A 57,268-nucleotide genomic window follows, 5' to 3' on the forward strand; every position below is an offset into this window, starting at 1 on the left:
CATTTCATCTTCGCTGAGCAACCCCACCGGGTAACGTTCACTCATCACGCTGCGCAAGTCAGGTTGCCTGACCTGTCGTGAGCCATTTGCCTTCAACCAGAGCGCCAACGCATGGATCGCCTCACCGTCGACCCGCGTGGGGTGGAACGGGCGCGTGTGGATCAGGTTTATATTGGCATTCATTTCAGCGCTCTCTCCTACTGCGTGAGCGGCTAACTTACTCAAGGTTTATGACAGAACTGCGCAGTCATCCCCTTGGTTCACCGTGACAACACCGATACAAGAGCTATGCCAATGTCCCGTGTTTATAGGCACTAGGAAACAAAAAAGCCCGCGACCTAACGGGGCCGCGGGCTTGCTGTGAACGCTATAAACAGGTAGCGCCGTGTTATCGCTCAGGCACTGTTACAACTGCACTCAATTTTTGTGCGGGGCTGGCTGTTGTTGGGTCAGGCAATGAATATTTCCGCCACCCAGTAACAGTTCGCGGCCCGGCACCATCACCACTTCGTGCTGCGGGAAGAGGTTTTGCAGAATGCCCTTGGCCTGGCTGTCCAGCGGGTCATCGAAGCTTGGCGCGATGATGCCGCCGTTAACGATCAGGAAGTTCACGTAGGAACCCGCCAACCGCACGGTCGGATTGCGTTCCTGGCTGCCGTCCACCGGGTCCACACCCGCGCATTCTTCCTCGGTGGCGTACAGCGGCCCCGGGATCGGCATTTTATGCACGGTGAACGAGCGACCCTGGGCGTCGGTGCTGCTTTGCAGCACCTCCATGGCCGCGTGGCAGCGCGCGTAGTTCGGGTCTTGCGGGTCATCGGTCCAGGCCAGCAACACTTCGCCCGGGCGCACGTAGCAGCAGAAGTTATCCACATGGCCGTCGGTTTCGTCGTTGAACAGGCCGTCCGGCAACCAGATGATCTTATCCACAGCCAGGTTGTCGCTGAGCACCGCTTCGATCGCCGCACGATCCAGGTGTGGGTTGCGATTGCGGTTCAACAGGCATTCTTCGGTGGTGATCAGGGTGCCTTCACCGTCGACATGGATCGACCCGCCTTCCAGCACGAAACCTTCGGTGCGGTAACGCGGCGCGCGCTCGATCTCGAGGATCTTGCCGCCCACCTGCGCGTCGCGATTCCACGGTGCATACAGGCCGCCGTCAAAACCGCCCCAGGCATTGAAATCCCAGTTCACACCGCGCACTTCGCCACTGTTGTTGATGACGAACGTAGGGCCGGTGTCGCGCACCCACGCATCGTCGCTGGACATTTCCACCACGCGGATATTGGGCACATCCAAACGTGCGCGCGCGTTTTCATACTGCTCGGCCGAAACGGCGACCGTCACCGGCTCAAAGCGCGCGATAGCCTTGGCCACCGCCACGTGAGCGGCCTGCGCCGGTTTGCCACCCAGGCGCCAGTTGTCCGGACGCTGCGGCCAGATCATCCAGGTTTGGGTTTGCGGCGCCCATTCGGCGGGCATGTAGAAGCCATCGGCGCGAGGCGTGCTGTGCAGGGTGGTCATGGCGATCAGGACTCCGAATGGGGTGAAGGCCGACTTTATAACGGATAAAAATCGGCTTTAAAAGGAACAAAAGATCATAGTCGACAAACATTACAATAATTAGCCGATAACAATCGATTAATTACAGCTGCTCATCCAGCGCCTTCGACAGCATGTCGACAAAGAAGTCCACACTGCGTTTAGAGGTCACCCTCGGTGGCGTGAGCTTCAGGATGTTGAGGTAATCGCCCGTCGGCTGCATGAACATACCCAACCCTCGCAGACGATCACACAACAACGCGGTTTCTGCTGTAGCAGGTTCCAGGGTGTGCCGGTCACGCACTCACGCCAGGCCCAGGTAAGAGCCGTGGTGCTCAAGCAGTTGGGCAGCCTGCTCAGGAGCGACTGGCGGGCAGGGCAGATTGGCGTGATGGACCAACGTGGCGAGCAACATGTGACGACCGCGGTTTTTTTGAGCGTCTATATCGCCACTGACCCGGTCCGTATGGCAACCCCCAGCACACACCACGCTTGCACCGCCCGGCCTCACAACTCAAGCTATGCTCTCGCTAAATGACCGTCTAAGGAAAAGGCTCTCTGACATGCGCATTCTCATCACCGGCGGTGCCGGGTTTATCGGTTCTGCACTGATTCGCCACCTGATTCAACACACTGAGCACGAAGTGCTCAATCTGGACAAACTCACCTATGCCGGCAACCTGGAGTCGCTGACCAGCATCGCGTCCAACAGCCGCTATGAGTTCGTGCAAGCCGATATCATCGACCAGGCCACCGTCAGCGCCGTGCTGGCACGCTTTGAGCCACAGGCGATCATGCACCTGGCAGCCGAGTCGCACGTCGACCGTTCCATTGACGGCCCGTCGGACTTTATCCAGACCAACATCGTCGGCACCTACAGCCTGCTGGAAGCCACTCGCGCCTATTGGCAAACGCTGGCCGAACCGGCCAAGAGCGCGTTCCGTTTCCACCACATTTCCACCGACGAAGTGTATGGCGACCTCCACGGCGTGGACGACCTGTTCACCGAAACCACCCCTTACGCGCCAAGCTCGCCGTATTCGGCCAGCAAAGCCGCCTCCGACCACCTGGTCCGCGCCTGGCAGCGTACCTATGGCCTGCCGGTGCTGCTGACCAACTGCTCGAACAACTACGGGCCGTTCCACTTCCCCGAGAAGTTGATCCCGCTGGTCATCCTCAATGCCCTCGCCGGCAAGCCGCTGCCGGTCTATGGCGACGGTTTGCAGGTGCGTGACTGGCTGTTCGTCGAAGATCACGCGCGGGCACTGCTCAAAGTCGTCACCGAGGGTGAAGTCGGCGAGACCTACAACATCGGCGGCCACAACGAGCAAAAGAACATCGACGTGGTACGCGGCATCTGTGGCCTGCTGGAAGAACTGGCGCCACAACGCCCTGCCGGCGTAGAAAAATTCGCCGACCTGATCACCTTCGTCAAGGACCGCCCGGGCCACGACCAGCGCTACGCGATCGATGCGAGCAAGATCGAAGCCGACCTGGGCTGGGTCCCTGAAGAAACGTTTGAAACCGGCCTGCGCAAGACCGTGCAGTGGTACCTCGATAACCTCGACTGGTGCCGCAGGGTCCAGGACGGCAGCTATCAAGGTGAGCGACTCGGCAATACCGACCCAAAAGATCTGATCGCGTAAGGATCTGATCACACGACCTGTTCACCTCGGCGAGGCAAACCCAATGAATGTAATCGCGACTGAGCTGCCCGATGTGTTGATCCTCGAACCGAAGGTGTTTGGCGATGAGCGCGGCTTTTTTTATGAAAGCTTCAACGCCAAGGCTTTTGCTCAAGCCACCGGCCTGCAGTTGGACTTCGTGCAGGACAACCACTCCCGTTCGCAAAAGGGCGTGCTGCGCGGCTTGCACTATCAGATCGAAAATACGCAGGGGAAACTGGTCCGTGTGACTGCCGGTGAGGTCCTGGACGTGGCGGTGGATATCCGCCGCAGTTCGCCTGATTTCGGCAAATGGACCAGCGTGCGCTTGTCCGCCGAAAACAACCGCCAGCTGTGGATTCCACCCGGGTTTGCGCATGGTTTTGTAGTGCTCAGCGACTACGCCGAGTTCCTCTACAAAACCACGGATTACTACACGCCTTCTGCAGAGCGTTGTATCCGTTGGGACGACCCGCAGCTCAATATTGACTGGCTGCTGGACGGGGCTCCGACCTTGTCGGCCAAGGATCAAAACGGCAAGTTCCTGGCAGAGGCCGACGTGTTTCCTTGACCGGCGAGTGTCTTGCACGACAGCCCTAGGCATAATGCGCCTGTACCCACAGGCGCATGACTCCCATGACACCACCCCTTCCGCGAAGACCCCGCTGGCGCAGCCTCGCGTTGTTGGCGTTGTGCCTGGCGCCGCTGCTGTGGCCGCTGGAACACCTGGCCGAGCGTTATTACCGCAGTGAACTGGCCGGGCAAAACCGCCAGACCCTCGATCTGTACGTCGCCAACCTGCTCGGCACCCTGCACCGCTATGAAGTGCTGCCGCAAATCCTCGGTGACCTGCCCGCCCTGCGTACCGCGCTGGATGCGCCCCATGTCAGCACCAACTTGGCCAACGCCAACCAGTTGCTCAAGGACGTCGCCGCCCAGGCCGGTGCGGAAGTGATGTACCTGATGGACACCACCGGCAAAACCCTCGCCGCCTCCAACTGGGATAAACAGGACAGCTTTGTCGGCCGCAACTTCTCGTTTCGCCCCTATTTCAGCGAAGCCATGGCCGGGCACCTCGGGCGGTTTTTCGGCCTCGGCACCACCTCGGCCAAGCGCGGCTACTTCTTCGCTGCCGCCGTTCGCGATGGCGATACAATCATCGGCGTGCTGGTGGTCAAGGTTGACCTGGACCACACCGAAAGCCTGTGGGGCAACACCCCAGAACAACTGCTGGTGACCGACCACAACGGCGTGGTGATCCTCACCTCGCGCCCGCAATGGCGATTCCGCGCCACCCGCCCACTGACCGCCGAGGAACGCCAGGCGATCATTGCCATCCAGCCTTACCCGACGCGCGACCCGCAGCCGCTGGCGCTGAGTACCACGGCGTGGCTGCGCCAATCCACGGCCATCGCCGAAACCGGATGGACCGTGGAAATTCTCGCGCCGCGCTCATTGATCAATCGCCCGGTGCGTACCGTGGTGGCGGTCGGTGGCGCCACGTTACTGGTGTTGATGCTGTTGCTGGGTTTGCTGATGCAACGCCGTCGCCATTACCTGGAGCGCATCGCGTTCGAAGCCAAGGCCCGACGCGAGCTGGAAGCCCGTGTGGTGGAGCGCACCAGCGACCTGGAAGGCCTGAACCGGCGCCTCAAACAGGAAGTGCTGGAGCGTGAGCACGCCCAGCAGGAACTGGTACGCGCCCAGGATGACCTGGTGCAGGCCGGTAAACTGTCAGCGCTGGGGACCATGTCGGCGAGTATCAGCCACGAACTCAATCAGCCGCTGGCGGCGATTCGCAGCTACGCGGAAAACGCCGAGATCCTGCTCGACCATGAACGCACCAACGACGCACGGGGCAACCTCAAGCTGATCAGTGAACTGACGGGGCGCATGGCTTCGATCATCGCGCACCTGCGCGCGTTCGCCCGACGCGACCGTCACGCACCGGAAAGCGTGGCCTTGCAGCCGGCACTCGATGACGCGTTGGCGTTGTTGGCCAAACGGCGGCGGTCGATGGAGGTCGAGCTGATCCGTGACTTGCCGGAAGCCACCCTCTGGGTGCAAGCCGGGGAAACGCGCCTGCGCCAGGTCCTCGGCAATCTACTCGCCAACGCCCTCGACGCCCTGACCGAAAAAGGCCCGCCACGCAAACTCTGGTTGAGTGCCCAAACCACCGAACAGGGCGTCAACCTGTACATTCGCGACAATGGCCCGGGCTTTTGCATGGAAGCCCTGGGCCGCGCGAGTGAACCGTTCTACACCACCAAGACCCGCACCCAGGGCCTGGGGTTGGGCCTGGCGATCTGTGACACCTTGATGCGTGCCTTTGGCGGTGAACTGCTGTTCGCCAACCACAAGGAAGGTGGCGCACTGTTAACCTTGAAATTGCGTGCCGGCTCGCCGGGCGTCAGTCTGCAACCGTCCGAGGACCGCAGTGTATGAGTATCGATAACCAGATTCAGGTGGTGCTGATCGACGACGATCCCCACCTGCGTCAGGCCCTGTGCCAGACCCTGGACCTGGCCGGGCTGAAAGTCCTGACCCTGGGCGAAGCCACCGGCCTCACCGCGCGCCTGTCCCGCGACTGGCCGGGCGTGGTGGTCAGCGATATCCGCATGCCCGGCATGGACGGCCTGGAGCTGCTCGCCGAACTGCACGGCCAGGACCCTGAACTGCCAGTGTTGTTGATTACCGGCCACGGTGATGTACCGCTGGCGGTGCAGGCCATGCGCGCCGGGGCCTATGATTTTCTCGAAAAGCCGTTCGCCAGCGACGCCCTGCTCGACAGCGTGCGCCGCGCCCTGGCCCTGCGCCGCCTGGTGCTGGACAACCGCAGCCTGCGCCTGGCCCTCAGTGATCGCCAACAGCTGAGTACGCGACTGGTCGGGCACTCGCCGCAAATGCTGCGCCTGCGCGAGCAGATCGGTGCCCTCGCCGCCACGCGTGCCGATGTGCTGATCCTCGGTGAGACCGGGGCCGGCAAAGAAGTTGTGGCGCGCGCGCTGCACGACCTGTCGAGCCGGCGTAGCGGGCCGTTTGTCGCGATCAACGCCGGTGCCCTGGCCGAGTCAGTGGTCGAAAGCGAACTGTTTGGCCACGAGCCCGGCGCTTTTACCGGCGCGCAGAAACGCCGTATCGGCAAGTTCGAATTCGCCAACGGCGGCACGCTGTTCCTCGATGAAATCGAAAGCATGAGCCTGGATGTGCAGGTCAAACTACTGCGCCTGTTGCAGGAGCGCGTGGTTGAGCGCCTGGGCGGCAATCAGTTGATCCCGTTGGATATCCGCATTATCGCGGCCACCAAGGAAGACCTGCGCCAGGCGGCCGACCAGGGTCGTTTCCGGGCCGACTTGTATTACCGCCTCAACGTCGCGCCGCTGCGCATTCCGCCGCTGCGCGAACGCGGTGAAGATGCGCTGATGTTGTTCCAGCACTTTGCCGACGAGGCCAGCAGCCGCCACGGCCTGCCGCTGCACGAGCTGCAACCGGGCCAGCGGGCGCTGCTGTTGCGTCACAGCTGGCCGGGCAATGTGCGCGAACTGCAAAATGCGGCGGAGCGCTTTGCCTTGGGGCTGGAGTTGGCCCTGGATGCCACGGCGGATAATCCCGCCGCCGGTGTCCTCACCTCCACACCCGGGGGCTTGAGCGAACAGGTCGAACAGTTCGAAAAAAGCCTGATTGCCGCCGAACTGACCCGCCCGCACAGTTCGGTGCGCAGCCTGGCCGAAGCCCTGGGCGTGCCGCGCAAGACCCTGCACGACAAACTGCGCAAACACGGCCTGAACTTCGCCGACAGCGCCAGCCATAACGCTGACGACGAATGACCCTGCCCACTGCCCAAGAGGCCGCCATGAGCCGCGACAGCCGTTACCTGGAATCGATCCTTCATCACGACATCCCCCTCACCCGGGAGATGGGCCTCAAGGTGCTCGACTGGCAGCACGACCAACTGCAACTGCACCTGCCCTTGCAGGCCAATATCAACCACAAGAGCACGATGTTTGGCGGCAGCCTCTATTGCGGCGCCGTGCTGGCGGGTTGGGGTTGGCTGCACTTGAAACTGCGCGAAGCAGGCATTGAAGACGGGCATATCGTGATTCAGGAAGGGCAGATCAGTTATCCGCTGCCGGTCACGCGGGATGCGACCGTGGTGTGCCCGGCGCCGGAAGATAAGGTGTGGAAGCGGTTTTTGGCGACGTACAAGCGCTACGGCCGGGCGCGGTTGACGCTGGAGACGTGGATCGTCAATGAACGCAGTGAAGAACGAGCCGTGACCTTCACCGGCCAATACGTCTTGCACCGATGATAGCCACCACACAAAAACCAATGTGGGAGCTGGCTTGCCAGCTCCCACATTTTGATTTTTTAGGGGCCTTAAGAACGAGCCAGGGTCAGCAATCGCTCGCGCCACGCAGCCTTCGCCGGCAGCGCCAAGAAGAATGGGTTCAACAATGAAGCCCGTGCCGGATAGCTGAACGGCTCGCCGCTCAATTCCAGCACCTCGCCCCCGGCGCCTTCCAGTACGCCCTGGGCTGCAGCGGTGTCCCATTGCGACGTCGGCGCCAGGCGCGGGTAGCAATCGGCGCTGCCTTCGGCCAACAGGCAGAACTTCAGCGAGCTGCCGATATTTGCCAGTTTCAATGCGCCAAGCCCTTCACTCAAACCGTCGAGCAGGCGTTCCTGTTCAGGGCTGGAATGGCGCCGGCTGGCAACCACGGTAAAGGACTCGCCCGCCGCCGGTGCCTCACGCACCTGAATCTGCTTGGGCGCGTCATTCACATCGGAACGCCACGCACCCAGCCCGGCGCCACCGAAGTAGCAACGGCCACTGGTCGGCATCGACACCACACCGAACACCACACGGCCTTGCTCGATCAACGCAATGTTGACGGTGAACTCTTCGCTGCCGGAGATAAACTCCTTGGTGCCATCCAGCGGGTCCACCAACCACCAGCGCTGCCAGCCGGCACGCACGCTCTGGTCGATATCAGCATCTTCTTCGGACAGCACCGGGATGCTCGGATCGAGTGCGGTAAGGCCCGCCAGGATCAGATGGTGAGCGGCCAGGTCTGCCGCCGTCACCGGCGAATCATCCGACTTGGCGGTGACCGCTACATCGGCGCGCCAGAACGGCAGAATCACTTCACCCGCCTGGCGAGCCAGCTCAATCACAGGGGCAATATACGGGTGCCCTAAAAACAGTTCGCTCATGCGGTAAACGCTCCACGCTGGGTCAACAGGTCTCGTACCAGATACAGTGCCGCCAGGGCGCGGCCTTCGCTGAACTGCTCGTGTTGCGCCAGCTGCGACAACTCGCGCAGGTTGACCCGGTCCACACGCATCGGCTCGGGCTCATCGCCTTCGAGGCGCTCTTCGTACAGTTCAGTGGCCAGCACCACCTGGATTTTCTGGCTCATATAGCCAGGCGACAACGACAGCTCGGTAATGTGCTCCAACTGTCGCGCGCCATAGCCGGCTTCTTCCTTGAGTTCGCGGTCGGCTGCCGCCAGCACGTCTTCGCCGGGTTCGATCAAGCCCTTGGGTAACGACAACTCATATTCGTCAGTACCGCCACAGTATTCTTCCACCAGTAACGCATGGTCCTCGTCGATCATCGCCACGATCATCACCGCGCCGTAGCCGGCACCGCGGCCTACGAGGCGCTCGTAGGTTCGTTCGACGCCATTGGAAAAGCGCAGTTGCACTTCCTCCACGCGGAACAAACGGCTACTGGCGACTATTTCGCGGGCGAGTACGGTGGGTTTCTGGCGCATAAGCGGCTCCTTGGCGTGATCGGGTTACTATACCGTGGCTTTTCCGATTGTTTGTGTCGGATATCTTTACTTACATGAGATCGCCCCATGCCCTCTTTGCCCTGGCACGCCATCGACACCGTCCTGCTGGACATGGACGGCACCTTGCTTGACCTGCATTACGACAACCACTTCTGGATGGAGCACCTGCCCCAGCGCTATGCCGAGCTGCACGGCGTGACCCGGGCCATGGCCGAGATGGAGTTGCAACCACTGTTCGAGCGTAACGCCGGACAGTTGCAATGGTATTGCCTGGATTTCTGGAGCACGGAGCTGAACATCCCGGTGCGCGAGCTCAAGCTGGAAACCGCCCACCTGATCGCCTTGCGCGCGGATGCGGATACGTTTCTGGCAGCGGTCAAACGGGCCGGCAAACGCGTCATCCTGATCACCAATGCTCATCGTGATTCGCTGTCATTGAAACTGGAACGTATTGAGTTGGCGCCGTATTTCGAGCGGCTGATCAGCTCTCACGACTACGGTTTCCCCAAGGAAAACCCGCAGTTCTGGGATGCCCTGCATGCCGATATCCATTTCGACCCGGCCCGTAGCCTGTTTATCGACGACACCTTGCCGATCCTGCGCAGTGCCCGGGATTTTGGCGTGGGGCATCTGCTTGCGGTGAAAGCGCCGGACAGTCAGAAAGGGCCGAAGGATACTGCGGAGTTTGCGGCGGTAGACGATTACCGGGACCTCATTGTCGGGCTGTAATCAAGGTGGGAGCGGGGTCGCTCGCGAAAGCAGTGTGTCAGCCACTGGATGTGTTAACTGATTCACCGCATTCGCGAGCAAGCCCGCTCCCACCTTTTTGTTTCGAGTGTTACTCAGGAATACGCAGCGTCTGCCCTGGGTAAATTTTGTTCACATCTTTGAGCAGCGGCTTGTTGGCCTCGAAGATTTTGTTGTACTGGTTGGCGTTGCCATACACCGCCAGGGAAATCGCACTCAGGGTGTCGCCCTTTTTCACCACCACAAAACGGGCGGCGGCGACGACAGGGCCGGAGACGGTAATCTGGTCATCGACAGTGGCTACACCGGCAATATTGCCCGCCGCCAGAAGGATTTTTTCTTTCTCTTCCTGGCTGGCGACTTCACCCGTGATCGTCACCTTGTCACCGTCCACGGTGGCGTGAACGTTAGGGTTACCCAGCCCTACTGCTTCGATATGCTTTTTCAACTCATCGCTGGCGTTAGCGTTACCCGGCGTCAACAGATCGATCAGCTTTTCGCCTGCTTCTTTCACGAAACTAAAAAGACTCATGGTGTGCTCTCCTTGGGTTTGATTTCCAGATGCCAAAGACTAGACCAATCCCGCAGACTTGGGTTCCAGCCGACCAAAGACCCAAACGCGCTAGAATCCCACGCCATTGGTATAAGCCCGGAGCGAAGATGGACATCAAACAGTTGAAATTCCTCATCGCCCTCGACGAAACCCGGCATTTTGGCCAGGCGGCCGCGCGTTGCCATATCACTCAGCCGACCCTGTCGATGCGCCTGCGCAACCTCGAAGATGAACTGGACTTGCAACTGGTCAACCGTGGCCAACGCTTTGAAGGCTTCACCGCGCCGGGCGAGCGCGTGCTGGCATGGGCACGCACCGTGCTGGCGGCCTATGACGGCTTGCAGGCCGAAGCGGCGGCCTGTCGCGGCAACCTCGTGGGTACGTTGCGCCTGGGCGTGGTGCCGCTGTCGAGCTTCGATCCGCTGGCATTGATGCAGCAACTGCACAAAGCCCACCCAAACCTGCGCTTTGAGCTCTCGGCGTTAAGCTCCGAACAAATCCTCGAACAACTGGCGAGCAATCGCCTGGACCTCGGCGTGTCGTATCTGGAGCGCCTCGACAACGAGCGCTTCGACTCGCTGGCGCTGGGCGAAACCCGCATGGGCCTGCTCTACGACCAGCGCTTTTTCAGCTTTGGCGAAAAACCGTTGAGCTGGGAAGCACTGATCGAATTGCCGCTGGGCATGCTCACCAGCGGCATGCACTTTCGTCAGTCCATCGACCACAACTTCCACAGCCGCGGGCTCAACCCACAGCCGTTGTTACAAACCGATGCGGTGCATCAATTGTTACAAGCCGTGCACGGCGGCCTGTGCTGCGCCGTGATGCCGCTGGACGGTGGCCTCGATGCCCTCACCGAACACCTGCGCCTGCAACCCATTGAAGATGCTCATACCCTGGCGCGACTGGGGCTGATCATGCGCCGCAGCGCGCCCCGGTCCGCCTTGGCCGAAGCCTGTTTCGCGCTGTTTCAAAAATCGCAAATCGAACCTTGATCGACGCCATCTATCGGTAGATCAGTACTGGCAATTAGACGCGACGCTTTGTCGCGCCTAGTCTAAACACTGATCAATCCCCCGGTGGTACTGCACCATGGAAGCCAAGCGCCCAGTCTGCGCGGCGCCTGCCCCTGAAACGCCCGCGCCCGCCGCCAGTCAGAGCTACCAGTTTTGCAACCTGCAACACACTGAAGTCGCCAGCACGGCCTTGGCGGAAGAAGTGGCGTTAGCGATTGCGTATAACGACATCAGCCAGGCCGTGATGCTGGTGACGCCGACGGATCTGGAAGACTTCATCGTCGGTTTCAGCATCGGCAGCGGCATTATTGCCGACGTTAGCGACATTTATGATCTGAAGCTCAGCGGTTCGGGTTCAGCCCAATACGCCCAGGTTCAGATCTCCAGCCGTGCCTTCTGGAACCTCAAGCAGCAGCGCCGCCAATTGGCGGGCACCAGCGGCTGTGGTTTGTGCGGTGTGGAGGCAGTGGAACAAGCGTTGCCAGACCTTCAGGTGTTGCCCGGCGCACCGTTGCCGCCCGCCGAATGGCTCGACGGCCTGCGCCAGCGCATTAGCGCGTTCCAACCCCTGGGCCAGTACAGCGGCGCCGTGCACGCGGCGGTATTTATGAACAACCAAGGCGAGTTGCTGATGGGCCGTGAAGACATCGGCCGGCATAACGCCCTCGATAAGCTGATCGGCGCGCTGATCCGCGAAAAGATTTCGACCGACGGCAGCCTGGCAATCGTGACCAGCCGCTGCAGCCTCGAACTGATCCAGAAAGTATTGCGCGCGGGCATCCAGACCCTGGTCAGCCTGTCGTCGCCTACTGGCTTGGCCGTGCAATGGGCCCGCCGCCACAACCTCAATCTCATCCACCTGCCGCAGAAAAGTGCGCCGCGGGTCTACAGCCCTGCGATGGAGAACCAACCATGAGCCTGCACCACCAAGCCGACGAAACCCCGAAGCCGCGCTACAAGCCCTACAAAGGCCCGGCCGGCGGCTGGGGCGCACTGATCAGCGTGGCGCAGGCCTGGCTGACCAGCGACAACGCGCTGAAAAACCTGCGCATGATGCTCAAGACCAACCAGAACGGCGGCTTTGACTGCCCGGGCTGCGCGTGGGGCGACTCGCCAGAAAGCGGGGTGGTCAAGTTCTGCGAAAACGGCGCCAAGGCGGTCAACTGGGAAGCCACCAAACGCCGTGTGGATGCTGCATTCTTCGCCAAACACAGCGTCACTGCGCTGCTGGAGCAAAGCGACTATTGGCTGGAGTACCAGGGCCGCCTGACCGAGCCGATGCGCTATGACGCCGAGACCGATCGCTATATGCCGATCAGTTGGGAAGCGGCATTCGACCTGGTCGGCAAACACCTCAACGCCTTGCCCAGCCCGGACATGGCCGAGTTCTACACCTCGGGCCGCGCCAGCAACGAAGCCGCGTACCTGTATCAGCTGTTTGTACGTGCCTATGGCACCAACAACTTCCCGGATTGCTCGAACATGTGCCACGAGGCCAGCGGCGTGGCCCTGGCGCAAAGCGTGGGCGTCGGCAAAGGCACCGTGACCTTTGATGACTTTGAGCATGCCGATGCGATTTTCGTCTGGGGCCAGAACCCAGGGACTAACCACCCGCGCATGCTCGAACCGCTGCGTGAAGCGGTGAAGCGCGGTGCCCAGGTGGTGTGCATCAACCCACTCAAAGAGCGCGGGCTGGAACGCTTCCAGCACCCACAACACCCGCTGGAAATGCTCACCAACGGCGACAAGCCGACCAACACGGCGTACTTCCGCCCGGCGCTGGGTGGCGACATGGCCATCCTGCGCGGCATGGCCAAGTTCCTGCTGCTGTGGGAACGCCAGGCCCAGGCCGAAGGCAAAGAAGCCGTGTTCGACCACGACTTCCTCAACGAACACACGGCCAATGTGCTGGAGTACCTCGGCCAGATCGACGACACCTCGTGGGATGAAATCGTTGAGCAGTCCGGCCTGACCCTGGTTGAGATTGAGCAAGCGGCGCGCATGTACGCCAAAGGCAAGAACGTGATCATGTGCTGGGCGATGGGCATCACCCAGCACCGCCACTCGGTGCCGACCATCCAGGAAATCGCCAACCTGATGCTGCTGCGCGGCAACATCGGCCGCCCGGGCGCAGGCCTGTGCCCGGTGCGCGGCCACAGTAACGTGCAGGGCGACCGCACCATGGGCATCAACGAACGCCCACCGGTGGCATTCCTTGATTCCCTGGAGCGTCGTTTCCAGTTCCAGGTGCCCCGCCACAATGGCCACAACGTGGTGGAAGCCATCCACGCCATGCTCGAAGGTCGCGCCAAGGTGTTTATCGGCCTGGGCGGTAACTTCGCCCAAGCCACGCCAGACAGCCCGCGCACCTTCGAAGCGCTGCGCAGCTGCGACCTGACCGTGCAGATCAGCACCAAGCTCAACCGCAGCCACCTGATGCACGGCAAAGACGCGCTGATCCTGCCGTGCCTGGGGCGTACCGACATTGATATCCAGGCCGATGGCCCGCAAGCCGTCACCGTGGAGGACTCGTTCAGCATGGTTCACGGCTCTAACGGCCAACTGCAACCGCTGTCGAAATTGATGAAGTCCGAGCCGGCCATCCTCGCGGGCATAGCCGCCGCGACCCTGGGCAGTAAACCGGTGGACTGGAACTGGCTGGTGGCCGACTACGGGCGCATCCGCGACCTGATCGCCGACACCATTCCAGGCTTCAAGGACTTCAACGAGAAGATCAAACACCCCGGCGGCTTCTACCTGGGCAACGCTGCCGGCGCACGCCGCTGGAACACCCCCTCGGGCCGCGCCAACTTCCGCCCGAACGTGTTGCCCAAAGACCTGATCCACGAACGCACCCATGCCACGGGCCGGGTGCCGGACCTGATCATGCAATCAATGCGCTCCCACGATCAGTACAACACCACCATTTATGGCCTGGATGACCGCTACCGTGGGGTCAAGGGCCAGCGGGACGTGCTGTTCGTCAACGAGGCCGACATCATCCGCCTGGGCTTCAAGCCGGGGCAGAAAGCCGACATCGTGTCGCTTTGGGAAGATGGCCGTGAGCGCCGCGTGAAGGGCTTCACCCTGCTGGCATTCGATATCCCGGCAGGCCAGGCCGCCGCTTATTACCCGGAAGTGAACCCGCTGGTGCCGCTGGAAAGCACCGGGGATGGCAGCCATACACCGACGTCGAAATTTGTGGCGATTCGATTGGAGGCGGCCAGCGCGACCGGTTTGATCATGGCGCGCTCGGCCTGATTGGGCGTGTTGTGGTGTGCGGGCCGGTTGTGACGAGCCGTCACACCGACTTTTTGCGAGGCACAAAAAAGGCCGCTTTTGCATAAAAGCGGCCGTTCCGAAGTAGTTAAAGACTCGCAAAAACTGCTTAAGTTCCCCATACAAAACAGCAACTTAGAAAATTGTATACAACCTGTACCACTGGTCGGTTTTCGATTGTCAGCGTCTCGATACAACCTCAGGATCGCGCCGTCATCCTCCTGAGGTTTCTCTATGAAGTTCTCCTCGATTCTCTTGTTGTCCCTTGGCCTGGTCAGTGGCGCAGCCATGGCCGGTGGCACCACCGAAGCCGGTGTGGGCGGCGCATTGGGCGGGGTTTTAGGTTCAGTTGTCGGCCAGCAGATGGGTGGTAACACCGGCTCGGCCATCGGCGCAGCCCTGGGTGGCGCGGGTGGCAGTGCGGTGGGTGCCGACAAACGCAGCCGTGGCGAAGCCGCTATCGGTGGCGCCTTGGGCGCGGCCGGTGGCAACGTGGTGGGCCGCAGCATGGGTGGCAGCACAGGCAGCCTGATCGGCGCAGCCGCTGGCGGTGGTGCGGGCGGTGCGCTGGGCAACTACATGGGCAACAAGAGCGATGACGAAGACCGTCGGTATCGCGGGCGGGACAACCGTCGTTATGACCGTGACGACCATCGCGGCCGCGGCCATGCTTATGGGCATCGCAAGAACAAACATCATTACCGTGATCGGTAAGCCCGCAGTCTGAACACCACTGCCGGTCCATGCGGGAGCGGGCTTGCCCGCGATAGCACAGCGTCAGGTAATGCGACTCAACCTGACCCGCCGCCATCGCAGGCAAGCCCGCTCCCACATTTGCGGCCTATTGAGCACAATGGCAGTGTCAGACCACCAACCGCTGTAACGCCTCGCGCAGCATCGCCGGAATCGCTACCGGCTGGTTCGACGCCCGGTCCACAAACACATGCACAAAGCGCCCTGCCGCACAGGCTTCCTCTTCGCCTGCCTTGAACACCGCCAACTCATACTGCACCGAGCTGTTGCCCAACTTGCCCACCCGCAGGCCGATTTCTATGCGGTCTGGAAAGGCGATCGAGGCGAAATAATCGCACGCCGAACTCACCACAAACCCCACCACCTCACCGTCATGAATGTCCAACCCACCGTGTTCGATCAAGTAGGTATTCACCGCCGTGTCGAAGAAGCTGTAGTAGGTGACGTTATTCACATGGCCATACACGTCATTGTCGTGCCAACGCGTGATGATCGGTTGGAAGTGACGGTAATCAGCGCGCAAGGGCATTGAGTCAGGCATGTGCAGGTCTCACGAAAGTGGATTTACAGATCATTCAAATGACCCTCGGCCCACGCACGCACCTCGGCGTAGGGGTAGTCTTCCAGCGCAGCAAAACCGGGAATCCCCCGCGCCTTCAGCTTGGTAAACAACGGCACGCTGATCCCCACCAGGAACCGCGTCAGCCGCTCCGCACCCGGCAGTTGCCCGGTGTGTTCATGATGCCTGTGGATAAAATCACCGCACAGCCCCATGAAGTTTTTATCCACAAGCGGCGGCAAACTCGGCGGTGCAGGCAAGTGGGCTACGTGGCCATGGCACACCGAACAATGCCCACACTGCAGAGGGGCATGTTCATCGCCAAAGTACTTGGCCAAACGCTGGCCGAGGCAATGCTCGGTCGCAAAAAGGTCGAGCATGGCATGAATCCGCGCCACCTCCGCGACCTCGTGCTGCTTGAAGCCTGTGTATAACGCTTCGCTCAATGCCTGCGCATCAAAGTCGGTGTTCAGCAGGCTGTAGACCTCCGTCATCTGCTTGCTTTCCAGCTCGATCAAACCCTGCTCCTGGAAGTAATCCAGGGCTTTGACTACCCGGCTGCGCTCAGCGTTGTGCTGCTGGTAAAGCGCGTCGAAATCCACGGTGGCCCAGGTTCTGGCGCGGTTGCACACCTGGATGATTGCCGCGACAAACTGCTGCCGCTCACCGGAAAAACGCGCCAACAAGGCTTCGGGCTCGATCAGGTATTTGAAACGGTATTCGGCGTAAAACGCATAGCGCGGTGCGATCACACCCTTGAGCTCCAACTGCACCAGCAGCGTCTTGAGCGGCAGCTCGCGCAGGTTGCTGTGGTCCGACAGCGACCTCAGCAAGAACTCCCATTGCCCGTCACCCCGCGCCGCCTGCAACGCCTCCAGCACACGGCAAATGCCCGCCTGTTCAGGGGTGTCGCCGTACACAAAGTTTTCCAGCACATTCAGGCTGTCCCGGTTGGCCAACACCAGGCAGTCGGACGGCTGACCATCCCGCCCTGCACGGCCGATTTCCTGGCTGTAGTTCTCGATGGACTTGGGCAGGTCGAAATGCACCACGTTGCGGATGTCACTCTTGTCGATGCCCATGCCAAACGCGATGGTGGCAACGATGCAATTGGAGTGCCCGCCCATAAAGCGCTGCTGGATGCCCTCGCGCCTATCGTGGGCCAGGCCGGCGTGATAGGCCTCGGCCTGGATGCCATGGCGGTTCAGGTGCTCGGCAATCTGTTCAGCGGTTTTCTGCAACGTGACATAGACGATACTCGGCTGATCCGCCCTCTCGCTCATCCAGGCGACCAGGCGCCGACGTTTGTCCGCACCGGCAACCGGTTCCACCAGCAGGTTGAGGTTGGGCCGGTAGAAGCCTGTGGTGACGACATCCTGCGGTGCAATGGCGAACTTCGCCTGCATGTCGGCAATCACCTTGGGCGTGGCCGTGGCCGTCAGCAGCAAGGCTTGTGGGATATTGAACTGGCGCTGGTAGTCCGGCAGCTTCAAATAGTCCGGGCGAAAGTTATGGCCCCATTCGGAAATACAGTGCGCCTCGTCCACCACCAGCAGCGAAATCTGTACGCTTTGCAGGAAATGACGGAAGCGCTCGTTTTTCAAACGCTCCACGGAAATCATCAGGATTTTCAGCTCGCCCGAGCGTGCGCGGGCCATCACGTCATTGGCGTCATCGCGGCTCTGCGCCGAATCGATACTGCCGGCTGAAATGCCGTGGCGTTTCAAGAAGCCCAACTGGTCCTGCATCAACGCCAACAGCGGCGACACCACCAACGTCAGGTGCGGCAACAGTACCGCCGACAGCTGATAACACAGGGACTTGCCCGAGCCAGTGGGGAAGATCGCCGCGGCCGAACGACCGGCCAGCACCGCACTGACCGCTGCTTCCTGGCCCAAACGAAACTGTGGATAACCAAAGACCTGTTGGAGGGTGTCGTGCATAAGCTGTCACTCCATTGACCGCTGAACGAGTGCAAAACATAGACCAGCGTGTTCAGCGAATCGAGAAAGGTCGCAAGGAAAAAAGAGACAGGATGATACACAGGCTGAGGCATGGCCTAGGGCCGAAGTGGGAGTGTTAACTCGATTTTGTGAGAAGAATACAAACCAAATGTGGGAGCTGGCTTGCCTGCGATGGCGGTGCGTCAGTCGACATACGTATCAACTGAACCACCGCCATCGCGGGCAAGCCCGCTCCCACACGTTTAGACCTGCACTACGGCTGAATCAGCGGTTCTGCACGCGCTCAATCGCCGTGTCATACACCGGATTGGCCTTTTGCTCTTTCGCCAACTGGTAGTGACGCAAGGCATCCGAGAACTGCCCCGCGGCTTCGTAGATCCGCGCAATGTTGTAGTAGGCGCCTGCCCGTACGGTCGCTGCATTCGCGCCGGTCGCCAGGGCAATCGCCTTACGGTTGGCCCAGATCGACTCGGCCGTGTTGCCGGCTTTCTGATACGCCAGGCCAAGGTTGCCGTAGGCTTTGCCGAAGCCGTTGTCGAGGTCGATGGCTTGGCGGAACAGGTCAATGGCCTGGTCAAGATTACCGGCCTGGTAGGCCGCTTCGCCTTGCACGTTCAGACGCTTCGCATCGGTCTGCGCGGAAGAGCTGACAGCTACCGCCGTGACCGCCACGCTGTCATCCAGCAAGCCCTTCACTTCGTTGAGCACGTTCGGGGCATCAACCGTTACCCCACTGAAATTGTTGATGTCCTGGAAGTCACCACTGCCGGTCATGCGGAACACGGTCCACAGGTTACCGCTGCGGTTCTTCGGCACGTAGTAAGTGCGCACCAGGGATTGCCCCATGTACACAAACACCTTGGCCTCACTGTTGGACAACTGGCGCGAGCCTGGATTGCCGCTGTTGGTGAAGTCATGCACGGCGTAGACGTAGCTTTCGCCGTAGTGCTTTTTCTGCAGGGTGATGGTTTCCGGGCCATAGCTGTCGGTGTCATCCACATCCAGCTCGGCGTCGGTGCCTTCCTGGTTGCCGAAGAAGATGTTGTTGCCCGGGAAAATCATGTGAGAGTCGAGGTCTTCCGGGGTTTTACCCCAGGTCAGCACGACGCGCAGGCCATCGAGGTTTTCCATCACCGGGCTGATGGCGTACGTCATGCCTTTGCACGGGCACTTCACCACCAGGTTGGAATAGCCGGGCTTCTTGATGATCAGCAGATTGCTGGCGTCATCGGCGGCTTCGCTGGTGAGGGTCACCTGGCCTTGCGCGTTGGTGCGGCCCACCACGTTTTGTGCGCCGTTACGTTGCAGCAGCACTTCGGCGTCGGCGATTTTCTGGTCCTTGACCACCGCACTTAGCACCTCGATCGGCAACTGCTCGGCCTGGATCGAAAAAGCCACCGCACACAATGACATCGCCGAGGCGACACGAAGCAAACCCATGCTTAACTCCCTTTAAGTAGTGGGCGGAATCGCCCGACACGATTTTGCGGTGCAACATACGCTGAATTCGATGGGTTGGCGGTTTTTTTATGCGGAATGTGACGTGGTTTTTATCTCGCCTGCGCCCGCAAGCATTGCGCTACAATTGAACATTGCGACCCAGGAGTACGCTGCAATGAGCGAACCGACGTTTGAGCAAAAACAGGATCACTACCACAAGATCCGCCGTTCCAATTATCTGGCCAGCTTGCGCCTGGAGGGGTTCGACACCCAACCGGCCGATGTCGACAAGCCCTTGCCGACCCGCGAAGCCGTTCTTGCCAAGTACCGCAAAACGCCACACTGATGCTCGACAAATACGGGGTGGGCCAGGACCCATACTGCTATCCCGATAGCAGCATCCTGCGTAACCGCCTCGATTTGCGCGACGCATCACGCCTCCATCAAGCCGAGCGCGAATTATCTGAAATCGCTGTAGGCAGCCTCCCGCTCTACCCACCGCCCTACGATCTCAGCCGGCTACAACACATACACCGCACCCTGTTCGGCGACATCTACGATTGGGCTGGCGAGCTGCGCAGCGTCAACATCCAGAAAGGTGAAACGCTGTTCTGCACGCCGGAACGCATCCCGCCGGAAGCAGCGAAAATCATCCGGCATATGCAACAGGCTAATTGGTATGTCGGTGCTCCCCAGGCTGAGCTCGTGCCTTTGATTGCCGAGGCGTATGGCGACCTCAACGTCATCCACCCCTTTCGCGAAGGCAACGGCCGGGCGCAGCGGATTTTGTTCGAACAGATCATCGTGAATGCGGGGTTCTCGGTGAACTGGTGGCTGGTGAAACACGCGGCGTGGGTACCGGCGAACATCGATGCGGTGGCGTGTGACTATCGGGGGCTGGAAGCGATTTTTGAGCGGTGTATCAGTGTGCCGGTCAGTGCTTGATCGAATCACCACCGGTTAAACCATCTGTTTATTGCTCGAAAGAACGCTCACTTCTAAGGTTTGGCCCATCGCAGCCAATTCAGCGATCGGGTTTGGTCACTCGAAAACAGCACACATAAGTGCCACTAGCTGCCTTACGAACGTCTATCGTCTCGTAATGCACTGCTATGGCGGCTGTGTGTGGGACGTCTTCGGACGTGTCGGAGTGCTGTTTCCGGCTGGCCAACCCGCGCACAGTCCGCCACCCACCGTTTGGCCACGATGATGTCGGTTACCTAACAGCAAACCGAGCACCTTCAAATGCAAATACCTGAAACGATGGATCGCTATCGTCAGCTACGCACCAACTTCACCGACACCCACCCTCTCGTCATCGACACCGAAGCCACCGCCGAGGACATCCAGAGCGCCGCACACCAGCGCATCCGCGCTGCCAGCGACTTACTGGAAACCTTCACCTGCCTGACCTACGAACACGCGGACCTCGACGATATTTCCCACATCATTAATGCCTTGTACCTGCTCGTGCAGGATGGCTGTGATCTGCTGGAAGCCGCGCAACACGTTCAACTGCAACCGGCAGCCGATAACCAACCATCACCAGGCCAGCCACTGAGCTAAACCTGCGGAAGCGGGCTTGCCTGCGATGGCGGTATATCAGGCTATATTTCTGCACCTGACACAGCGCCATCGCGGGCGAGCCCGACTCCCACATTGAATGGGTGTTGACCAAAAAATCACTGTCAAACCGAAAACGCCGGAAAGCCCTGTAGGAAGCCGCTAAATACAGCGTAGTCCTCGTCCTAAACTGCTCAAAACACCTGCGCCACCCTCTACGTAACTCGCCTGCGCATGACCGAAACTAGCGCCCTCTCCACTGTCCCGGCAAAAAATCCGTGCACCTCGAAAGGACTCAATACATCGGCCACTACGGCGTCACCTTCACGGTGGATTCGCCTTACCGTTTTACCCACCCACAAGCACGCGTTGGCAAACCTCTGTTGGTTAGACGCAGGTACTTCGGCAAACGAAGTGCGCTACCGACGGGTGGACAGAGGCAGCAAAGGCAACATCCCGCTCACCCTTGGCATGCTCTACCACGCCGTCAAAGCCAAACGCTGGAACACACAGGCACTCGAAGCAAGGAGATTTCAAGCGTCATGAATACTGTCCTGCAAATCGCCTGTTTCTTGGGTTTTTACCTGGTACTGCATTACCCAATCACTGACGCTATTCTGAGAAAACGCCTTGCAGTCACATGCCTCGTAGCCGGCCTGGCATTGGCGTTCTGATTACCCTACGTGGCAGTAACCCTCAGCATGCCCTTCCTCCCTATCTTCGTATTCTTGATAGGCTTGGCACTCTTCATCACCCGCAACAAATACCGACTAAAACGTAACCCTCCCCCTCACCCACTCCTGCGTGCCCCCACCATGAACCTGGCCCCCAACTTCCCCGAAGACCCCGCCATGCAGCAGCTGCTGCAATTGCTGCACGAAGAAATCGGCCTGCCGAAACACAAGACCCTTCGCCTCGACACCTCAATCAACTTCGACCTTGGCTGCGACCGCGCCGAGGCTACGCAATTCATGGAGGCGTTGGAGAAGGATTTTGCGGTCGACCTGGGCGACTACGACGCTTATCGTTACTTCCAACCGCCAGCGTTCGATGTGTTCCTGAAACACCGCGCCAAAGAGCGTGGCGCTAAGGTGCCACTGACGATTGGCATGCTCTACCTGGCCATCAACACTCACCGCTGGGACACGCAAACCCTGGAAAACCTCAGCTGAAGCCAAGCCCGCTCCCACATGGGTTATGCGCTAACCTGGCGAATCGTTTACATAACAAGGACCTTACATGGACGTAATAATGGGCCTGCTGGCCGCCCTGCTCTGGGGCGGCACGGATTTTCTCGTGGGTCTCAACGCGCGCGCCGTCGGCGTCAAACGCGCGGTGTACTTCGGCCAGGCCCTCGGTTTCCTGATCATGACCCTGTTGCTGGTCATCTTCCCGGTGTTCCTGTTCAAGTCCCTGAATGCCCCGTTGAGTGTCTGGCTGCTGGGCATTGCCGCCGCCCTGCTCACCGTCTCCGGGGCGCTTGCGCTGTCCAAGGCCTTCGCTCTGGGCAAAGCCGCCATCGTCGCGCCACTGGTGACCTCCTACGGCGTGGTCACCACGCTGCTGTCCTGGGCCAGCGGCGAACACATCAGCCTGATCCAGCTCGGTTGCATCGGCTTATGCGTCATCGGCGTAATCCTCTCCAGCCTTCACAAGGACAACGGCGTGCCCCATAACAACCCACGCCAGTCCATCGCCTACGCCATGCTCGCAGCAACGCTGTACGGCACCAGTTTCTGGTTGCAAGGCCGCTACACACTGCCCGCGCTGGGGCCGATTACCATGTTGTGGCTGGGTTATTTGGTGGGTTTGTGCGTGCTGGTGGTGATGGTGCTGAAGATCAAAAACGGCCTGAAGATTCCGCCACTGAAAAACTGCGCCACGTTGACCGGCGCGAGTTTGATGAACCTGGGCGGGTTCTCGGCATTTTCGTGGGGGGCGATGGCGGGGTCGGTGTCGGTAGTGACGGTGATCAGCACGTTGTCGGGCGGGATCGCGGCGATCCTGGGGTTTGTGTTTTTCAAGGAACGGTTGTCAGCGGTGCAGGTCGTGGGCGTAGCGTTGGTGCTGGTCGGGGCGGTGGTTTTGCACCTCGCCGACTAACGCTTGCGCATAAAAAAACCGCCCACAAGGGGCGGTTTTTTTACAACAAGCGAACCTTACAACTGAGGCCCAGCCGCCTTGATCGCATCGCTCACGTCAAACTTCTTGAAGTTCTCGGTGAACAGACCCGCCAGCGCTTTCGCTGCTGCGTCGTAGGCCGCTTTGTCAGCCCAGGTGTTGCGTGGGTTCAACAGGCCAGTCTCAACGCCCGGCACAGCCAATGGCACGTCGAGGTTGATGGTGTCGAGGTGTTCGGTTTCAGCACCGATCAACGCGCCGCTCTGGATCGCTGCGATAACGCCGCGAGTGGTCGGGATGTTGAAGCGCTTGCCGACGCCATAGCCACCGCCGGTCCAGCCGGTGTTGACCAGGTAAACCTTGGAGCCGAAGCCACGGATACGCTTGATCAGCAGCTCAGCGTATTCGCCAGCCGGGCGTGGGAAGAACGGCGCGCCGAAGCAGGTGGAGAACGTCGACTTGATGCCGCTGCCGGAACCCATTTCAGTCGAGCCCACCAGTGCGGTGTAGCCGGACAGGAAGTGATAAGCCGCTTGTTCTTCGCTGAGGATCGACACGGGCGGCAGTACGCCGGTCAGGTCGCAGGTCAGGAAGATGACCGCGTTTGGCTCGCCGCCCAGGTTCTTCTCGGAACGCTTGGCAACGTGTTCCAGCGGGTAGGCGGCGCGGCTGTTCTGGGTCAGGCTGACATCGGTGTAGTCGGCGTGCTTGGCCTCGTCGATCACAACGTTTTCCAGCACGGCGCCGTGCTTGATGGCTTTCCAGATGACCGGCTCGTTCTTCTCGGAGAGGTCGATGCACTTGGCATAGCAACCGCCTTCGATGTTGAACACTACGCCTTCGCCCCAGCCGTGTTCGTCGTCACCGATCAGGTAACGGCTTTCGTCGGCCGACAGGGTGGTTTTACCGGTGCCCGACAGACCGAAGAACAGGGTCACGTCGCCTGCTTCGCCGATGTTGGCGGCGCAGTGCATTGGCAGCACGTCGGCGGCCGGCAGCAGGAAGTTCTGCACCGAGAACATGGCTTTTTTCATTTCACCGGCGTAACGCATGCCGGCGATCAGCACTTTCTTCTGGGCGAAGTTGAGGATGACGCAACCATCGGAGTTGGTGCCATCACGCTCTGGCACGCACTCGAAGTTGGCCACGTTAAGCACTTGCCACTCATCACGACCGGCCGGGTTGTACTGGGCTGGGTTGATGAACAGGCAACGACCGAACAGGTTCTGCCAGGCAGTCTGGGTGGTCATTTTCACGGCCAGGTAGTGGTCTTCTGCAGCCCCTACGTGAACGTGGGAAACAAAATGCTCTTGCGCATTGTTGAAGGCCTCGACGCGAGCCCACAGGGCATCGAACTTGTCGGCCGGGAACTTGCGGTTGATCGGGCCCCAGGCGATTGCGTCCTGGGTGGAAGGCTCTTCAACGATGAAACGGTCGACCGGAGAACGGCCGGTACGATGACCGGTTTCTACGACCAGTGCGCCAGTATCGGCAAGCACGCCTTCACCGCGCTGCAGGGCTTCTTTAACCAGATCGTCAACACTCAGATCGGTGTATACGGCGTTATTGGCTTGCGTCATGAGGTTCCCCGTCGGCCTATGGCCGAGTGCTCCAAACGTTTTGTAGTAGAAAGTTGCGCACTACTACCGCGAAAAAAGTGGGCCGGATTATGCCAGAAAAGCCCAAAAAAAGTAGGGCCCTCCCGTCAGAACTGCGCTAATCCGGCGTTTGTCAGGTGATTTACCTGTGCTTAAACGTTTTAGTGGCGGGTGTCAGAAGGGGTCTCGATGCCTGCGCCAGCGAATAATTGGGCGACATCGGCGGCATCGAACAGGTAGCGCTGGTTGCAGAACTGGCAGTCGATCTCAATATTGCCGCCGTGCTCCACCACCAGATTCTGCGCATCTTCCAGGCCGAGACTGACCAAGGCATTGGCCGAGCGCTCACGGGAACAGCTGCAACGGAAGCGCAGGCCCTGTGCGTCGAACAGGCGCACGGCCTCTTCGTGATAGAGGCGGTGCAGGATGGTTTCGTTGTCCAGGCCCAGCAGCTCTTCAGCGGTCAGGGTACCGGCCAGGGCCGTCAGCTTGCGCCAGCTGTCGGTGCGTTCATCGTCGTCCTTGATGCGGTCGGCCGGCAGTTGCTGCAGCAACAGGCCACGGGCGCGCTTGCCGTCGGCATTGAGCCAGAACTTGGTGCCGACTTGCTGGGACATCACAAAATAGTTGGTGAAGCAGTCCGACAGGGTCTCGCCGTCGAGATCGACAATGCCCTGGTAACGCTGGCCTTCCGTCGGGTCAACAGTGATCGCCAGCACGCCGTTGGCCATCAGGTCGGACAGGGTGGCGTCCGGCGCGATCAAGTCGGCGTCGTAACGGGCCAGGCCACGGATCTCACGCTCGCTGGAACATTCGATCATCAGCATCGGCACCGGGCCTTCGGAGCGCGCCTGCAGAATCAACAAACCGTCGAACTTCATGGTGCCCACCAGCAGCGACGCCGCCGCCATCAACTCCCCGAGCAGTTGCGCGACCGGCTCCGGATAGGGGTGCTTGGCGAGGACTTCGGCGTAGCTGCGCTCCAGCGAGACCAGTTCGCCGCGGGCGTCGTTCTCGTCGAAGATGAAGCGTTGGGTGAAGTCGGTATCCGGTAGATCAGTCATAGGTCTGGTATCTGAATTGATGACAAATTAATTACAAGGTTTATAGAATTAGACGCTTTAGCACCATTTTGGTGCGGTTTTCTAGAGCATTGGGGGACAGTTTATGAACAATCCGGGTTTGTTCCAAGCCAAGTGGAACCTCGGGGGGTGGGCCTTTTGCAATCTACTCGCTATCGGGCTGCTGGTTTTTTGGCTGTGGCCCACGGGGCAGATGCTGTGTGTGCTATTCGACGAATGGCTGTTTCATCTGTTCAACGACCCGCTGGCCAGCAACCCAGTGTGGTTGCATGTGTGGGCTGTGGCCAGTTTGCGGCCATTTGACGCGGTCGTCGGGGTGATTTTGCTGATGCTACTGATACGTGGCGACTGGGTGTTCAAGGCCGTTCAAGTCCGCCAGGCGTTTTTTGGCTTTTTCGGCATTTTGCTGCTGTTGCTGTTTATCCGCATGCTCTTTTCCAAACTGGTGGCGCAGATGGGCTGGCAGCACAGCAGCCCGTCGATGGTGATCGCTGGCGCGATTCATATGAGTGATTATTTCCCCGGCCTGGAGAAAACCTGGGAGCTGAAGGACCGTTCCAGCCAGAGCTTCCCGGGTGATCATGCTTCAGTGCTGTTGATCTGGGGGCTGTTCATGACGGTGTTTGCCAAGCGCATCAGCCAGGTGCTGGTGATCTGGGGCCTGGCGCTGTTGTTCATGATGCCGCGATTGGTGGCGGGCGCGCATTGGGGACAGGACGATTACATCGGCGGCATGCTGCTGGCGTTGTTGGCGCTGGGCTGGGGGTATTACACGCCGTTTGCAGCGAAGGTGTCGGGGGCTTTGTTGCGGCTGACGGCGCCGGTCTTCGGCTTACTGGGCAAGCTGCCAGTGGTCGGGCGATTGAGCGTCATACGCACAGCCGCTTGAAGCAGTCGATTCTGGTGGGCGCTGGCTTGTCCGCGATAGCGGAGAGTCAGCGCGCACAATTGATCGCCATGTTGCTGGAGATTCGCAATCAATCATCATTGCCGCTGCCGCGAAACTTGAACAAATCGCGACGCTGCTTCTTGCTCGGTTTGCCATCGGTGGTCATGCCGGTCGCTCCGGCCTTGCGCATGGCCGCGGCGTTTTCGCGCTTGGCAATGCTGGCTTCGGTCTCCGTGTAAAGCGCCTGCGCTTCGGGTGCCCCACGGCGCACCACGGACAGGGCCTGCACGACGACGGTCTTTTCATCAAACCCCGCACGAATCTGCAGTTCATCACCGACGCGCGGTTCCTTGCCCGGCTTGCAGCGCTCACCGCGATGGTGCACCTTGCCACTCTCAATGGCGGCCTTGGCCAAGGCACGGGTTTTAAAGAAACGCGCTGCCCACAGCCACTTGTCCAAACGGACCTTTTCTTCCTCTTCCTGCTTTTGAGCCACTTGAATTCCTCGCTTTGAAAAATGTCGCAACTTTACCGTTGAAGTGCTTCGACGCATAAACCCCAACGCTCACCTAAGATACGCCAGGCACCCACCCTGTTTTCGCGAGGATACGCCGTGACCGATTTTCCTGCTTCACTCACCTCGCCCAACCAGACTTGCGTGGGCTGCCAGCAAAGCGAACCCCTGGGTTTTGATTTTTCGTTCGCCTATCAGCCTATCGTAGACCTTCGGGACCATTCGATCTTCGCCCATGAAGCCTTAGTGCGAGGCCCCAACGGGGAAGGGGCGTTGTCAGTGCTGAGTCAGGTCAACAAAAACAACCGTTATCGCTTCGACCAACGCTGCCGCACCCAGGCGATTGCCGGTGCCTCCGCCCTGGGCATGCAAACCCATCTTTCGATCAACTTCATGCCCAATGCCGTTTACCGACCGGAGCTGTGTATTCGCAGCACCCTTGAGGCGGCCCGCGCGCATAACTTTCCGCTGAATCAGCTGATTTTCGAAACACTGGAAAGCGAGCACGTAGATAACTATCGCCATTTGACCAATATTCTGCGTGAATACCGCGAATTCGGCTTCAAGACCGCCATCGACGATTTCGGTGCGGGCTATTCGGGGCTGAACCTGCTGGCTGATTTCCAACCTGACTTGATCAAACTCGACATGGCGCTGATTCGCGATGTCGACCAGGATCGTGTCCGCCAGGTAATCGTCCAGGGGATTGTCACAATCTGTGAGCAGTTGGGCGTTACTGTCATTGCCGAAGGCATCGAAAGTGCCGGCGAGCGTGACTTTCTGTCCGACTGCGGAATATTTCTGATGCAGGGTTATTGGTTCGCCAAGCCTGCATTCAAAGCCCTGGCCGAGGTTTCACCCAAGGCCTGGGCGAACTGACCGGTTACCCATATTGAAGACATTTGACCATTTGACCGTTGTTGGTCTGCGTGAGTGGGTGGCGCTTCCCGACTTGGGAGTGGCTGGCCTGCGCGCGAAGATCGATACCGGTGCCAGCACCTCGAGCCTGCACGCTACCGATATCGAGCCGTTTGAGCGCGACGGAGAGAAGTGGGTGCGCTTTACCGCGCACTTGGGCAGCGTGGTGCAATTGCGTCACCGTCGTTGCGAGGCGCCGCTGGTGACGATGAAAACCATCAAGAGCTCCAACGGCCACGCACAGGTGCGCTATGTGATCAGCACCACCCTGGCGATGGGTGACCGGGTGTGGCGGGTGGAGTTTACCCTCGCCTGCCGCAAGGCCATGCGTTACCGCCTGCTGCTGGGCTCCAAGGCGCTGATTGACGGCCAGTTGGTGGTCAACCCCGGCGTCAAGTACGTTCAAGACAAGCCGGTGTTCCCGGTCTCTACTATTTCTGCCCCAGGTGCTGCATGAAGATTGCTGTGCTGTCGCGAAACCCGCGTCTGTATTCCACCCGCCGCCTGGTCGAGGCCGGCACCGAACGTGGCCATGAAATGGTGGTGATCGACACGTTGCGTGCCTATATGAACATTGCCAGCCACAAGCCGCAGATCCACTACCGGGGCAAGCCACTGGAAGGTTTCGATGCGGTGATCCCACGGATTGGCGCGTCGGTGACGTTCTATGGCTGCGCGGTGTTGCGCCAGTTCGAAATGATGGGGGTGTCTCCCCTCAATGAATCGGTGGCCATCGCCCGCTCGCGGGACAAGCTGCGCTCGCTGCAGTTGCTGTCGCGTCGCGGCATCGGCCTGCCGGTGACCGGCTTTGCCCACTCCCCCGATGACATCCCCGACCTGATCGAGATGGTCAACGGTGCGCCGCTGGTGATCAAGGTGCTCGAAGGCACCCAGGGCATCGGCGTGGTGCTGTGCGAAACCGCCACTGCTGCCGAGTCGGTGATCGAGGCGTTCATGGGCCTCAAACAGAACATCATGGTCCAGGAATACATCAAGGAAGCCGGCGGTGCGGATATCCGTTGCTTCGTGGTGGGCGACAAGGTGATTGCAGCGATGAAGCGCCAGGCCAAGCCAGGCGAATTCCGTTCCAACCTGCACCGTGGCGGCAGTGCCAGCCTGATCAAGATCACCCCGGAAGAACGCATGACTGCGCTGCGGGCAGCCAAGGTGATGGGGTTGAGCGTAGCGGGCGTGGATATCTTGCGCTCCAACCACGGGCCATTGGTGATGGAAGTGAATTCATCGCCGGGCCTGGAGGGGATCGAGACCACCACCGGGAAGGATGTGGCGGGGATCATCATTCAGCATCTGGAGAAGAGTGGTGGCCCGAATATGACGCGGACCAAGGGTAAGGGCTGATACGCAGCAAACTTTGGCAGGCGTTAAAAACAATGTGGGAGCTGGCGTGCCTGCTCCCACATTTGATTCGAGTTGTTTGTCAGACCGCGTCTCTTGGCAGCATCAGGCCAAGCGGCAACCGCACCCGCGCCTCCAGGCCACCCTCTTCCCGGTTGCGCAGCTCAACATTGCCGCCGTGCATCGACGCAATTCGACGCACAATCGCCAACCCCAACCCCGTACCTTTACCACCCCGGGCACGGTCGCCACGGGTGAACGGGTTGAAAATACCTTCCAGTTCCGCTGGGTCGATCCCCGTACCTCGGTCCATCACACTCAACACCACATAAGGCGCGGTGCTGTCGCCGGACACATACGCGGCCACTTCGACACCCGAACCGGCGTGATGCAAAGCGTTGCCGATCAAGTTGTTCAGCAGACGCTTCATTGAAATGCGACGCAGCGCAAACGGCTGGATCGGCTCCAGGCGCATGCGCACCTGCTCACCGTTCTGGTTGTAGGGCGCCACCACTTCACGCACCAGTTCCGTCAGGTCGACTTCTTCCACCACTTCATCACGGCCATCGCGGATAAACGCGAGGAACTGGTCAAGAATCGCGTCCATGTCCTCGATATCGCGCACCATGTCATCGGTCAGGTCGGAATGATTGCCCATCAATTCCAGGGACAGGCGCAAGCGCGTCAGCGGTGTGCGCAGGTCATGTGACACGCCCGCCAGCATCAGCTCGCGTTCGCGCCCGGCCTGTTCGACATCTTCGGCCATCTGATTGAACGCGCCGTACACCTCGGTCATCTCACTGGGCGTGTCGCTGATCGGCAGGCGCACGCTGCGCCCTTGTCCCAGTTGGCGAGCGGCAAATACCAGGCGTTTGAGGGGTTGGTTAAGCTGGCGCACGAAAATCCACGCGGACGCCGTTGAAAGCAAGCCGATCGCCAGGAACCAACCCAGCACGTTCCAGATCTTCTGCCCTCGCAATGGATGCGGGTACAGCGGCACTTTCAGCCAATCCTGCCCCAGGCTTGGCGCGCGCACCCATAACGCCGGTGACACATGCATACGCAACCGCACTTCGGTGTCTTCACCCAGTTCGGCCTGCATCTGGCGTTGGTAAATCTCACTGTAGGGCCAATGCTGCTCGCCTTCCGGCACACCGGCTCCGGCGACGCGAACCAGGGTGGCGGCCTTGGCGATCTTCTCGCGGTTTTCGGGGTCGGCAGCCCAATAGGCACGCAGTGTCAGGGCAACACCGTGGCTGTATTGTCGATCGACCAGCACGTCTTCGTTCATCAACAGATAAACCAGCGTCAGTGCCTTGGAAAACAGAACGACGATCAGCACCAGCCAAAGGGTGCGGGAGAAGAAACTTTGTGGGAACCACAGCGGGGTTTTCATAGGAGACAGCTAGACACCTTGCAAGAACGAGCGGCGCTCGCAGAATTGCAGACGCCGGGCATCCCGTCGACCCTCATGGAGTCAAACGCCAGGATGCCCGCCCCTGCAAATCATCGGTCACTTGGTTGCAGTGCCATCCGGCACAAACACATAACCCACGCCCCACACCGTCTGGATATACCGTGGCTTGGACGGGTCCGGCTCGATCATCCGGCGCAGACGGGAGATCTGCACGTCGATGGAGCGCTCCAGGGCGTCCCACTCACGGCCACGGGCCAGGTTCATCAGCTTGTCGCGGGTCAGCGGCTGGCGAGCATTCATCACCAGGGCCTTGAGCACAGCGAATTCACCGGTGGTGAGCATGTGCACTTCTTCGCCACGCTTGAGCTCACGCGTCGCCAGCGACAGTTCGTAGTCGCCAAAGGTGACGCTTTCGTCTTCGCTGCCCGGCGCACCAGGAACCGGAGCTGCCTGGCGACGGAGTACGGCTTTGACCCGGGCCATCAACTCGTCAGGGTTGAACGGCTTGGCCAGGTAGTCATCAGCGCCCAGTTCGAGGCCCTTGATGCGGCTCAGCTCATCGCCCTTGGCGGTGAGCATGATGATTGGAATCTGGTTGTTCGCACCGCGCAGGCGCTTGCAGGCGGTGAGGCCGTCTTCGCCGGGCAACATCAGGTCGAGCACGACCAGATTGAAGACTTCGCGCCCCAACAGGCGGTCCATCTGCTCGGTGTTCGGCACCGCGCGTGCACGGTAGCCCTTGGAGTTGAAAAAACGCTCCAGCAGGCTGCTCAGCCCCGGATCGTCATCAACGATGAGAATTTTTTCGCCTTCAGCAGTTTGTGCAGTGCTGCTCATTAGATGCTCCTCTTATCTCGGCGCGCATTATGGCGTAGCTGCCGTTATACGCACCGTGTGCATTGTTAGCAGATTTTTCCTCCACCGCCAGCGAACCCGCGTCCTACAACCACCGGTGCAGTACCCCCCAAGGGCAGAACGCTGGTTATAATGCGGCGCCTTCGTGCAGGGCACTGTCAGACTTTACTGTTTACTGCCTCAGCAGTTTTTTCAGCGGCGGGCAGCAATTTCCCGATTTCGCGGGTCAATAGGCAGCCTATCGACCCAGGCAGCGGCGCCGATAGCGCCGCTCAACCAGCCTCGCAACGCCTTGTTTTCCGGGCCTGCGAGCTGCTTTCAGAATTTCAGGTGGTTTTATGGACAGCATCAACAGCCGCATTGCCGAGGAACTCGGTGTACGCCCACAACAGGTCGAAGCGGCCGTCGCTCTACTGGATGAAGGCTCCACGGTGCCTTTCATCGCCCGTTACCGTAAAGAAGTGACCGGCAGCCTCGACGACACCCAGTTGCGTCACCTGGAAGAGCGCCTGCGCTACCTGCGAGAACTCGACGAACGGCGCATCAGCATCCTCGCCAGCATCGAGGAGCAGGGCAAGTTGACGCCGCAATTGGAGCGCGACATCAAGCTCGCCGACACCAAGACCCGCCTCGAAGACCTTTACCTGCCGTACAAACAGAAACGCCGCACCAAGGGCCAGATCGCCCTGGAAGCCGGCCTGGGCGACCTGGCTGACGGCCTGTTCAATGACCCGTCGCTGACCCCGGAAACTGAAGCCGCACGCTTTATCGACGCCGAAAAAGGCGTCGCCGACGTCAAGGCCGCCCTCGAAGGCGCCAAGTATATTTTGATGGAGCGTTTCGCCGAAAACGCCAGCCTGTTGGAAAAACTGCGCGCCTACCTCAAGCAGGAAGCCATCCTCAGCGCCCGCGTCATCGCCGGCAAAGAGGAAGAAGGCGCCAAGTTCCGCGATTACTTCGAACACGATGAACCGCTGAAAAGTATGCCATCCCACCGCGCACTCGCGATTTTCCGAGGTCGCAACGAAGGCATTCTCAGCTCCGCGCTGAAAGTCGGCGACGAGCTGCCGGGCACCATGCACCCGTGCGAAGGCATGATCGGTCAACAATTCGGCATCCAGAATCAAAACCGTCCTGCGGACAAGTGGCTCAGTGAAGTCGTGCGCTGGACCTGGAAGGTCAAGCTCTACACTCACCTGGAAACCGACCTGCTCGGCGAACTGCGCGACGGCGCCGAAACCGAAGCGATCAACGTGTTCGCCCACAACCTGCACGACCTGCTGCTGGCCGCACCGGCCGGCCCGCGCGCCACACTGGGCCTCGACCCAGGCCTGCGTACCGGTTGCAAGGTTGCCGTGGTCGACTCCACGGGCAAGCTGCTGGACCACGCCACCGTGTACCCGCATGTACCGCACAACAAGTGGGACCAGACCCTGGCGATCCTCGCCGCGCTGTGCGCCAAGCACGCCGTGGACCTGATCGCCATCGGCAACGGCACCGCCAGCCGTGAAACCGACAAGTTGGCCGCCGAGCTGATCAAAAAATACCCAGCCATGAAGATGACCAAAGTCATGGTCTCCGAGGCCGGTGCTTCGGTGTACTCGGCCTCGGAACTGGCCTCCAAGGAATTCCCGGACCTCGACGTGTCGATCCGTGGCGCGGTCTCCATTGCTCGCCGCCTGCAAGACCCGTTGGCCGAGTTGGTGAAAATCGACCCTAAATCCATCGGTGTCGGCCAGTACCAGCACGACGTATCGCAGCTGAAACTCGCACGCGGCCTGGATGCGGTGGTGGAAGACTGCGTAAACGCCGTGGGCGTGGACGTGAACACTGCCTCCGTGGCGCTGCTGGCGCGCATCTCCGGCCTTAACGCCACCCTGGCGCAGAACATCGTCACCCACCGCGACGAGAATGGCGCGTTCAAAACCCGTGCGGCACTGAAAAAAGTCGCACGCCTGGGCGAAAAAACCTTCGAGCAGGCCGCAGGCTTCCTGCGTGTAATGAACGGTGATAACCCGCTGGATGCCTCCGCGGTTCACCCGGAAGCCTACCCGCTGGTGCAACGTATTGCCGCCGAGACCGACCGCGACATCCGCTCGCTGATCGGCGACGCCGCGTTCCTCAAGCGCCTGGACCCGAAGAAGTACACCGACGAAACCTTCGGTGTACCGACCATCACCGACATCCTGCAAGAGCTGGAAAAACCGGGCCGCGACCCGCGTCCCGAGTTCAAGACGGCCGAGTTCCAGGACGGCGTCGAAGACCTCAAGGACTTGCAACTGGGCATGATCCTCGAAGGTGTGGTGACCAACGTGACCAACTTCGGTGCCTTTGTGGACATCGGCGTGCATCAGGACGGTTTGGTGCATATCTCCGCGCTTTCGGAGAAGTTCATCAAGGACCCTCGTGAAGCCGTGAAAGCCGGTGACGTGGTGAAGGTCAAGGTCATGGAAGTCGATATCCCACGCAAACGCGTCGGCCTGTCGATGCGCATGAGCGACACCCCCGGCGAGAAAATCGACGGAGCCCGTGGTGCACGCCCTGGCTCGGCGCCGCGCCAGTCGCAGCACAACGCACCGCGCAAGGAAACCGCCACGGCCGCGCCGAGCAACAACGCCATGGCGTCGCTGTTCGCCAATGCCAAGCAGTTGAAGAAACGTTGATGGAAATTCCAGCCGGTTTGACCCAGAGCGCCTTCAGTGAGCTGATCGGCTGCCACCTGCAACGCCTTGAAGAAGGCGTTGCCGAGGTGGCCCTGACCCTGGAGCCGCACCTGCGCAACCGCGCGGGCAAGCTCCATGGCGGGGCGATTTTCAGTTTGGTCGATATCACCATGGGGCTGGCCTGCTCCAGTTCCCATGGTTTCGATCAGCAGAGTGCAACCATCGAATGCAAAATCAACTACATCCGCGCCGTGTCTGACGGCGACGTGGTGTGCACCAGCCGGGTGATTCACGCCGGTCGACGCACGTTGGTGGTCGAGGCGGATGTGTACCAGGACGACAAACTGGTCGCAAAAGCACAAGGCACCTTCGCTGTCCTATAGCTCCCCGCCCTCGATTTGAGTTAATTTCGGCGCTGCGACAACATCGTCGGAATTTTCTTGCTGCGCTATAGCCCAATTCATGGAGTGAAGTAGGCTTTTTCAAAGCGGGTCAAATCGACTCAAAACCAGGCGATAACGCCAGTTTTAACTTCACCCTTGTAGACCGTCCTGCCCACCCCCATATTGGGGCGACTGACGCGTGAAGGAATCCAACTTGAGCGAACTTCTCAACCGCCGCCTGGCCTTGCTCGGCAAGCGCGAACACCTCTCCCTGCTAGAGCAGTGCTTGCACGGCATCGAGCGCGAATGCCTGCGCGTCACAGATGAGGGTCGCCTGGCACAAACGCCGCACCCTGAAGCCCTGGGCGCTGCGTTGACCAACGAATTGATCACCACCGACTACTCGGAGTCGCTGCTGGAGTTCATCACTCCCGCCCTGCCCAACCCGGCCGATACCCTGAGCAGCCTGGACAAGATCCATCGTTTTGCCTACAGCAAACTCGGCAACGAGTACCTGTGGAGCCCTTCGATGCCGTGCCCGTTGCCGGCCGAGGAAGATATTCCGATTGCCTACTACGGCACCTCGAATATCGGCCAGCTCAAGTACGTGTACCGCAAGGGCCTGGCCCTGCGCTACGGCAAGACCATGCAGTGCATCGCCGGCATCCACTACAACTTCTCGCTGCCGGAACAGTTGTGGCCGTTGCTCAAGGAAACCGAAGGTTTCGTCGGCACCGACCGCGACTACCAGTCCACCGCCTATATCGCGCTGATCCGTAACTTCCGTCGCTACAGCTGGCTGTTGATGTACCTGTTTGGTGCCTCACCGGCGCTGGACGCCGGCTTCCTGCGCGGTCGCTCGCACCAGTTGGAAGTGTTGGACGCCGACACGCTGTACCTGCCCTACGCCACCAGCCTGCGCATGAGCGACCTGGGTTACCAGAGCAACGCTCAGGCGGGCCTGACGCCGTGCTACAACGATCTGAGCAGCTACACCGACAGCCTGCGTGAAGCAGTGGCAACGCCCTACGCACCTTACGTCGAAGTCGGCACCCATAAGGACGGTGAGTGGGTTCAGCTCAACACCAACATCCTGCAGATCGAAAACGAGTACTACTCCAACATTCGCCCCAAGCGCGTCACCTACACCGGCGAACGGCCGATTCAGGCACTGATGGCCCGTGGCATTCAGTACATCGAAGTGCGTTGCCTGGACATCAACCCGTTCCTGCCGATGGGTATCGACCTGCCGGAGTCGCGTTTCCTCGACGCGTTCCTGCTGTACTGCGCGTTGAACGACAGCCCGCTGTTCGCCAACAACGAGTGCGGTAATGCCACCTCCAACTTCCTCAGTGTGGTCAAGGAAGGTCGCCGCCCAGGCCTGCAGTTGCAGCGTGAAGGCCAGCCCGTGGACATGAAGGAATGGGCCACGGAGCTGCTGGAGCAGATTGCGCCGTTGGCCGCGTTGCTTGACGAGAGCCACGGTATCCAGGAACACAGCCAGGCACTGGACGCTCAATTGGCGAAGGTCAAAGACCCTTCTCTGACGCCCTCGGCCCAAGTGCTGGCGGCGATGGCCGAGCGCAAAGAGAGCTTTGCGCAGTTCTCCCTGCACCAAAGCGAGGTGCATGCCGAGCATTTCCGTAAAGAGCCGCTGCCGGCAGCCGAGCAGGCGCGCTTTGAAGAACTGGCGCGCACGTCGCTGGCGCAACAGGCGGAGCTGGAGCAGAACGAAGTGGGCGATTTTGATGTGTTTGTCGGCTCGTACCAGGCGAGCATTCTGGCGATCAGCAACTAAAAAGCCGCGCTCAACCCCTCATGGGAATGGGCTTTATAGGGGAGGGGGCTTGCTCCCGATAGCGAATTAGTCAGTCACCTCTCATTGACTGGCCCACCGCCATCGGGCGCAAGCCCCCTCGCACATTTGCCCTCTTTTGATTGAAGACCGGCTTTCACCTTTCTCCTCATAAGCTAATTCGAAAATGTTATTTATTTTCGGATTCTTAGATCATTTAGTCTCCTCACACGCCGACCCTCGGCCGCCTGATTGAGGAGCTTCCCCTTGAAACTGCATGTCCCTCTCCGCCTCCTGGCGGCGTTGTCCCTGGCCGGTGCCAGCCTGTTCGCCCAGGCGGCGGATGTGACCATCGCTTACCAGACCACCGTGGACCCGGCCAAAGTCGCCCAGGCCGATGGCGCGTATGAAAAAGCCACCCACGCCAAGATCGACTGGCGCAAATTCGACAATGGCGCCGACATCATCGCCGCCATCGCCTCCGGCGACGTGCAGATCGGCTACCTCGGTTCCAGCCCGCTGACCGCTGCCGTCACCCGCAAAGTACCGGTGGAAACCTTCCTCATCGCCACCCAGATCGGTGGCGCCGAAGCCCTGGTGGCGCGCAATGGTTCGGGGATCAATAGCCCGCAGGACCTGGTCGGCAAAAAAATCGCCGTGCCGTTCGTATCCACCGGCCACTACAGCCTGTTGGCCGCGCTCAAGCACTGGAACATCGACCCGTCGAAAGTCACCATCCTCAACCTCGCGCCACCGGCGATCATCGCCGCCTGGAAGCGCGGTGATATCGATGCGACCTACGTTTGGGACCCTGCCCTGGGTGTGGCCAAGGAAAACGGCAAGGTACTGATCACTTCCGGCGAACTGGCCAAGTTCGGCGCGCCGACTTTCGATGCGTGGATCGTGCGTAAAGACTTCGCCGAAAAGCACCCGGAAATCGTCAGCGCCTTCGCCAACGTCACGCTGGATGCCTACGCCGCGTACCGCAAAGACCCACAAGCCTGGCTCGCCGACCAAAGCAACGTCGACAAACTGGTGAAGCTCTCCGGCGCCAAAGCCAGCGATATCCCACTGCTGCTGCAAGGCAATGTTTACCCACTGGCCGCTGACCAAGTGACGCTGCTGGGCGCACCGACCACCAAAGCCGTGACGGATACCGCCGCGTTCCTCAAGGAACAAGGCAAGGTCGACGCCGTGCTGCCGGACTACGCGCCTTACATCAGCGCCCAGTTCATCACTCACTGATTCGGGAGTTCATTGCGATGGCCTTGCTACAACTGGAGCGCATCAGCGCACAGTACCCAGGCGCCACAGAACCGGTACTGTCTGACATTTCACTCGACCTGGGGCCCCAGCAATTGCTGGTGGCTCTCGGGCCGTCCGGCAGTGGCAAGACCTCGCTGTTGAACCTGATTGCCGGTTTCGTCGAGCCCTCTGCCGGGCGCATCACCCTCGATGGCGTGCCCGTCAAAGGCCCCAGTGCCGAACGTGGCGTGGTGTTCCAGGACGACGCCCTGCTGCCCTGGCAAGACGTGCTGGCCAACGTCGGCTTCGGCCTCGAACTGGCCGGCGTACCCAGGGCGCAACGTGAAGTACGCGCCCGGGAAATGCTCGCCCTGGTCGACCTGGCCGGTTTCGACAGCCGTCGCATCTGGCAACTCTCCGGTGGCCAGAAGCAGCGTGTGGGCCTGGCCCGTGCCCTGGCGGCCGACCCTCGCGTGTTGCTGATGGATGAACCCTTCGGCGCGCTGGATGCCTTCACGCGCGAACAGATGCAGGAGTTGCTGCTGCAAGTCTGGCGGCGCACTGCCAAACCGGTATTCCTGATTACTCACGACATCGAAGAAGCGGTCTTTCTCGCCACCGATTTGATCCTGTTGGCGCCCAACCCGGGCCAGATCGTCGAACGCCTGCACCTGGACTTCGGCCAACGCTACGCCGCCGGTGAATCGGCCCGGGCGATCAAGTCCGACCCACGCTTTATCGAAACCCGTGAGCACGTGCTGGGCAAGGTGTTCTCCCAACGGCAGGTGTGCGCATGAGCAGCTATGAACTCCCCGCCACGGCTGCCAAGCCCGTGGCTCTCGCGCCTACCCCGCTACGCCGCAGGCTGAGCACACGCTGGATCAGCGGGCTGACGCTGGTCGCCTTGCTGGCGATCTGGTGGGCCGTGACCGCGACCGGTTTGATCGAGCCCTTGTTCCTGCCGCCACCGTCTGCCGTGTTGCAAAAAGGCTGGCTGCTGGCGACCACGGGCTACATGGACGCCACCTTGTGGCAGCACCTGGGTGCGAGCTTGAGCCGTATCGGCCTGGGCTTGGGCTTTGCAGTGTTGACTGCCGTGCCGGTCGGCATTGCCATCGGCGCCAACCGTATTGCCCGCGGCATTCTCGACCCGCTGATCGAGTTCTACCGGCCGATTCCGCCGTTGGCCTACCTGCCGTTGATTGTGATCTGGTGCGGCATCGGCGAACTGTCCAAGGTGCTGCTGATTTACCTGGCGATTTTCGCGCCCATCGCCATCGCCACCGCGACCGGCGTACGCACGGTCGACCCGGCCAAGCTGCGTGCCGCGCAGTCTTTGGGTGCGAGCCGTGCCCAGTTGATTCGCCATGTGATCCTGCCGAGCGCCCTGCCCGACATCCTCACCGGTGTGCGCATCGGCCTGGGTGTGGGTTGGTCGACGCTGGTCGCCGCCGAGTTGATCGCCGCCACCAGCGGCCTGGGCTTTATGGTGCAGTCGGCAGCGCAGTTCCTGGTCACTGACGTGGTGGTGCTGGGGATTCTGGTAATCGCCCTGATCGCCTTCGCCATGGAAATGGGCCTGCGTGCCCTGCAACGCAAATGGGTGCCTTGGCATGGCCAGGCACACTAAGTGAGAACAGCATGAGCAGCCTGACCGTTACGCCATTAAGCACCGCCCTGGGCGCCCAGATCAGCGGCGTCGATATCACCCAGCCGCTGAGCCCGGAACAACGCAACGCCATCGAACAGGCGTTGCTTACCCACTCGGTGCTGTTCTTCCGCGGCCAAGCCATCACGCCGCAGCAACAGGCACGCTTTGCGGCCCATTTTGGTGACCTGCATATTCACCCGATCTACCCCAACGTGCCGGAACAGCCGGAAGTGCTGATCCTCGACACCGCGGTGACCGATGTGCGTGATAACGCGGTGTGGCACACCGACGTGACCTTCCTGCCGACGCCTGCACTCGGTGCAGTGCTCAGCGCCAAGCGGCTGCCGGCGTTCGGCGGCGACACGTTATGGGCCAGCGGCATTGCTGCGTACGAGGCGTTGTCGGCGCCGCTCAAGCGCCTGCTCGATGGCCTGACGGCGACTCACGATTTCACTAAATCCTTCCCGCTGGAGCGTTTTGGTAATACGGCCGAAGACTTCGCGCGTTGGGAAGAAACCCGCAAGAAGAACCCGCCTCTGTCGCACCCGGTGGTGCGTACACACCCGGTGAGCGGGCGTAAGTCGCTGTTTGTCAGTGAAGGCTTCACCACCAGAATCAACGAGCTGGAGACGGCTGAAAGCGAGGCAATGTTGAAACTGCTGTTCGCCCACGCAACACGGCCGGAATTCACCATTCGCTGGCGCTGGCAGGAGAATGACGTGGCGTTCTGGGATAACCGCGTGACCCAGCATTACGCGGTGGATGACTACCGGCCGCAGCGGCGGGTGATGCATCGCGCCACGATTCTGGGCGACGTGCCCTTCTAAGCCAGGCACAACCTCTGCATCACTGAAGATCAAACTGTGGGAGCGGACTTGCTCGCGAATGCGCAGTGTCAGCCAACAAATTCATCGACTGCCTCACCGCCGTCGCGAGCAAGCCCGCCTCCCACATTGACCGCGTACCAACGAGTGAATTGACCCCACTGAAGATCAAACTGTGGGAGCGGGCTTGCTCGCGAAAGCGCAGTGTCAGCCAACAGATTCATCGACTGATTCACCGCCGTCGCGAGCAAGCCCGGCTCCCACATTGACCGCGTACCAACGAGTGAATTTGCCACACTGAAGATCAAACTGTGGGAGCGGGCTTGCTCGCGAATGCGCAGTGTCAGCCAACAAATTCATCGACTGCCTCACCGCCATCGCGGGCAAGCCCGCCTCCCACATTGACCGCGTACCAACGAGTGAATTGGCCACACTGAAGATCAAACTGTGGGAGCGGGCTTGCTCGCGAAAGCGCAGTGTCAGCCAACAAATTCATCGACTAATTCACCGCCGTCGCGAGCAAGCCCGGCTCCCACATTGACCGCGTACCAACGAGTGAATTGGCCCCACTGAAGATCAAACTGTGGGAGCGGGCTTGCTCGCGAATGCGCAGTGTCAGCCAACAGATTCATCGACTGATTCACCGCCATCGCGGGCAAGCCCGGCTCCCACATTGACCACGTACCAACGAGTGAATTGGCCACACTGAAGATCAAACTGTGGGAGCGGGCTTGCTCGCGAAAGCGCAGTGTCAGCCAACAGATTCATCGACTGCCTCACCGCCATCGCGGGCAAGCCCGGCTCCCACATTGACCGCGTACCAGCGGGTGAATTGGCCACACTGAAGATCAAACTGTGGGAGCAGGCTTGCTCGCGGAAGCGCAGTGTCAGCCAACAAATTCATCGACTGCCTCACCGCCTTCGCGGGCAAGCCCGGCTCCCACATTGACCACGTACCAACGAGTGAATTTGCCACACTGAAGATCAAACTGTGGGAGCGGGCTTGCTCGCGAAAGCGCAGTGTCAGCCAACAAATTCATCGACTGATTCACCGCCGTCGCGAGCAAGCCCGCTCGCACATTTTTGACCGGGTTGTGCCAGCTTATTCAGCAGTGGACGGTTTTTCCCACAGGTTGATCCCTCCTTCCTGCGCAAACCGATCAATCTCCGCCAATTCTTCTGCACTGAAGTTCAGGTTCTTCAACGCACCGACGTTTTCAATGATCTGCTCCGGTCGGCTCGCACCAATCAAGGCACTGGTCACCCGTGGGTCACGCAGGGTCCAGGCCAGGGCCAGTTGCGCCAGGCTCTGGCCACGGCGCTTGGCGATTTCATTCAACCCGCGCACATGGGCGATGTTGGCCTCGGACAAGTGCTTGGCCTGCAACGATCCGCCACCTGGACGGTTGACCCGCGCATCGGCCGGTACGCCGTTGAGGTACTTGTCGGTCAGCAAACCCTGGGCCAGCGGCGTGAATGCAATCACCCCGGCACCGAGTTCCTCGGTGGTGTCCAGCAGGTCTTTTTCGACCCAGCGGTTGAGCAGGTTGTACGCCGGCTGGTGGATCAGCAACGGTACTTTCCACTCCTTGAGCAACGCCGCCATTTCGCGGGTTTTCACGCCGGAATAAGACGAGATACCGATGTACAACGCCTTGCCTTGTTGCACGGCCGTGGCCAAAGCGCTGGCGGTTTCTTCCAGCGGGGTGTCGGCGTCGAAACGGTGCGAGTAGAAAATATCCACGTAGTCAACGCCCAGGCGTTGCAGGCTCTGGTCCAGGCTCGCCAGCACGTATTTGCGCGAACCGCCGCCCTGGCCGTAGGGGCCGGGCCACATGTCCCAACCGGCTTTGCTGGAGATGATCAGTTCGTCGCGGTAATGCTTGAAGTCTTCACGCAGCAAGCGGCCGAAGTTGATCTCGGCGCTGCCATAGGGCGGGCCGTAGTTGTTGGCCAGGTCGAAGTGGTTGATACCCAGGTCGAACGCGGTACGCAGCAAGGCGCGCTGGGTGTCGATCGGGGTGCTGTCGCCAAAGTTATGCCACAGGCCCAGGGAGAGTGCCGGCAGCACCAGTCCACTGCGGCCTACACGGCGATACGGAATAGATTCATAGCGGTTTTCGGCAGCAATATAAGTCATCGAATCCTCTCTTGAACTTGGGGCAAATAAGGCCCGGGAATAACGCTATTCCCAGGCCTTTTAAGCGGCTGAATCGCTTAAGTCTGCCCTTTCGTTTTACAGCAATTTCCTACCAGAGTGGAACGACATAGCTGACATAGAAGCGGTTTTCATCTTGTACGGTGGCGCCGGTAATGTCCGGGCTCGCATGTGCGTTTTTCCAGGTAACGCCCAGGCCTTTGAGGGTGCCGGTGGGTACTTGGTAAGCCACGGCAATGTTGCGTTCCCATTCGCTGGTATCGCCCTGTGCCGTGCGGATGTCATCGCCATGGGCGTAAGCGGCGGAAAAGGTCAGGCCGTTGAGGCCGAGCTTACCGAAGTCATATTTGTATTGGGCCAGCCACGTGCGTTCGCCGGCGTGCTGGAATTTGTTCAACTGCATGTTGGTCAGCGCCGGGGTGTCGGCACCTGAGCCTGGGCCTTGGCGCGCGTCACCGCTGTTCAGGCCGGAGTCGAGGTAGGGGAAGTCGCTGTCGCCGCTGTTTTTCTGGATACCGAGGCCAACGGTGTGGCCGTCCAGGCTGTAGCTCTCAAGCAAACTGGCGGTGGTTTGGTTGATGCGGCCTTTGCTGGTGCCATCGCCGTAGAGGCCTGCGCCGGCAAAGTCTTTATCGCCATCGGCGTTGGCGCCCACACCCAGGCTGCGGAACACACGGACGTCGGTGTCGATCGCGCCCACGGACAAGGCGTCATGACGCTTGGCGCCGAGGAAAAACTGCTGGTAGTAGTCCTCAAGGTTGGAGTACCACAGGCTGACGGTGGTGTTCTGTATGCCGGTGTAATCGGCACCACCGAACAGGAAGCGGTCGCTCTCTTTGGTGCCACCTGCGGTAATCATCCCCTGATCGCCGGTTTCGTTGCGGATCTTGGTCTTGAAGATATCGCCGCCAGTGAACGTGAAGTCGCTGAGGTCCTTGGAGACCAGTTGCACACCGGTGTTGGTCTGTTGATACAAGCGACCGTCGGTGTTGGCCAGCACCGGGTTGTTGCCGTAGAGCGTGCCGAGGCGCAATTCATCTTTGGCGAAGCGCATTTTGAATGTCGGGCTCAGCACGCCGAACTGGTCAGCCGACTTGCCGTCATCCAGCGGGAACATGCTGCCGGGGTAGCGGCCCTGGTGATCCTTGTCATTGAGGTCGCCACCGGAATCCAGTTTCAAACCGTAGAACGCTTGCAGGTCCAGGCCAAAACCTACCGGGCCTTCGGTGTAGCCGGACTTGAAGTTGAACTCGAAACCCTGGCCCCAATCGCGCACGCTGTGGGCCTTGGCGCTGCTGTTCACCACATCACGCCCTTGCTGGTTGAGGTAGCGGTTGAGCAAGGTCACATCGGCGTGGCTGTCGTCGATAAAATCGGCATGGGCGGACAGCATAAAGCTCGCCATGGCGGCACCCACCATAGGGCTTATTAACGTCTTCATTGTTACCGGTCTCCGTCACTGTACTGAAATGAAAGCGTCAAACGCTTCACACAATTACGCAGTGGCCAGATGACAGTTGCGCGTCAAAGCGCGGTTGCAACGAATGAAATTAAATTTAAGAAAGCCCCGTAGGACGGGGCTTTGCGGGCTTTTTCTTTGTGGAGCGGGCGAACCCGCTCCCACAGGGTACTAGCGCACCAAGTGCAGGAACTGCAGGTGACGCTCGTACTGGTCGAGGATGTCGTTGATGATCTGCTCCTTGGTGTAGCCCACCAGGTCGTAGTCCTGGCTGCCCTCGCTCAAGTGCACTTCCGCCCGGTAATAGCGTCGGTTGTTGAGCTGCTTGGAGCCCATTCCACCGCGTGCAAAGGACGGCGTGAAATAGCCGCGCATCTGCACCTGGTACACGAACGGATGCTCTTCGCCGTGGCCGATTTCCAGGCTGACGCTGTCGTTGGACGGGTCGGGCTGGGTGACGACGTTGAGGCCTTTTTCGACAAACACCGCCGTCACTTCTTCGATCGCAGGGCGCACCGTGGTTTCAAGGAAACGGTACACCTCATCGCGCGACGGGAAATGCACGGCCTGGGTCAGACGCTGGCGCCATCCGCCCGTGCCCTTGCGTGAACCGGACACCGGCGCGAGGGAATGCATCTGGGCGATCTGCTTTTGCGATTCGAGGTAGAACGCCTTGTGCAGCCCCCACATCATCAACAGCAGGATCAGCGAGAACGGCAACGAGGTCAGTACCACCGCGGATTTCAACGAGTCGATACTGCCGGCAAACAACAAGGCACTGGTGACCAGCGCGGTCATTGCGCCCCAGAACACACGCAGCCACTTCGGCCCGTCTTCATCGGCGTTGCCGCCTTTGGACGACAGGGTCGACAGCACCACGGTGCCGGAGTCGGCCGAGGTGACGAAGAACACGAAGCTGATAAACACCGTGACGGCGATCACCGTCTTGCTCCACGGGTAGGTTTCCAGCAGCAAGTAGAGGCTCATCGACGGGTCGTCGATGGCCGACTGGCCGAGGGCGGTCATCCCGTGGTTGAGTACCTGGTCGATGGCGCTGTTGCCGAAGATCGACATCCACGCCAGGGTAAAGCCCAACGGAATCAGCAGTACGCCAAACACGAATTCGCGGATGGTACGCCCGCGGGAAATGCGTGCGATAAACAGGCCCACGAACGGCGACCATGCAATCCACCAGGCCCAGTAGAACACCGTCCAACCGCCCAGCCAGTCGCTGGGTTTGTCGTAGGCGTAGACATCGAAGCTCTTGGTCGGCAACGCGCCGAGGTAGTCACCGATGTTCTGGATCAGGGTGTTGAGCAAGTGCTGGGTGGGCCCGGCGAACAACACAAACAGCAGCAGCGCACAGGCCAGCAGCATGTTGATGTCGGACATGACCCGCACGCCCTTGTCCACGCCAGCAACGGCGACGAGGATCGCCGCGCCCATCATCAGTGTGATCAGGCCGACCTGGATCCACTGGGTGTGGGCAATGCCGAACAGGTAGTCCAGGCCTGAGTTGAGGTGCAGCACACCAAAACCCATGTCGGCGCCCAGGCCGAATACCGTGGCGATGATGCCGAAGCCATCCACCGCGTAACCGATGGGGCCATTGATGCGTTTGCCGATCAGCGGGTACAGCGCCGAGCGTAGCGCCAGCGGCAGGTTATGCCGGTAGGCGAAATACGCCAGGGCCATGCCGACAAAGGCGAACACGCCCCAGCCATGCAGGCCCCAGTGCAGAAACAGGATCTGCATGGCCTGGCGCGCGGCGTCGGCGTTCAGCGGGGCGCCCTGGGGCGGTTGCACCAGATGCGTCAGCGGCTCCGACACGCAAAAGAAAAACAGCGTGATGCTGATCCCGGCGGCAAACAGCATGCCCGCCCAGGACAGGTAACTGAATTCGGGCTCGTCGTGGTCGGCACCGAGTTTTATCTTGCCGTAGCCCGATAGCGCGGTGACCACCACGAAGACCAGATACAGGGTCATCGCCAGCATGTAGTACCAGCCGACCGTATTGGCCGCCCAGTTTTGCGCCGCCAGCAACCAGGCCCCGGCCTGTTGCGGGATAGCGATGACAGTGATGCCGAACAGCAGGATAAAGCTTGCGGCAAAGTAGAAAACCGGCGCATTCATGCGCACCAGGCCGCTGGATGGGGTGGACGATGCACTCATGAACGATGCACCCCGAAGGTGTGGGATGTGGCTGTAAATAACGGACTCAGCAAAGGTAAGCCTCCTGTTGTGAGCGGGCAGCGAACCGCCGGATTTAACTTGAACGAACATTCAAGTTAAACATGAATAGGCGGTTTTGGACTAATCGCAAGGCTGAGCGGTAGATAGTTCCTACACTAGCTCAAGGATTGGTATGACGGCTGGTGATGGCAAAACGTTCAGCGATTATTGAGTGAAAACTTACCCAAAGCTGGAATGCCGTGCACTGTGGGAGCTGGCTTGCCTGCGATAGTGCCGGATCAGACATACCGCCATCGCAGGCAAGCCAGCCCCCACAGGACTCAGTGACAGGCTCTGGCTCAGTCGCTACTTCTGCGCCCCATCCTCATGCTGCAGATTCGCCTGCGTAATGTTCGCCCCCGCCGGCACGCTGCGGGTCAGCCACACATTGCCGCCAATCGTCGAACCTTTGCCGATGGTGATGCGCCCCAGGATCGTCGCCCCGGCATAGATCACCACATCGTCCTCAACAATCGGATGGCGTGGATGGCCCTTCTGCAACTGGCCATCCTCATCCGCCGGGAAGCGCTTGGCGCCCAGCGTCACGGCCTGGTAGATGCGCACGCGCTCGCCGATGATCGCCGTTTCGCCGATCACCACGCCCGTCCCGTGGTCGATAAAGAAGCTCGGGCCAATCTGCGCGCCCGGGTGAATGTCGATACCGGTCGCCGAATGGGCAATTTCCGCGCTGATCCGCGCCAACAACGGCAACCCGGCGCGATACAGGTGGTGGGCCAGGCGATGGTGAATCACCGCCAGAATCCCCGGATAGCACAGCAGCACTTCATCCACACTGCGCGCCGCCGGGTCGCCGTGATAGGCGGCCAGTACGTCGGTGTCCAACAGGCCGCGCAGGGACGGCAACGCCAGGGCGAAATCCTGGATCAGGCGAATGGCCAATGCGTCGACCTCGGCATCGTCTTTGCCGCCTTGGCGAGCGGCATAACGCAACTCCAGGCGTGCCTGGCCGAGCAACGCGTTCAGGGCGACGTCGAGGGTATGGCCGACGTAAAAATCTTCGCTTTCTTCACGCAGGTCCACCGGCCCCAGGCGCATGGGAAACAACGCACCGCACAGCGCTTCAAGAATCTGCGCCACCGCTTCGCGCGACGGCAACTCGCGGCCGCCATGCTCGCCACTCAAGCGGCCATTGCGCGTTCGCCACTGGTCCCGGGCGCTGCGCAGTTGGCTGACGATGGTCTGCAATTGCCAATGACTGGAACGCTCACTCACGGTATTCACTCCTGACGAAATGGCCATCACTTTACGGTATGGACCCTGGCCGCCCTTAAGAACCAATGGTGTGATACTAAGAACTATCCGACATAAGCGATTGACGGGTTGCCCGTTGAAAAGTGCCTGCCTATAGTCGCCCCATCACTTAGCCACTGTGCGTAGCCATGATCAAACAACAGCTCGACCGCTTTAACCGCCTGGAACTGCTGGGCGGCGCCACTGCCCTCGAAAAACTTGAGCGGCTGTCGACCTGGCTGGGCAGGGATATCTACGTCAAACGCGATGACACCACGCCGCTGGCCATGGGCGGCAACAAGCTGCGCAAACTTGAATACCTGGCCGCCGATGCCCTCGCACAGGGTGCCGACACGCTGGTGACTGCCGGCGCCATTCAGTCCAACCATGTCCGCCAAACCGCCGCGCTGGCCGCCAGGCTCGGCCTGGGTTGCGTTGCGCTGCTGGAAAACCCCACCGGCACCGAAGACCCCAATTACCTGGGCAACGGCAATCGCCTGTTGCTGGAGCTGTTCGACGCCAAAGTCGAATTGGTCGAGAACCTCGACCACGCCGACGACCAGCTCAACGCCCTCGCCGCCCGCCTGCGCAGCAACGGCAAGAAGCCGTACCTGGTGCCGATCGGCGGCTCCAATGCCCTGGGTGCCTTGGGTTATGTGCGCGCCGGGCTGGAGCTGGCCGGGCAGATCAAAGACAGCGGGATTGAATTCTCCGCCGTGGTCCTCGCCTCGGGCAGCGCAGGTACTCACAGCGGCCTGGCCCTGGCATTGAGTGAAGTGCTGCCGAATTTGCCCGTGATCGGCGTCACCGTGTCACGCACCGATGAAGCCCAGCGCCCGAAAGTACAAGGCCTGGCCGAACGCACCGCCGAGTTGCTTGGCGTGGACATTCCCACAGCCTTCAACGTGATTCTGTGGGACGAATATTTCGGCCCGCGCTACGGCGAACCGAACGCCGGCACCCTCGCCGCGGTCAAGCTATTGGCCAGCCAGGAAGGCCTGCTGCTGGACCCGGTCTACACGGGCAAGGCCATGGCCGGCTTGCTCGATGGTATCGGGCGTCAGCGGTTCGAGGACGGTCCGATCATTTTCCTGCACACCGGTGGGGCGCCGGCGTTGTTTGCCTATGGCGCCGCGTTTAACTGAACGAATACAGATCGAAAGGTGGGAGCGGGCTGGCCCGCGATAGCGGTGTATCAGTCGACATATTTGCAAACTGACACTGCGCTATCGCGGGCAAGCCCGCTCCCACATTAGATCAGCGTGATATTCCTAAATAGAATATCAAATTAGATTTATATTATTTTCAAGTCTTAAAAACTCGCTTTATAGTCGCGCCGAAGGCGAAGACGCGCTTCGCGCTTTAAGGCAGGATACGACTACCGCGTCACCTGCTTCGCTCAACATAAAAACACAGGGGCTCTTCATGACTATTTCTGTATTGCGTCGCACATTGCTGGTGGGCACATTGGGCCTGACTCTTGGGGCCGGTTGGCTGGGCCAGGCGGTTGCCGGCGAGCAGCTGAGCACCATCAAGAAGGCGGGCGAAATCAAGATCGGCCTGGAAGGCACCTACCCGCCCTTCAGCTTTGTCGATGAAAGCGGCAAGCTCAGCGGTTTCGAAGTCGAGCTGTCCGAAGCGCTGGCCAAGGAGCTGGGCGTCAAGGTCAAGCTGCAAGCCACACCGTGGGACGGCATCCTCGCCGCCCTCGAATCCAAGCGCCTGGACGCGGTGGTCAACCAAGTGACCATCTCCGAAGAGCGCAAGAAAAAGTATGACTTCTCCAAGCCTTACACCGTTTCCGGTATCCAGGCGCTGGTGCTGAAGAAAAACGTCGACACCATCAAAACCGCCGACGACCTGGCCGGCAAGAAAGTCGGTGTAGGCCTGGGCACCAACTACGAGCAATGGCTCAAGGACAACCAACCCAAAGCCATCATCAAGACGTACAACGATGACCCAACCAAGTTCCAGGACCTGCGCATCGGCCGCATCGACGCCATCCTGATCGACCGCCTGGCCGCCCTGGAATACGCCAAAAAAGCCCCGGACACCGCCGCCGCTGGTGATGCCTTCTCCCGCCAGGAAGCCGGTATCGCCCTGCGCAAAGGCGAGCCTGAACTGCTCGACGCCGTGAACAAGGCCCTCGACAAGCTGCGCGCCGACGGCACCTTGAAGAAGCTGTCCGAGAAATACTTCAACGCTGACGTCACTCAATAATGGAAGCAGGTTTCCAACTCGCGCTGGACTCCGCGCCCTTTCTGCTCAAGGGCGCGTACTACACGGTGATTCTTAGCCTGGGCGGAATGTTTTTCGGCTTGCTGCTGGGTTTCGGCCTGGCCTTGATGCGCTTGTCGCGCTTCAAGCTATTGAGCTGGACCGCCCGCGTCTACGTGTCGTTCTTTCGCGGCACGCCCTTGCTGGTGCAGCTGTTCCTGATCTACTACGGCTTACCGCAAGTGGGCATTGAGCTGGACCCGATCCCGGCCGCCATGATCGGCTTTTCGCTGAACATGGCCGCCTATGCCTGTGAAATCCTGCGCGCCGCAATCAGCTCCATCGAGCGCGGCCAGTGGGAAGCGGCTGCCAGTATCGGCATGACCCGCGCGCAGACGTTGCGCCGGGCCATCCTGCCGCAGGCCATGCGCACGGCCTTGCCGCCGCTGGGCAACAGCTTTATTTCGTTGGTCAAGGACACGGCGCTGGCCGCCACCATCCAGGTGCCCGAACTGTTCCGCCAGGCTCAGTTGGTGTCGGCGCGCACTTTCGAAATCTTCACCATGTACCTCTCCGCTGCCCTGATCTACTGGATACTGGCAAGCATCCTGGCGCATTTTCAAAATCGCCTGGAAGACCGGGTCAACCGGCATGACCTGGAGTCTTGAAGCATGATCGTGGTTGAAAAACTGACCAAACAATTCAAGGGTCAGGTGGTGCTCAACGGGATCGACCTTGAGGTCAAGGAAGGCGAAGTCGTCGCCATCATTGGCCCCAGCGGTTCCGGTAAAACCACCTTCCTGCGCTGCCTGAATTTCCTCGAACAACCCACCAGTGGTCGCATCAAGGTGGGTGACATCGAGATCGACAGCAGCAAACCGCTTAACCAGCAACAAGGCCTGGTGCGGCGTTTGCGCCAGCACGTGGGTTTTGTGTTCCAGAACTTCAACCTGTTCCCCCACCGCACCGCGCTGGAAAACGTCATCGAAGGCCCGATCGTGGTCAAGAAGATGCCGCGCGAAGCGGCCGTCGAATTGGGCCGCAAGCTGCTGGCCAGGGTCGGCCTGGCGGGCAAGGAAGACGCGTACCCGCGACGCTTGTCCGGTGGCCAGCAACAGCGCGTGGCGATTGCCCGCGCATTGGCCATGGAGCCGGAGGTGATTCTGTTCGACGAACCCACCTCGGCCCTCGACCCGGAGCTGGTCGGCGAAGTGCTGGCGACTATCCGCAGCCTCGCCGAAGAAAACCGCACCATGGTCATCGTCACCCACGAAATGAGCTTTGCCCGGGATGTGGCCAACCGGGTGATCTTCTTCGACAAAGGCGTGATCGTGGAACAGGGCGACGCCAAGGCATTGTTTGCCAACCCCAAGGAAGAACGCACCCAGCAGTTCCTGAGCAAATTTCTCGCCCACTGACCGTCCGTGTGAGCGCTGGCGTGCCTGCGATAGCATCACCGCAGTGTGACTGATAAACCAGGGTGCCTGCACCGCAGGCACGCCAGCGTCCACAGGACGGTGTTCCTACAAGAAATCCTCATTCCAATCCGTAAAAGTCCACGCAACAGCCTGCTTAAAATCCCCCTGCCCGTCAGCTTGTTCTGAATCTGCTCCAACCCGCCGTTTAGCCCTTTGCCGCCATTGACGGCCGTTGGCCAACCCTCTTATCTAGCGCCCAGAGGATTGGATCCTATCCCGGCTATTCACTGAATCGTTCCTTTCGGCACCCTGCGCACATCCGTGCCACGGGCGCCGGAACGATTGCTGCTGGCTGCATCAAGGAGATTACTTATGACGCGCACTGCAACCTCGACCCTGCTTCCTGCCCCAACCCTGCCCCAGGCTAACCGGCACGGCATCAATGCCCTCGCCGCCGCCCACTTGCAGGTGGATATCGCGCCCTACCCCGGCATGGAGGAAGGCGACCTGATCGAACTGTTCTGGAACCACTGCTTCGCCGACTCGCGTCGGATTACCGCGTGCAAGGTCGGCACAGCGACCCGTCTGCGCGTCCCGGAAAGTTTTATCCAGGATGGCGCGGCTCGGGTTCACTACCAGGTCCTGCACGTCGGCCACGGCCCGGCACGCTCGGCCATCGCCCAGGTGGGAGTAAAGACCTGCTATCCGGGTGGCCTGCCGCCTGCACTGTCGGGCGACGAAAATCAGAACCTCGCCCCGGTGGGCCTGCCCGACACCATTCGACGTCACGGCGTCAACAGCAGCCAGGTACGGCGGGGTGTCCCGCTGACCATTGAGCCTTACCTGAACATGGCCATAGGCGACGCGATTACCTTGCGTTGGGGTGACGCGCGCCTCGACCTGCCGCCAATCCAGGCCGAAAGCGTCGGCCTGCCGATGCAGGTGTGGGTGCCGTCAGTGGTGATTGTCGAAGCGGGCGACGACGCCCGCCTGGACGTGACGTACTGCATCCTCGACCGCGTCGGCAATAATTCGCGCTGGGCACCGGTGCGCACCTTGAAGATCGCCGCCTGCGTGCCACAGGCGCCGACCCGCCTGGCCAGGGCCGCGTCGACTTATCAACCGCGCCAGCCCGGTTCGCCCTGCGAGCCTGGGTGACTGCCCTTCTATGCATATTCCTAAAAGTTAGTTTATTAAAAAATTTAACACGCTTAGGGTATATGCACCGGACCACCGGACATCTCTGATTTTTCTGTTTTTATTTCATTGAATGCGAGGTCGGTATGGTCAGAATTACCCCGGTGCATAACGCCAGGGCATTACGTGCAGCCAAGGAGCGGCGCTGATGTCTAACTTGGCTCTAACACCCCCCCAGAGTGATCTGGACGTAGCCCCACTGCTGTTGCCGGCCACTGTGCTGCGCAACGATGCCGAGGCGTTGAGCGCCGCGTTTGAGCTGGCCCAGGCTGCGCGCCTGCAAGCGGCCAAACGCGACCAGCAGCGCACGCTGCCATGGGCGCAGCTCGAGCAGTTCACCCGTAGCGGGCTCGGCAGTATTTCCATTCCCCGTGCATACGGCGGCCCAGAGGTATCGTTCGTTACCCTGGCCGAAGTCTTTGCGATCATCAGCGCAGCGGACCCGGCCCTCGGGCAGATCCCACAGAACCATTTCGGCATCCTGTACCTGTTGCAGGGCACCGCCACCGAGCGCCAGAAAAAGCAGCTGTTCCAAAACGTCCTCGACGGTTGGCGCATCGGCAATGGCGGCCCGGAACGCGGCACCAAAAACACCCTGGAGCTCAAGGCGCGCCTCACCGCCGAAGGCGACGGCTATGTGATCAGCGGCCAGAAGTTCTACTCCACCGGCGCCTTGTTCGCCCATTGGGTGGCCATCAAAGCGTTGAATGATGACGGCAAACAGGTCATGGCCTTTGTACGCCGTGGCACTGAAGGGCTGCGCATCGTCGATGACTGGTCAGGGTTTGGCCAGCGCACCACGGCCAGCGGTACTGTAGTGCTGGACAACGTTGCGGTAGACGCGGAGCTGGTCGTCGAAAACTGGCGTATCGGCGAAAGCCCGAATATCCAGGGCGCCGTCTCGCAACTGATCCAGGCAGCCATCGACGCCGGCATCGCCCGTGGCGCCCTCGACGACACCATCGCCTTCGTGCGTGAACGCTCGCGCCCGTGGATCGACGCCAAGGTCGAGCGCGCCAGCGATGACCTGTATGTGATTGCCGATATCGGCAAGCTGAAAATCGAACTGCACGCCGCCGAAGCGCTGCTGCGCAAGGCCGGCAAGGTGCTGGACGAGGTGAGTGCGGCCCCCATCACCGCGCAATCCGCCGCACGGGCCTCGATTGCCGTGGCCGAGGCGAAAGTGCTGACCACCGAAGTGTCGCTGCTGGTCAGCGAAAAGCTCTTCGAACTGGCCGGCAGCCGCGCCACCCTCGCCGAGTTCAACCTCGACCGCCATTGGCGCAACGCCCGCGTGCACACCCTGCACGACCCGGTGCGCTGGAAGTATCACGCCGTCGGCGCCTATCGATTGAACGGCACGTTGCCTGCTCGTCACTCCTGGATTTAACCGACCAGAACACTTTCTCTACAAGCTTCTGGAGCAAACATGACTTTTTCTACAAACGTCGCGGTTATCACCAGCGACGAACAAGCGCTCATTGTCGCCAGCGACCTGGCCGAAGACTTGCGCCGCGACAGCGCCCAGCGCGACCGCGAGCGCCGCCTGCCCTTGCCCGAACTGGAGGTGTTCTCCCGCTCCGGCCTGTGGGGCATCAGCGTGCCGAAGGAACACGGCGGTGCCGGCGTCTCCACTGTCACCCTGGCCAAGGTCATTGCACTGATCGCCCAGGCTGACGCCTCATTGGGCCAGATCCCGCAAAACCACTTCTACGCCCTTGAAGTGTTGCGCGTGAACGGCAGCCCCGCGCAGCAACACCGCCTGTACGCCGAAGTGCTCGCCGGCCAGCGTTTCGGTAACGCCCTGGCGGAACTGGGCACCAAAACCGCCCACGACCGCGTGACCGCCCTCACCCGCGACGGCGATGGTTTTCGCATCAACGGCCGCAAGTTCTACGCCACCGGCGCGATCTACGCGCAACGCATACCGACGTCGGTGGTGGATGAGCACGGCGTGCAGCAACTGGCGTTTGTGCCCCGCGACAGCGAAGGCCTGACGGTGATCGACGACTGGAGTGGCTTCGGCCAGCGCACCACCGGCAGCGGCTCCGTCGTGTTCGATAATGTGTGGGTCGCCGCGCAGGACGTGGTCCCGTTCCAGAGCGCTTTCGAGCGCCCGACCACCGTCGGCCCGCTGGCACAGATTCTTCACGCCGCCATCGACACCGGCATCGCGCGCGCCGCCTTCGAAGATGCGTTGCACTTTGTGCGCACCAAGACCCGCCCGTGGATCGACGCCGGCAACGACAAGGCCACCGAAGACCCGCTCACCCTGAAAAGCTTTGGCCACCTGAGCATTCGACTGCATGCCACCGAGGCGTTGCTGGAGCGCTCCGGCGAATTTCTCGACCGCGCCCAGGCCGACAGCACGGCCGAGAACGTCGCGGCGGCCTCCATCGCCGTCGCCGAAGTGCGCGCCCTGAGCACGGAAATTTCCCTGGCCGCCGGCAGCACCCTGTTCGAACTGGCCGGCAGCCAGGCGACCCTGGCCGAACACGGTCTCGACCGCCACTGGCGCAATGCCCGGGTGCACACCCTGCATGACCCGGTGCGCTGGAAGTACCACGCAGTGGGCAATTACTACCTCAACGATGAAAACCCGCCACTGCGGGGGACTATCTGATGAGCCTGCCGGTAAACCCAAAGAAAAAAATCCTGCTCAATGCGTTCAACATGAATTGCATCGGGCATATCAACCACGGTTTGTGGACTCACCCACGGGACACCTCGACGCAGTATAAAACCGTCGAATACTGGACCGAACTGGCGCAGACCCTGGAGCGTGGGCTGTTCGACGGCCTGTTCATCGCCGACATCGTCGGCGTGTACGACGTCTACCAGAATTCCATCGACGTGCCGCTCAAAGAGTCGATCCAACTGCCGGTCAATGACCCGCTGCTGCTGGTCTCGGCCATGGCTGCCGTGACCAAAAACCTCGGCTTCGGCCTCACCGCCAACCTCACCTACGAACCGCCTTATCTGTTCGCCCGGCGCATGTCCACGCTCGACCACCTGAGCCGTGGCCGGGTCGGCTGGAATATCGTCACCGGTTACCTCGACAGCGCCGCCAAGGCCATGGGCCTTACCGAACAGGTCGAGCATGACCGGCGTTACGACCAGGCCGACGAGTACCTGCAGGTGCTGTACAAACTCTGGGAAGGCAGCTGGGAAGACGATGCGGTCATCAATGATCCGCAGCAACGGGTCTACGCGCAGCCGGGCAAGGTGCACAAGGTCGAGCACCATGGCGAGTTCTATCAAGTGGAGGGTTATCACCTCTGCGAGCCGTCGCCACAGCGCACACCGGTGCTGTTCCAGGCCGGCAGTTCAGACCGTGGCCTGCTGTTCGCCGGGCGACATGCCGAGTGTGTGTTCATCAGCGGGCAGAACAAGGCGGCGACCAAAATCCAGGTCGACAAGGTACGCGCCAGCGCCGTCGAAGCCGGACGCAACCCGGATGACATCAAGGTGTTCATGGGCCTCAACGTGATTGTTGGCGCCACGCACGAACTGGCCTGGGCCAAGCACGCCGAGTACTTGAGCTACGCCAGCCCTGAAGCCGGCGTGGCGCATTTTTCCGCGTCGACGGCGATTGATTTTGCCCAATACGGCATCGATGAACCGATCCAGTACGTGAAAAGCAACGCGATCCAGTCGGCCACCAAGAACCTGCAAAACAACGACTGGACCCGGCGCAAGTTGCTTGAGCAACACGCCCTCGGCGGGCGCTACATCACCCTGGTCGGTTCACCCGAGCACGTGGCTGATGAACTGGAATCGTGGATCAGCGAAACCGGGCTGGATGGCTTCAACCTGACGCGCATTGTGACGCCGGAAAGCTATGTCGACTTTATCGACCTGGTGGTGCCGGAGTTGCAGCGGCGCGGGTCGTACAAGACCGCCTACGCGCAAGGAACGCTGCGCGAAAAAGTCTTCCAGGGCACGGCGCGGTTACCCGAACAACACACCGGATCGACCTACCGACACTGAACCAAAACTGTGGGAGCGGGCTTGCTCGCGAATGCGGTGATTCCGTCACCAAATTCGTTTGCTGACCCACCGCTTAGGCGAGCAAGCCCGCTCCCGCATTAGAACCTCATTGTTTGACCGACTCTCTTATGACTGGAAACCGATCATGAAAAAGACCCTGCTCACCCACCCAGTCAAAGCACTGGCCCTGACCCTCGGATTATTGAGCTCGGCCGTGTTTGCTGCCGATGCGCCGCTGAAAGTCGGCACCACCGCCGCGTTCGCGATCCCCCTGGAAGCCGCCGTGGCAGAAGCCGGCAAGCAAGGCCTGAAAGTCGAGCTGGTGGAATTCACCGACTGGATCGCCCCCAACGTGAGCCTGGCGGCCGGCGATATCGACGTGAACTACTTCCAACACATCCCGTTCCTGGAAAACGCCAAGGCCGCCGCCGGCTTCAAGCTGGAGCCGTATGCGCCCGGCATCATCAACAACGTCGGGCTGTATTCGAAGCAGTACAAAAGCTTCAACGACCTGCCTCAAGGCGCCAGCGTGGCGATTGCCAACGACCCGATCAACAGTGGTCGCGGCCTGCAACTGCTGGCCAAAGCGGGCTTGATCACCCTCAAGCCGGGGGTGGGCTACAAGGCCACTGAAGAAGACATCATCGCCAACCCGAAGAAGATCAAAATCCTGCAGGTAGAAGCCGTGCAGCTGGTGCGCGCCTATGACGACGCCGATCTGGTGCAGGGCTACCCGGCGTATATCCGCCTGTCCAAAACCTTCGATGCCGAGTCGGCACTGCTGTTCGACGGCCTCGACCACCCGGAATACGTGATCCAGTTTGTCGTCCAGCCCAAGAGTAAAACCGATCCGCGCGTAATCAAGTTCGTCGACATCTACCAGCACTCGCCGGTGGTGCGCGCGGCCCTGGATAAATCCCTCGGCAAGCTCTACCAAGTCGGCTGGGAAGGCTGAATATGAGCGCCGCCAACACGCAACTGCGCGACCTGGGTTTACCGCCCAGGCACGCCGAGCAGACAGAACTGCACCCCGACTTAAACCGCGCCCATGTGCGTTTTATCAACCTGGGCAAAACCTATGACGGCACCGTGCAGGCCTTGCAAGGCATTGACCTGGCGATCCAGCGCGGTGAAGTGTTCGGCATCATCGGCCGCAG

General features: G+C 60.5%; 53 protein-coding genes and 1 pseudogene (2 of these 54 only partly in view). 36 read left to right on the forward strand and 18 right to left on the reverse strand.

Annotation, left to right across the window (positions count from 1 at the left end; translation table 11 throughout):
- The 3 genes and pseudogenes from JFT85_RS14465 to JFT85_RS14475 form a co-directional block, all read right to left on the reverse strand.
- A protein-coding gene (locus JFT85_RS14465; protein WP_073637915.1) for a hypothetical protein crosses the window boundary here: on the reverse strand, window positions 1-183 show its 5' portion. Its footprint begins 30 nt before the window's first position; the window shows 183 of its 213 coding nt (coding positions 1-183); it begins with the start codon at window positions 181-183; the stop codon falls past the left edge of the window.
- Window positions 184-417: 234 nt separating this feature from the next.
- Entirely contained in the window at window positions 418-1,524 is a 1,107-nt protein-coding gene (aguA, locus tag JFT85_RS14470; RefSeq protein WP_069553455.1) for an agmatine deiminase, read from the reverse strand.
- Window positions 1,525-1,645: 121 nt separating this feature from the next.
- Window positions 1,646-1,873, reverse strand: a pseudogene (locus JFT85_RS14475) (hypothetical protein); the annotation flags it as partial.
- Window positions 1,874-2,105: 232 nt separating this feature from the next.
- Between JFT85_RS14475 and rfbB the strand changes: the two are divergent.
- The 5 genes from rfbB to JFT85_RS14500 all read left to right on the forward strand — a co-directional run bounded on the left by rfbB (window position 2,106) and on the right by JFT85_RS14500 (window position 7,515).
- Window positions 2,106-3,188, forward strand: a complete 1,083-nt coding sequence (gene rfbB / locus JFT85_RS14480; RefSeq protein WP_053253817.1) for a dTDP-glucose 4,6-dehydratase — start codon at window positions 2,106-2,108, stop codon at window positions 3,186-3,188.
- Between the two features lie 43 nt (window positions 3,189-3,231).
- Window positions 3,232-3,777, forward strand: a complete 546-nt coding sequence (gene rfbC / locus JFT85_RS14485) for a dTDP-4-dehydrorhamnose 3,5-epimerase (protein WP_053253816.1) — start codon at window positions 3,232-3,234, stop codon at window positions 3,775-3,777.
- A gap of 65 nt (window positions 3,778-3,842) precedes the next feature.
- Window positions 3,843-5,651 (forward strand): sensor histidine kinase, encoded by a 1,809-nt coding sequence (locus JFT85_RS14490; protein ID WP_069553452.1) that lies wholly within the window; start codon window positions 3,843-3,845, stop codon window positions 5,649-5,651.
- A complete protein-coding gene (locus JFT85_RS14495; protein WP_053253814.1) occupies window positions 5,648-7,033 on the forward strand; it encodes a sigma-54-dependent transcriptional regulator in 1,386 nt (461 codons plus the stop codon). Before JFT85_RS14490 ends, JFT85_RS14495 begins: the two co-directional genes overlap by 4 nt.
- A 26-nt stretch (window positions 7,034-7,059) precedes the next feature.
- The gene (locus JFT85_RS14500; RefSeq protein ID WP_078827610.1) at window positions 7,060-7,515 is read left to right on the forward strand and encodes a thioesterase domain-containing protein; all 456 of its coding nucleotides are present in this window, start codon (window positions 7,060-7,062) and stop codon (window positions 7,513-7,515) included.
- 68 nt (window positions 7,516-7,583) lie between these two features.
- Here JFT85_RS14500 and cysQ read toward each other — a convergent pair whose 3' ends face one another.
- Window positions 7,584-8,420, reverse strand: coding sequence for a 3'(2'),5'-bisphosphate nucleotidase CysQ (gene cysQ / locus JFT85_RS14505; RefSeq protein WP_053253812.1), 837 nt, complete (start codon window positions 8,418-8,420; stop codon window positions 7,584-7,586).
- A complete protein-coding gene (nudE, locus tag JFT85_RS14510; RefSeq protein ID WP_053253811.1) occupies window positions 8,417-8,983 on the reverse strand; it encodes an ADP compounds hydrolase NudE in 567 nt (188 codons plus the stop codon). The genes cysQ and nudE overlap by 4 nt, the downstream gene beginning before the upstream one ends.
- 87 nt (window positions 8,984-9,070) lie before the next feature.
- On the opposite strand from nudE, the gene yrfG reads away from it, so the two are divergent.
- Window positions 9,071-9,733 (forward strand): GMP/IMP nucleotidase, encoded by a 663-nt coding sequence (gene yrfG, locus JFT85_RS14515; protein WP_053253810.1) that lies wholly within the window; start codon window positions 9,071-9,073, stop codon window positions 9,731-9,733.
- Between the two features lie 109 nt (window positions 9,734-9,842).
- Here the strand turns inward: yrfG and lysM are convergent, their stop codons facing one another.
- A complete protein-coding gene (lysM, locus tag JFT85_RS14520) occupies window positions 9,843-10,283 on the reverse strand; it encodes a peptidoglycan-binding protein LysM (protein ID WP_053253809.1) in 441 nt (146 codons plus the stop codon).
- A 128-nt stretch (window positions 10,284-10,411) separates the two neighbouring features.
- Between lysM and JFT85_RS14525 the strand changes: the two genes are divergently transcribed.
- The 4 genes from JFT85_RS14525 (at window position 10,412) to JFT85_RS14540 (ending at window position 15,313) form a co-directional block, all read left to right on the forward strand.
- Window positions 10,412-11,299 (forward strand): LysR family transcriptional regulator, encoded by an 888-nt coding sequence (locus JFT85_RS14525; RefSeq protein ID WP_053253808.1) that lies wholly within the window; start codon window positions 10,412-10,414, stop codon window positions 11,297-11,299.
- Between the two features lie 97 nt (window positions 11,300-11,396).
- A complete protein-coding gene (gene fdhD, locus JFT85_RS14530) occupies window positions 11,397-12,236 on the forward strand; it encodes a formate dehydrogenase accessory sulfurtransferase FdhD (RefSeq protein WP_053253807.1) in 840 nt (279 codons plus the stop codon).
- The gene (locus tag JFT85_RS14535) at window positions 12,233-14,581 is read left to right on the forward strand and encodes an FdhF/YdeP family oxidoreductase (RefSeq protein WP_069553450.1); all 2,349 of its coding nucleotides are present in this window, start codon (window positions 12,233-12,235) and stop codon (window positions 14,579-14,581) included. Before fdhD ends, JFT85_RS14535 begins: the two co-directional genes overlap by 4 nt.
- 252 nt (window positions 14,582-14,833) lie before the next feature.
- Window positions 14,834-15,313 carry a glycine zipper domain-containing protein gene (locus JFT85_RS14540; protein WP_064450207.1) on the forward strand — a complete coding sequence of 160 codons (480 nt, stop codon included), beginning with the start codon at window positions 14,834-14,836 and terminating at the stop codon, window positions 15,311-15,313.
- A 148-nt stretch (window positions 15,314-15,461) separates the two neighbouring features.
- On the opposite strand, the gene JFT85_RS14545 is transcribed toward JFT85_RS14540, so the two are convergent.
- The 3 genes from JFT85_RS14545 to JFT85_RS14555 all read right to left on the reverse strand — a co-directional run bounded on the left by JFT85_RS14545 (window position 15,462) and on the right by JFT85_RS14555 (window position 19,315).
- Window positions 15,462-15,893: an acyl-CoA thioesterase gene (locus JFT85_RS14545; protein ID WP_053253804.1), complete on the reverse strand. Its 432-nt coding sequence runs from the start codon at window positions 15,891-15,893 to the stop codon at window positions 15,462-15,464.
- Window positions 15,894-15,916: 23 nt separating this feature from the next.
- On the reverse strand, window positions 15,917-17,854 hold the full coding sequence (locus tag JFT85_RS14550; RefSeq protein WP_053253803.1) for a RecQ family ATP-dependent DNA helicase: 1,938 nt from the start codon (window positions 17,852-17,854) through the stop codon (window positions 15,917-15,919).
- Window positions 17,855-18,139: 285 nt separating this feature from the next.
- On the reverse strand, window positions 18,140-19,315 hold the full coding sequence (locus JFT85_RS14555; RefSeq protein WP_201230035.1) for a tetratricopeptide repeat protein: 1,176 nt from the start codon (window positions 19,313-19,315) through the stop codon (window positions 18,140-18,142).
- Window positions 19,316-19,490: 175 nt separating this feature from the next.
- On the opposite strand from JFT85_RS14555, the gene JFT85_RS14560 reads away from it, so the two are divergent.
- From JFT85_RS14560 to JFT85_RS14580, 5 genes are all read left to right on the forward strand, one after another.
- Window positions 19,491-19,661: a YhfG family protein gene (locus JFT85_RS14560; RefSeq protein ID WP_096236773.1), complete on the forward strand. Its 171-nt coding sequence runs from the start codon at window positions 19,491-19,493 to the stop codon at window positions 19,659-19,661.
- Entirely contained in the window at window positions 19,661-20,260 is a 600-nt protein-coding gene (locus JFT85_RS14565) for a putative adenosine monophosphate-protein transferase Fic (RefSeq protein ID WP_069553446.1), read from the forward strand. Before JFT85_RS14560 ends, JFT85_RS14565 begins: the two co-directional genes overlap by 1 nt.
- Window positions 20,261-20,560: 300 nt before the next feature.
- Window positions 20,561-20,881, forward strand: coding sequence for a hypothetical protein (locus JFT85_RS14570; protein ID WP_069553445.1), 321 nt, complete (start codon window positions 20,561-20,563; stop codon window positions 20,879-20,881).
- Between the two features lie 812 nt (window positions 20,882-21,693).
- Window positions 21,694-22,050 carry a DUF1493 family protein gene (locus JFT85_RS14575; protein ID WP_201230037.1) on the forward strand — a complete coding sequence of 119 codons (357 nt, stop codon included), beginning with the start codon at window positions 21,694-21,696 and terminating at the stop codon, window positions 22,048-22,050.
- Window positions 22,051-22,117: 67 nt separating this feature from the next.
- Entirely contained in the window at window positions 22,118-22,981 is an 864-nt protein-coding gene (locus tag JFT85_RS14580) for a DMT family transporter (protein WP_242486537.1), read from the forward strand.
- A 56-nt stretch (window positions 22,982-23,037) separates the two neighbouring features.
- On the opposite strand, the gene JFT85_RS14585 is transcribed toward JFT85_RS14580, so the two are convergent.
- On the reverse strand, window positions 23,038-24,579 hold the full coding sequence (locus JFT85_RS14585) for a phosphoenolpyruvate carboxykinase (RefSeq protein WP_053255752.1): 1,542 nt from the start codon (window positions 24,577-24,579) through the stop codon (window positions 23,038-23,040).
- A 179-nt stretch (window positions 24,580-24,758) separates the two neighbouring features.
- Entirely contained in the window at window positions 24,759-25,661 is a 903-nt protein-coding gene (hslO, locus tag JFT85_RS14590; RefSeq protein WP_053255751.1) for an Hsp33 family molecular chaperone HslO, read from the reverse strand.
- Window positions 25,662-25,764: 103 nt separating this feature from the next.
- Between hslO and JFT85_RS14595 the strand changes: the two genes are divergently transcribed.
- Window positions 25,765-26,568: a phosphatase PAP2 family protein gene (locus JFT85_RS14595; RefSeq protein WP_053255750.1), complete on the forward strand. Its 804-nt coding sequence runs from the start codon at window positions 25,765-25,767 to the stop codon at window positions 26,566-26,568.
- An 88-nt stretch (window positions 26,569-26,656) separates the two neighbouring features.
- On the opposite strand, the gene JFT85_RS14600 is transcribed toward JFT85_RS14595, so the two are convergent.
- Entirely contained in the window at window positions 26,657-27,064 is a 408-nt protein-coding gene (locus tag JFT85_RS14600) for an RNA-binding S4 domain-containing protein (RefSeq protein WP_053255749.1), read from the reverse strand.
- Between the two features lie 117 nt (window positions 27,065-27,181).
- Here JFT85_RS14600 and rimA point away from each other — a divergent pair, with 117 nt between their 5' ends.
- The 3 genes from rimA to rimK are packed head-to-tail and all read left to right on the forward strand — an operon-like array spanning window position 27,182 to window position 29,359.
- A complete protein-coding gene (rimA, locus tag JFT85_RS14605; protein ID WP_053255748.1) occupies window positions 27,182-27,961 on the forward strand; it encodes a S6 modification regulatory phosphodiesterase RimA in 780 nt (259 codons plus the stop codon).
- A 13-nt stretch (window positions 27,962-27,974) separates the two neighbouring features.
- Window positions 27,975-28,457: a retropepsin-like aspartic endopeptidase RimB gene (rimB, locus tag JFT85_RS14610; RefSeq protein ID WP_053255747.1), complete on the forward strand. Its 483-nt coding sequence runs from the start codon at window positions 27,975-27,977 to the stop codon at window positions 28,455-28,457.
- A complete protein-coding gene (gene rimK, locus JFT85_RS14615) occupies window positions 28,454-29,359 on the forward strand; it encodes a 30S ribosomal protein S6--L-glutamate ligase (protein ID WP_003213178.1) in 906 nt (301 codons plus the stop codon). Before rimB ends, rimK begins: the two co-directional genes overlap by 4 nt.
- A gap of 79 nt (window positions 29,360-29,438) precedes the next feature.
- On the opposite strand, the gene JFT85_RS14620 is transcribed toward rimK, so the two are convergent.
- Together JFT85_RS14620 and ompR are read right to left on the reverse strand one after the other, a co-directional pair.
- Window positions 29,439-30,752, reverse strand: a complete 1,314-nt coding sequence (locus tag JFT85_RS14620; RefSeq protein ID WP_053255746.1) for an ATP-binding protein — start codon at window positions 30,750-30,752, stop codon at window positions 29,439-29,441.
- 117 nt (window positions 30,753-30,869) lie between these two features.
- Complete coding sequence (gene ompR, locus JFT85_RS14625; protein ID WP_053255745.1) at window positions 30,870-31,610, reverse strand: osmolarity response regulator transcription factor OmpR; 741 nt, start codon at window positions 31,608-31,610, stop codon at window positions 30,870-30,872.
- A gap of 356 nt (window positions 31,611-31,966) precedes the next feature.
- Between ompR and JFT85_RS14630 the strand changes: the two genes are divergently transcribed.
- The 7 genes from JFT85_RS14630 to tauD all read left to right on the forward strand — a co-directional run bounded on the left by JFT85_RS14630 (window position 31,967) and on the right by tauD (window position 40,192).
- On the forward strand, window positions 31,967-34,291 hold the full coding sequence (locus JFT85_RS14630; protein ID WP_053255744.1) for a Tex family protein: 2,325 nt from the start codon (window positions 31,967-31,969) through the stop codon (window positions 34,289-34,291).
- Window positions 34,291-34,674 carry a PaaI family thioesterase gene (locus JFT85_RS14635; RefSeq protein WP_053255743.1) on the forward strand — a complete coding sequence of 128 codons (384 nt, stop codon included), beginning with the start codon at window positions 34,291-34,293 and terminating at the stop codon, window positions 34,672-34,674. The genes JFT85_RS14630 and JFT85_RS14635 overlap by 1 nt, the downstream gene beginning before the upstream one ends.
- A 214-nt stretch (window positions 34,675-34,888) precedes the next feature.
- The gene (gshA, locus tag JFT85_RS14640; protein ID WP_073637925.1) at window positions 34,889-36,472 is read left to right on the forward strand and encodes a glutamate--cysteine ligase; all 1,584 of its coding nucleotides are present in this window, start codon (window positions 34,889-34,891) and stop codon (window positions 36,470-36,472) included.
- Between the two features lie 264 nt (window positions 36,473-36,736).
- Window positions 36,737-37,714: a taurine ABC transporter substrate-binding protein gene (gene tauA / locus JFT85_RS14645; protein WP_053255741.1), complete on the forward strand. Its 978-nt coding sequence runs from the start codon at window positions 36,737-36,739 to the stop codon at window positions 37,712-37,714.
- Between the two features lie 17 nt (window positions 37,715-37,731).
- Window positions 37,732-38,511, forward strand: coding sequence for a taurine ABC transporter ATP-binding subunit (tauB, locus tag JFT85_RS14650; RefSeq protein ID WP_201230039.1), 780 nt, complete (start codon window positions 37,732-37,734; stop codon window positions 38,509-38,511).
- A complete protein-coding gene (gene tauC / locus JFT85_RS14655; RefSeq protein ID WP_053255739.1) occupies window positions 38,508-39,344 on the forward strand; it encodes a taurine ABC transporter permease TauC in 837 nt (278 codons plus the stop codon). The genes tauB and tauC overlap by 4 nt, the downstream gene beginning before the upstream one ends.
- Before the next feature lie 11 nt (window positions 39,345-39,355).
- Window positions 39,356-40,192 (forward strand): taurine dioxygenase, encoded by an 837-nt coding sequence (gene tauD / locus JFT85_RS14660; protein WP_201230047.1) that lies wholly within the window; start codon window positions 39,356-39,358, stop codon window positions 40,190-40,192.
- Window positions 40,193-41,291: 1,099 nt separating this feature from the next.
- On the opposite strand, the gene mgrA is transcribed toward tauD, so the two are convergent.
- The 4 genes from mgrA to epsC form a co-directional block, all read right to left on the reverse strand.
- A complete protein-coding gene (mgrA, locus tag JFT85_RS14665) occupies window positions 41,292-42,329 on the reverse strand; it encodes an L-glyceraldehyde 3-phosphate reductase (protein ID WP_053255735.1) in 1,038 nt (345 codons plus the stop codon).
- A gap of 109 nt (window positions 42,330-42,438) precedes the next feature.
- A complete protein-coding gene (locus tag JFT85_RS14670; RefSeq protein ID WP_081006353.1) occupies window positions 42,439-43,767 on the reverse strand; it encodes an OprD family outer membrane porin in 1,329 nt (442 codons plus the stop codon).
- Between the two features lie 210 nt (window positions 43,768-43,977).
- A complete protein-coding gene (gene betT, locus JFT85_RS14675) occupies window positions 43,978-45,939 on the reverse strand; it encodes a choline transporter BetT (protein WP_167422775.1) in 1,962 nt (653 codons plus the stop codon).
- Window positions 45,940-46,344: 405 nt separating this feature from the next.
- Window positions 46,345-47,271, reverse strand: coding sequence for a serine O-acetyltransferase EpsC (gene epsC, locus JFT85_RS14680; RefSeq protein ID WP_069553122.1), 927 nt, complete (start codon window positions 47,269-47,271; stop codon window positions 46,345-46,347).
- Window positions 47,272-47,438: 167 nt separating this feature from the next.
- On the opposite strand from epsC, the gene JFT85_RS14685 reads away from it, so the two are divergent.
- The 10 genes from JFT85_RS14685 to JFT85_RS14730 all read left to right on the forward strand — a co-directional run.
- The gene (locus tag JFT85_RS14685) at window positions 47,439-48,434 is read left to right on the forward strand and encodes a D-cysteine desulfhydrase (RefSeq protein ID WP_069553121.1); all 996 of its coding nucleotides are present in this window, start codon (window positions 47,439-47,441) and stop codon (window positions 48,432-48,434) included.
- Window positions 48,435-48,714: 280 nt separating this feature from the next.
- Window positions 48,715-49,509, forward strand: coding sequence for a cystine ABC transporter substrate-binding protein (tcyJ, locus tag JFT85_RS14690; RefSeq protein WP_053255730.1), 795 nt, complete (start codon window positions 48,715-48,717; stop codon window positions 49,507-49,509).
- Window positions 49,509-50,174, forward strand: coding sequence for a cystine ABC transporter permease (gene tcyL, locus JFT85_RS14695; RefSeq protein WP_017135731.1), 666 nt, complete (start codon window positions 49,509-49,511; stop codon window positions 50,172-50,174). Before tcyJ ends, tcyL begins: the two co-directional genes overlap by 1 nt.
- A 3-nt stretch (window positions 50,175-50,177) precedes the next feature.
- Entirely contained in the window at window positions 50,178-50,924 is a 747-nt protein-coding gene (gene tcyN / locus JFT85_RS14700; RefSeq protein WP_201230049.1) for an L-cystine ABC transporter ATP-binding protein TcyN, read from the forward strand.
- A gap of 372 nt (window positions 50,925-51,296) precedes the next feature.
- Window positions 51,297-52,082: a hypothetical protein gene (locus JFT85_RS14705; protein ID WP_053255728.1), complete on the forward strand. Its 786-nt coding sequence runs from the start codon at window positions 51,297-51,299 to the stop codon at window positions 52,080-52,082.
- Between the two features lie 187 nt (window positions 52,083-52,269).
- The gene (locus JFT85_RS14710) at window positions 52,270-53,511 is read left to right on the forward strand and encodes an SfnB family sulfur acquisition oxidoreductase (RefSeq protein ID WP_053255727.1); all 1,242 of its coding nucleotides are present in this window, start codon (window positions 52,270-52,272) and stop codon (window positions 53,509-53,511) included.
- A gap of 39 nt (window positions 53,512-53,550) precedes the next feature.
- Window positions 53,551-54,744: an SfnB family sulfur acquisition oxidoreductase gene (locus JFT85_RS14715; RefSeq protein ID WP_053255726.1), complete on the forward strand. Its 1,194-nt coding sequence runs from the start codon at window positions 53,551-53,553 to the stop codon at window positions 54,742-54,744.
- The gene (locus JFT85_RS14720) at window positions 54,744-56,111 is read left to right on the forward strand and encodes an LLM class flavin-dependent oxidoreductase (protein ID WP_169875800.1); all 1,368 of its coding nucleotides are present in this window, start codon (window positions 54,744-54,746) and stop codon (window positions 56,109-56,111) included. The genes JFT85_RS14715 and JFT85_RS14720 overlap by 1 nt, the downstream gene beginning before the upstream one ends.
- A 145-nt stretch (window positions 56,112-56,256) precedes the next feature.
- A complete protein-coding gene (locus JFT85_RS14725) occupies window positions 56,257-57,066 on the forward strand; it encodes a MetQ/NlpA family ABC transporter substrate-binding protein (RefSeq protein WP_053255724.1) in 810 nt (269 codons plus the stop codon).
- A 2-nt stretch (window positions 57,067-57,068) separates the two neighbouring features.
- Window positions 57,069-57,268: the start of a methionine ABC transporter ATP-binding protein gene (locus JFT85_RS14730; protein ID WP_201230057.1), read on the forward strand. 916 nt of this gene lie beyond the right edge of the window; the window shows 200 of its 1,116 coding nt (coding positions 1-200); it begins with the start codon at window positions 57,069-57,071; the stop codon falls past the right edge of the window.

It is taken from the genome of Pseudomonas sp. TH04 (assembly GCF_016651355.1).
GTDB lineage: Bacteria > Pseudomonadota > Gammaproteobacteria > Pseudomonadales > Pseudomonadaceae > Aquipseudomonas > Aquipseudomonas fluorescens.

Excerpts from the sequence above, each read along its gene's own strand:
- aguA (WP_069553455.1), bottom strand. The coding sequence starts at position 1,524 with ATGACCACCCTGCACAGCACGCCTCGCGCCGATGGCTTCTACATGCCC.
- rfbB (WP_053253817.1), top strand. The coding sequence starts at position 2,106 with ATGCGCATTCTCATCACCGGCGGTGCCGGGTTTATCGGTTCTGCACTG.
- rfbC (WP_053253816.1), top strand. The coding sequence starts at position 3,232 with ATGAATGTAATCGCGACTGAGCTGCCCGATGTGTTGATCCTCGAACCG.
- JFT85_RS14490 (WP_069553452.1), top strand. The coding sequence starts at position 3,843 with ATGACACCACCCCTTCCGCGAAGACCCCGCTGGCGCAGCCTCGCGTTG.
- JFT85_RS14495 (WP_053253814.1), top strand. The coding sequence starts at position 5,648 with ATGAGTATCGATAACCAGATTCAGGTGGTGCTGATCGACGACGATCCC.
- JFT85_RS14500 (WP_078827610.1), top strand. The coding sequence starts at position 7,060 with ATGAGCCGCGACAGCCGTTACCTGGAATCGATCCTTCATCACGACATC.
- cysQ (WP_053253812.1), bottom strand. The coding sequence starts at position 8,420 with ATGAGCGAACTGTTTTTAGGGCACCCGTATATTGCCCCTGTGATTGAG.
- nudE (WP_053253811.1), bottom strand. The coding sequence starts at position 8,983 with ATGCGCCAGAAACCCACCGTACTCGCCCGCGAAATAGTCGCCAGTAGC.
- yrfG (WP_053253810.1), top strand. The coding sequence starts at position 9,071 with ATGCCCTCTTTGCCCTGGCACGCCATCGACACCGTCCTGCTGGACATG.
- lysM (WP_053253809.1), bottom strand. The coding sequence starts at position 10,283 with ATGAGTCTTTTTAGTTTCGTGAAAGAAGCAGGCGAAAAGCTGATCGAT.
- JFT85_RS14525 (WP_053253808.1), top strand. The coding sequence starts at position 10,412 with ATGGACATCAAACAGTTGAAATTCCTCATCGCCCTCGACGAAACCCGG.
- fdhD (WP_053253807.1), top strand. The coding sequence starts at position 11,397 with ATGGAAGCCAAGCGCCCAGTCTGCGCGGCGCCTGCCCCTGAAACGCCC.
- JFT85_RS14535 (WP_069553450.1), top strand. The coding sequence starts at position 12,233 with ATGAGCCTGCACCACCAAGCCGACGAAACCCCGAAGCCGCGCTACAAG.
- JFT85_RS14540 (WP_064450207.1), top strand. The coding sequence starts at position 14,834 with ATGAAGTTCTCCTCGATTCTCTTGTTGTCCCTTGGCCTGGTCAGTGGC.
- JFT85_RS14545 (WP_053253804.1), bottom strand. The coding sequence starts at position 15,893 with ATGCCTGACTCAATGCCCTTGCGCGCTGATTACCGTCACTTCCAACCG.
- JFT85_RS14550 (WP_053253803.1), bottom strand. The coding sequence starts at position 17,854 with ATGCACGACACCCTCCAACAGGTCTTTGGTTATCCACAGTTTCGTTTG.
- JFT85_RS14555 (WP_201230035.1), bottom strand. The coding sequence starts at position 19,315 with ATGGGTTTGCTTCGTGTCGCCTCGGCGATGTCATTGTGTGCGGTGGCT.
- JFT85_RS14560 (WP_096236773.1), top strand. The coding sequence starts at position 19,491 with ATGAGCGAACCGACGTTTGAGCAAAAACAGGATCACTACCACAAGATC.
- JFT85_RS14565 (WP_069553446.1), top strand. The coding sequence starts at position 19,661 with ATGCTCGACAAATACGGGGTGGGCCAGGACCCATACTGCTATCCCGAT.
- JFT85_RS14570 (WP_069553445.1), top strand. The coding sequence starts at position 20,561 with ATGCAAATACCTGAAACGATGGATCGCTATCGTCAGCTACGCACCAAC.
- JFT85_RS14575 (WP_201230037.1), top strand. The coding sequence starts at position 21,694 with ATGAACCTGGCCCCCAACTTCCCCGAAGACCCCGCCATGCAGCAGCTG.
- JFT85_RS14580 (WP_242486537.1), top strand. The coding sequence starts at position 22,118 with ATGGACGTAATAATGGGCCTGCTGGCCGCCCTGCTCTGGGGCGGCACG.
- JFT85_RS14585 (WP_053255752.1), bottom strand. The coding sequence starts at position 24,579 with ATGACGCAAGCCAATAACGCCGTATACACCGATCTGAGTGTTGACGAT.
- hslO (WP_053255751.1), bottom strand. The coding sequence starts at position 25,661 with ATGACTGATCTACCGGATACCGACTTCACCCAACGCTTCATCTTCGAC.
- JFT85_RS14595 (WP_053255750.1), top strand. The coding sequence starts at position 25,765 with ATGAACAATCCGGGTTTGTTCCAAGCCAAGTGGAACCTCGGGGGGTGG.
- rimK (WP_003213178.1), top strand. The coding sequence starts at position 28,454 with ATGAAGATTGCTGTGCTGTCGCGAAACCCGCGTCTGTATTCCACCCGC.
- JFT85_RS14620 (WP_053255746.1), bottom strand. The coding sequence starts at position 30,752 with ATGAAAACCCCGCTGTGGTTCCCACAAAGTTTCTTCTCCCGCACCCTT.
- ompR (WP_053255745.1), bottom strand. The coding sequence starts at position 31,610 with ATGAGCAGCACTGCACAAACTGCTGAAGGCGAAAAAATTCTCATCGTT.
- JFT85_RS14630 (WP_053255744.1), top strand. The coding sequence starts at position 31,967 with ATGGACAGCATCAACAGCCGCATTGCCGAGGAACTCGGTGTACGCCCA.
- JFT85_RS14635 (WP_053255743.1), top strand. The coding sequence starts at position 34,291 with ATGGAAATTCCAGCCGGTTTGACCCAGAGCGCCTTCAGTGAGCTGATC.
- tauB (WP_201230039.1), top strand. The coding sequence starts at position 37,732 with ATGGCCTTGCTACAACTGGAGCGCATCAGCGCACAGTACCCAGGCGCC.
- tauC (WP_053255739.1), top strand. The coding sequence starts at position 38,508 with ATGAGCAGCTATGAACTCCCCGCCACGGCTGCCAAGCCCGTGGCTCTC.
- tauD (WP_201230047.1), top strand. The coding sequence starts at position 39,356 with ATGAGCAGCCTGACCGTTACGCCATTAAGCACCGCCCTGGGCGCCCAG.
- mgrA (WP_053255735.1), bottom strand. The coding sequence starts at position 42,329 with ATGACTTATATTGCTGCCGAAAACCGCTATGAATCTATTCCGTATCGC.
- JFT85_RS14670 (WP_081006353.1), bottom strand. The coding sequence starts at position 43,767 with ATGGTGGGTGCCGCCATGGCGAGCTTTATGCTGTCCGCCCATGCCGAT.
- betT (WP_167422775.1), bottom strand. The coding sequence starts at position 45,939 with ATGAATGCGCCGGTTTTCTACTTTGCCGCAAGCTTTATCCTGCTGTTC.
- JFT85_RS14685 (WP_069553121.1), top strand. The coding sequence starts at position 47,439 with ATGATCAAACAACAGCTCGACCGCTTTAACCGCCTGGAACTGCTGGGC.
- tcyJ (WP_053255730.1), top strand. The coding sequence starts at position 48,715 with ATGACTATTTCTGTATTGCGTCGCACATTGCTGGTGGGCACATTGGGC.
- tcyL (WP_017135731.1), top strand. The coding sequence starts at position 49,509 with ATGGAAGCAGGTTTCCAACTCGCGCTGGACTCCGCGCCCTTTCTGCTC.
- tcyN (WP_201230049.1), top strand. The coding sequence starts at position 50,178 with ATGATCGTGGTTGAAAAACTGACCAAACAATTCAAGGGTCAGGTGGTG.
- JFT85_RS14705 (WP_053255728.1), top strand. The coding sequence starts at position 51,297 with ATGACGCGCACTGCAACCTCGACCCTGCTTCCTGCCCCAACCCTGCCC.
- JFT85_RS14710 (WP_053255727.1), top strand. The coding sequence starts at position 52,270 with ATGTCTAACTTGGCTCTAACACCCCCCCAGAGTGATCTGGACGTAGCC.
- JFT85_RS14715 (WP_053255726.1), top strand. The coding sequence starts at position 53,551 with ATGACTTTTTCTACAAACGTCGCGGTTATCACCAGCGACGAACAAGCG.
- JFT85_RS14720 (WP_169875800.1), top strand. The coding sequence starts at position 54,744 with ATGAGCCTGCCGGTAAACCCAAAGAAAAAAATCCTGCTCAATGCGTTC.
- JFT85_RS14725 (WP_053255724.1), top strand. The coding sequence starts at position 56,257 with ATGAAAAAGACCCTGCTCACCCACCCAGTCAAAGCACTGGCCCTGACC.